A 57,671-nucleotide genomic window follows, 5' to 3' on the forward strand; every position below is an offset into this window, starting at 1 on the left:
TGCGGATAAACACCCGCAAACCCAGATAGTCCTCCAGCAGACGGATCTGATGGCTGACCGCGCCCTGCCCGACGCATAATTCATCCGCTGCGCCTGTGAGACTGCCGCAGCGCGCAGCGGCCTCAAAAGCCCGCAATGATTTCAGTCCGGGTAAATCACGCATCTTTCATCCTGTCCGGAATTTCTCAGATATGAATTATTTCGATATTTTAAATCAATTTTTTCACATTGCATACAGGTTTTAAATCCATCATGCTGGCAATTGAAAAAACAACAAAAATTCAATTAAATTATTAATATCAATGTTTTAATTGATATTAAATTAGTTTCACACGGCGAATGGAAGCGCCAAGAACAAGCCTTTATTCTAAAATCAGACATTAGAAGAATGAAGGGCAACATCGGGGAATCTTTAATGAAATCAGCATTCATATCAGCGGCAAGCCTGATCGCTCTGGGCATTATGACCGCTCAGGCTCCGGCGGCAGAAAAACTGCGCATCGGCACAGAAGGTGACTACAAGCCGTTCAATTATGTAACCGGCAGCGGCGAAATCAAAGGTTTTGACTATGATATCGGGCAGGCCGTCTGCGCTGAAATGAAAGTTGAGTGCGAATGGAGCACGCATGAATGGTCGGGGATTATTCCTGCCCTGCAATCCGGCAAATTTGACGTGATGATCGCCTCAATGGCCGTCAATGAAGAGCGCAAAAAACAGGTTACTTTCAGCAATCCGTATTATTTCAATGCCATGCATTTCATTGCCCGCAAGGATCTCGGCATTCAGGAAATCTCCAAAGAAGCCCTGAAAGGCAAGGTCATCGGCACTCAATCCGGCTCGGTTGCGGTCGATACGCTCAAAGACTATTTCCCTGACAATGAAGTGAAACTCTATCCTTCGCTCAGCGAGGTATTCCTCGATATGGACAGCGGTCGTCTCGACATGGTTCTGGAAAGCCAGATGGCACTGAGCGACTGGCTGGCGCAGGACAGCGGTAATTGCTGTGAATTTGCCGGTAAGCCTTTCATTCTGGATGCGGCACAGGGCAATGCAATGGCCGTGCGTAAAGACAGCGGCGATCTGGCAGAGCGTCTCAACACCGCGCTTGCAGCCATCATCAAAAACGGCACTTACGACAAGATCCGCCAGCAATATTTTGACTTCGACATTATGGTTCGTCCGGTCAATGCCAGCGCCTATCTGAAGTAAATCTGCACACCTCAGATCATTTCTTCCCCCGTAGCCTGCAAACAGCGTTCCGTTCACAGGCTCATGCTTTCTGCCCTGCTCACAGCAAAAGCAGGCGGGGCAGAAAGCCTTTCGCTTGCAATATCAATACCGCATAAATGAAAGATGCCCCTATGAGCTTCAAAGTCGCCGTTCTTGAACTCAATCAGGAAACCAATACTTTTTCCATGCTGAAGACCGCTTTGAAGGACTTCCATCTCTGCCACTATTTTAAAGGACAGGAAATCGAAACCCACTGCCGCGGCACCAATTCCGAGATCGGCGGCTTTATCGAATGTTGCGAAGCCTATGGCTGGGAGCCGGTTTATACGGTTGCCGCCCGTGCCGAACCGGGTGGCTTGGTAGAAAAATCCATGATCGAGCATTTTCAATGCGATGTGGCTGAAACGCTAGAAGGACACAAACCGGACGGCGTGTTCATTGTTTTCCACGGCGCTATGTGCACGGAAAGCGCGGATGATGCCCAGATCGAATTGCTGCAATTCATCCGTGGCATTGTCGGCAATGATATACCGGTTGCCGGTACATTCGACTTGCACGCCAATAGCGCACCGGAAATGAGTGCGCTGCTGGATATTGCCGTTTCTTTCCGCACCTATCCGCATGTGGATATGGCTGAATGCGGACGTAAGGCAGGTAAATTGCTTGAAGACGCGATGCGCGGTCAGATCAGCCCTGCGATTGCTGTGCGCCAGCCGCCAATGCTGAATGGCTGTAATGACGGCCGCACCACCCATGCTTGCGCCATGACTGAAATTCTGGAGATCGCAGACAAGATTGCAGCACAGGACGGTATTCTCGCCACTTCGATCAATGCCGGTTTTTATGATGCCGATGTGTTTAACACAGGCCCTTCTGCTGTGGTTTGCTATGACCGCAATAAGGTGAATGAAGCTCAAGCCGTTAGTCACGCCGAACAACTGTGTCAGGAAATTTGGAACCGTCGCGAGGATGAGGATAACCGCTTGCAGGCACCGGAAATGCCCGAGGCAATCCGTGCGCATTTTGCCAATAACACCAAACAAGGCCCGCTGGTAATCGCCGACTTCTCCGATAATCCGGGCTGCGGTGCCTATAGCGATGCGACCACAGTGTTGAAGGGCTTATTGGAAACCAATGTCGGGCGGGCGGCCTTTGGTGCTTTCTGTGACCCGCAGGCCGTTGCAGAACTGGCAGCGGCAGGTATCGGTGCGCAATGCACTGTCAGCCTTGGCGGTAAAGTTGACCCGAAAATCGGTGGCGGTGCAATTACGCTGACCGGTGAGGTCATTGCCATTTCAGACGGCAATATTACATTTGAGGGCCCGATGTTTCAGGGGCTACCAGCCTCACTTGGCAAAAGTGTCTGCTTCCGTGTCGGCAATACCGACATGCTGATTTCGTCGGAACGTCAGCAAATGCTGGATAAAAACCTGTTCCGCAGTGTCGGCATTGAACCTGCTGATTATGATATTGTGGTAGTGAAATCCCAGCAGCATTTCCGCGCCGCTTTCGGGCCGATTGCCTCAGCGATTATTGAAGTGGATGCCGATGGGTTGAGCACAGCCAATCTCGGTGCCCGCGATTATAAAAAACTGCGTCGCCCGATCTATCCGCTGAACGCGGAAACAACATTCAGCGTCTGAGCAATACATCGTATAACAACAAAACCGGCTCTGCATTGCATGGCCGGTTTTGTTTTGTCTGCTTCAATCCTGTTTTTAAGCTGGTCATTTGTATTGGGGAACAGTTATAGAAAACTATCCTTTAAAAACATAAAGCTGCACAGACCATGGAACTTCGCTCTCTCGCCTATTTTGTTCTGGCCTGCCAGTATTATAATCATGCAGAAGCGGCCAAAGCCGAGCAAATTTCCCCCTCCACCCTCAGCACCGCAATTTCTGCGCTTGAGACGGAATTGGGGCTGGAGCTTTTTGTGCGCGGCCCCAAAGGTCTGGTGCCAAGCGAAGCCGGACGCTGGCTGTTTCAGCAGGCGACTGCGACCTTGCAGGCAGTAGAAACCGCCTTCTCCGGCAAGGCCATTTCAACTGCGCTGAAAGTCAGCTCACCGCTGCACTTCATGTTTGGCAAATTATCCCGTGCGGCAACGGCTGCCGTGCGCCCGTTCCGACTTTCCCATCCTGAATATTATGCACAAGTGCATTTCCGCTCACCTCTCATCAGCGCCTTCGACACCAGTAAACCTGAGAATACAGATATTCTGCTGGGCTATGCTTCGCAAAATGGCAGCGAGCAAGAACAATTTCTGTTTGATGATGAGTGGATTGCCGTTGCAGGCGGCCTTGTGCCCGATGAAGATCAGGCTCCGCTCAGCCCTGAGGATTTACGCAATTACAGCCTGTGGCTGCCGCCGCTCTTACCGGCCGAAGAAGCCCGTATCCGCGCCTATTGCCGCCAGCATGATCTGCCTGCGCCGGAGATGACATCGGAAGATGTGGGGATTTTCACTCGTCTCAAGCAAGCCAAGCAGCCGGTACTTCTGCTTGCACCGCATAGTCTGCTTGCCAGCGGCATCAGCCGCAATGATCTTGCTGTGCTGCAATTGGAAAACCCGTTGCATAGCCCTGTCACAGCGAAAATCACCACCAAAGATGAAAAGCTGACTGTCGTCGCACAGGATTTCATCACACTGGTGCGTGAAGAACTGAGCAGACAGACCGTGACGCTCTATAATCCGCCGGTGTCGCTGCGCGATATTCAGAGTATTCTGACGCTCTATCATTGCCGCAATATGAGCGAAGCCGCCCGCAGGCTCAATCAGACCCAGCCTGCCTTGTCCGCACAATTGCGCAAGACAGAGCAATTGATGGGCACAGCGCTGTTTGCCCGCCATTATAAAGGCCTGCATCCGCTGCCGACAGCGGTGCATAAAGCCCCTTTGCTGCAAAGCGTGCTCAATCTGGCTGATGCGATCCGCCAGGGTGCACAGCAAATTGCAGTGATGGACGAGCCGGTGATTTCTTTCGGCCTCAGCCCGATGATCTTGCTCAGCCCGATAAGTGCTACAGCCATCAGCAATGCGATGAGGGAATGGCAGCTCCTGTGCCCGCATGTGCTTTTGAAAGTGAGTGAGGCACCGGCGCATGTTCTGCAAGAACGCTTGAAGCAGGGCGAGTGCTCTATTGCTCTGCTCGAGAGCACAATACACCCTGAAAATGCTGCGTTCTTAACCGATCTGGGGCCGCTGCAATATATTTCCGATATTGATGCAGAGGACGCACCGCTGGCCTTGCCTGCTACTGGTGACAGTATCCGCAATGCTTTGATGCAAATGCCGGAAGCGACAGACTATCAACCGGCGCTGGAAACCCAGTCCCTGCAATTATGTCTGGCACTTGCGGGCAACGGCTACAGCACGATTATCCCTGCGGCACTGGCAGACAATATCACTTCCGCCAAGCCGTTGTTACAGTATACTTTGCCGGATGCGCCGCATTTTTATCTGACTGCGGGCACCAGCGGCACCCGCAATCTCAATGAACCGGAGCATATTTTGCTCGCTTGTTTGCGCAAGACGTTTCAGGCAGCCAACTGACGATAGGCTGCCATATAGGCTTCCGCCTGACCGAAACTGTGTTCATTTACCAGCAGGCGCTTGACCAGCGGGGAAATCGCACATTCCTCGGTCATGCCGATACCACCGTGAAGCTGAACGGCCTCCTGCGCGATATGACGGGCTGACCATAAAGTCTGCACCCATGCGGCAAGAGTCAGAGCGCGGGCATCTTCCGCACCATTGTCCTGCGCTTCCGCTGCAGCTTCGACCAAAGCTTTTGCCTCATCCAGCGCCACCGACATATCCACGAGACGGAACTGAATGGTCTGGAAAGAACCAAGCGCTTTGCCGAATTGCTTACGCATCCGCATATAATCCAGCGTCTGCCGGTAGAGATTATCCATCGCGCCAAGACTGTCTGCGGCAACAGCAATCAGAACATCTGCGGAGCAGGCTTCAATGTGCTGTTGCGTATCATCACCGGATAGCAGCACCTGAATATCCGCCGGTGCAATATCTGCCGTGATCTCACTCATCGTCCGGCCGTCAATCATCGACAACTGACGGAACTGCGCCTTTTCCGCAGAGACCAGACACAAAGCAACGCCACTGCCTTGTTGCACCAGACACAACAGTTTTTCAGACGCACGTGCACCAAAGACCTGTTGCTTGTTGAATGCCAGACCAGTGCCGGTCAGTTCCGGCAGGTTAGCAGACTTGATCCCCTGCGCTGCTGTCGCCAGTTGACCGGCAATGCCTATGCGCAGCTCACCGGCGAGGAAGTTCTCCAGTAATGGCTCAACATCCGGATTGCTCTTCTGCGCTTCACATAACAAACTTGCTGCCAGTGCCGCACCGCAAGCAAAATCTACCGGCAAGGCAACACTTCCCAGAGCTTGTGCCACCGCTGCCAGACCTTCTGCGCCCAGCTCCGCACCACCCGATGCCTCCGGCAGCGCAAGACCAATCAACCCCATTTCCGCAATCTGCGGCCACAGATCGAGATCATTTTGCGGCAATCCGTTTTCCGGTGTGTGATCAGCAGCAAAGCGGGTCACAAAATCCGTCAGCATCCGCAATTCGTCTGCTTTTTCTTCGCGTGTTTTCTGCATATCCGCTCTCCTCACCTTAAACCCAGAACCTGCTTGGCAAGGATCATGCGCTGAATTTCATTTGATCCGCCCCAGATCGTCAATTTGCGCAAATTGAGCCATGCAGCAGCGGCACCGGCAGCCGCCGGATTTTCCGTCTCCGCCTCACCATCAAGGAATGCCTCGCTGTAGGGCAGCACCTGCGCACCAAAAATATCCAACCGTAATTGCGCCAATGCCTGAGCAATCTCAGTGCCACGGATTTTGAGCTTTGAGGCTTCGGGACCCGGATTTTCACCCGCTTCACTCTGTGACAGGAGTTTCAGTTCCATATGTTCCAGCGCCAGACGCTGGATTTCAATCCGCGTCATACGATCCTGCAATAGCGGATCATTCGCTACACCAAGACGTGCGGCATCTTCTTTCAATTCACCGAGAATACGCTTGGAACGCGCAGCACCGGACATGGAAAAACGCTCATATTCGAGCAGATATTTGCCATAGCCCCAGCCTTCTCCTTCGGTACCAATCAGGTTTTCAACCGGCACACGCACATCATTGAAGAACACCTCGTTAAACTCGGCCTCACCATCCAATGTGCGGATCGGGCGAACCGTAATACCGGGGGTACGCATATCAATCAGCAGGAAGGAAATGCCCTGCTGCGGACGTTCGCCTTTATGCGTCCGTACCAGACAGAAAATCCAGTCTGCCCATTGCGCCCATGTTGTCCAGATTTTCTGACCATTGACCACATAATGATCACCATCCCGCACAGCGGAAGTTGTCAGCGAAGCCAGATCAGAACCTGCCCCCGGTTCGGAATAGCCCTGACACCAGAATGTCCGGTTCTCGCGAATATCCGGCAGAAAACGTGCCCGCTGTTCGTCATTCCCAAAGGAATGGATAACAGGCCCCGCCATGGCAATACCGAACTGACATGGATGCGGTGCGCAAATCGCACCATATTCCTGCTCAAACAAATAGCGTTGCACCGGTGTCAGACCGGCACCGCCCATCTCTTTGCTCCAGCCGATTGCATACCAGTTGCGCGCTGCCAGCACTTCCTGCCAGCCGGTCAGATCCTCCTTGGTCAGGCGAATATTGTGCCGCACCTTATAGGCCAGTGCTTCCGGCAGATTGGTACGCAAATAAGCGCGTGCATCCGCTGCGAATGCGCGGTCGGCATCCGTAATCTGTAGTCCCATTCTTGTACTCCGTCCCTTAAATCACAAAGATAATCAGACAATTCCGGCGCTTGTCAGCGCACTGATCTGTGTCTCATCCATATCCAGAAACTCCCGCAGAATATCCGCACCATCAGCGCCCAGCTCCGGTGCCTGCCGGATATCACCACGCGGCAAGCCGTCGAAATGCACCGGCTGTTCCGGCACCAGCAGCTTACCCAATTGCGGATGTTCAACTTCATGCAGCAATTGGCGATGCTGCGCATGGGCGCTTTGTGCGGCCTCATCCACCGACCAGATTTCTGACACGGGCAAACCGGCTTTACCCAATTTCTCTACCACTTCGGCAGCAGTATAGTGCCGTGACCAGTCTTCGATCTCTGCCTGCAAAGCATCACGGTTCTGACTGCGCAACTGGTCAGAAGCAAAACGCGGATCATCTGCCAGATGCGGCTTGCCCAGCGCCTCTGCGAGACGGGCAAAAAGCGCCTTGTTGGCCACAGCAAGAATGAAAGGCGCATCCGATGCAGCAAAAGCACCAAAAGGCGCAGACAGCGGATGCTGATTACCAAAGCGTGCAGGCCGGTTGCCACTGCCCTGCCATCCGGCGAGCACAGTCGGCAGCAGGCTGAACAGTGCATCAAACATAGCCACATCAATCCGCGCGCCCTGTCCGGTAACCGAGCGGCGGTACAGCGCGGCAGAAATCGCCTGCGCCGCATAAATACCGGAAACAATATCGCCGATGGAGTCACCAACCAGTGTCGGGGCACCCGATGCCTCGCCGGTCACACTCATCATGCCAGACAGCGCCTGCGCTACCACATCATAGCTCGGCATAGCGGCCATCGGCCCTTGCTGGCCAAAGCCGGAGACGGAGCAATAGACCAGATCCGGTTTCAGCGCCTGCAACTGTTCTGCACCAATCCCCAAACGATCTGCCACACCCGGGCGGAAATTTTCCAGCACCACATCGGCTTTCAGCGCCAATTCCTGCGCGATCTTCACCGCTTCCGGCTGACGCAGGTCGAGTTTCAGGCTGCGCTTATTACGGTTAAACAGCTGAAAATTGATACTCTGATTGTTACGCACCGCGCCCATATAGCGCTGATCGTCGCCCTGCGGCGGTTCGACCTTGATGATCTGCGCGCCCTGATCCGCCAGAATGGCAGAGCAAAACGGCCCTGCCAAAACGCGGGAAAAATCCAGCACCGTAATACCCGCAAAAGGTTTCTGCTGCTTCACCATTCCAATTCCTCCATACCGGAGACAAGAATAAGAAACCGCGCCATGCCTTGTGAAATAGTGATACGGCAATCAGGCTATAAAATTTACCGAATTATCCCGTGTAATTGAGCAGTGCCGCTCCGCCTGTCAATCCCGCGCCCGCGGCTGTCAGCAGGATCAAATCGCCTTTACGATAAACACCCTGCCCCAAAGACAGACTGAGCGGAATGGTCGCCGCTGATGAGTTGCCATAGTCACTGATCGTGCGGGTAGTCACCGCATTGCTCAGTTGCAACTGCTCTGCCACCGCATCGAAAATTCGTGCATTGGCCTGATGCGGCACAAAATGATTGATAGTCGTGGATTCAACATCTGCCTGTTGTAAAATTATTTTGCCGCATTCCGTCATAGTCTTCACCGCCTGTGCAAACATGGTACGGCCATCGCGCATGGTCATCAATGTTTCACCTGCCGGAATGCCGATCAGATCATAATGACTGCCATCACTGGTAAGTGTGGAACTGACCAGATTGCACAACCCGTCTCGGGATGGTGCCAGCACAACGGCTCCGGCCGCATCGCCAAACATCACGGCAGACGCCCGTTCTTGCCGGTTGATACGGCGTGAGAGAATATTTGCCGCAACAATCAACACTGCCCGCCCCTGTGTTCGCACCAATGCATCCCCCATCACCAGCGCATAGAGAAAACCGGAACAGGCACCGGCAAGATCGACAGCACCGGCACCTGACAGCCCTAATTTATGTGCCAGCAACGGGGCGGAAGGCGGCAAAAGATGATCGGGCGTAGATGTTGCCAGCAGCACCATACCGATCTCAGATTGAGCTATACCAGCATTTGCCAGCGCCATGCGTCCGGCTGCTGCCGCCAGATCCGTCAGTGTCTCACCATCCTCAACCCAATAGCGACTGCGGATGCCGGTGCGGCATTCAATCCAGCCTGCCTCAAGCCCGAGTTCGGTTTCGATCTCTGGGTTGAACACCTGAAGCTTGGGCACGGCATGACCGAAGCCGATAATGGATGACGGATAAGAGCCACTCATAATTTACCGCTTTGCAACAGGTCTGCCGCCTCATCAATCAGCTGGTAACTGCGCTGCAATTCCTGTTCTGTCACGCAATAAGGCGGCATCAAATAGAGCACATTACCGAGCGGTCGCAGAAGCACGTCATGCGCACGGAAAAACGCTTTCAGCCGCAAAGCCACATTCGAGAGATAACCGCTGCTTTGCGCTTTAACATCCAGTGCTGTGATGGTTCCACATTGCCGGACATTCTCAAAACGCGTGTCATTTTTGAAATGTAGCAACTCACGGCTCTGCATCGCCTGCAAAGTCTGCACCCTTTGCAAAACCGGCTCCTCACGCCAGATTTGCACATTGGCAAGCCCTGCCGCACAGGCAATCGGGTTCGCCGTATAAGAGCTCGAATGATAGAAAGTGCGACTGCGGTCGGTTGAAAGATGCGCTTCAAATATTTCAGGTACACACAGTGTCACGGCCAGAGGCAGCGCCCCGCCGGTAATCCCTTTGGAAAGGCATAGAATATCCGGCGTGATACCGGCCTGCTCACTGGCAAATAGAGTACCGGTACGTCCCCAACCGGTCATCACCTCATCGCAGATCAATAAGACACCATGCGCCTCGGCAATCGCTTTCAACTGCCGCAACACAAAAGCCGGATAGATTTTCATGCCGCCTGCGCCAAGCACCAGCGGCTCGACAATTAATGCTGCCAGTTGTCCGCCACGGCAGAGCTGTTCAAACGCATCCAGCGTTTGCTGTTCGCGCCCCTCAGCGGGAAACGGAATTGTGGCCACATCATAAAGCAGTGCACCATAGGCCGCATTGAACACGCCGCGCTCACCGGCAGACATGGTGCCGATTGTGTCACCGTGATAACTACCGGCCATCACCGCAATTTTGGAGCGTGGTTCACCGCGATTATGGAAATAGCCCAGCGCCATTTTCAGCGCCACTTCCACACAAGTCGAACCACTGTCGGAATAGAACACATGTGACAAACCATGCGGCACAATACGGATCAGTTCCCGTGCCAGTTGCTCCGCCGGTTCATGACTGTATTCCGCAAAAATGATCTGGTCATATTGCTCTGTTGCTTCACGAATTGCCTGCATGATCGGCGGCGTACGGTGACCATGCGTAATCACCCACCAGGACGAAATCAGATCCAGAACTTTACGCCCGTCCTCATCAATCAGATAGGCACCTTCGGTACAGGTAATCTTTTTCGTAACCGGTTCCAGCAGATGCTGGGTAAACGGATGCCAGACCGGCGATGAATAATGGCTCATCGGTCACCTCCGATAAAATCATGCAGATTAAAGTTCTCTGTAAACGCTTGAGCCAATGTCTGCGGGTTCAGATCATCCAGCACCGGCAGGCGACCAAGGCGGCGCACTTTGCCAAGCTCGCAAATGATCCCTTCACTGTCCTCATGCGCATGGCCGATAAAACCCACACCCAGCACCGGAATATTGCGGTTACGCAGTGCTTCCAGTGACAGCAGACTATGATTGATTGTGCCGAGCTGTGTACGGGCGCAAAGAATAACCGGTTGCTGCCAGCGGGCGAAGATATCGAGATAAGTCTGGCTGCGTGTCAGCGGCACCATCAAGCCACCTGCACCTTCCACCACCAACGGCCGGTCACAGTGCGGAATATTCAGAGCGGTGGGTTCGATTTCCACCCCCTCGGCTTGTGCCGAGAGATGCGGTGAAGCAGGTAATTGCAAACGCCATTGCTCCGGCAGGACAGGACAGTCCGGCACTAATCGGCGCACGGTCTCGCTGTCAGTCTCTTCCTCCAGACCGGATTGCACCGGTTTCCAGTAACGGCCTTGCAAAGCCTGTGTGAGGGCTGCGCTGAAGATGGTTTTGCCGATACCGGTATCGGTCCCACTGACAATAAATACAGGATTATTCATAGGAACTTGTAATCTGTTTCAGCACTTCAGCCATACGGGTGATCTGTGCCTCATCAACATTTAATGTGATAGAAATACGCAGCCGCGCAGTACCGAATGGCACTGTCGGCGGGCGAATGGCGCGGATATCAAAGCCATGATTTTGCAGAGCTTCGGCCATTGCCACTGCACGTTGATTATCTCCGATCTGATAGGGTATGATCTGAGAACCGCTTGGCTGCCAATATCGTTCTGCATGACGAATGAGTGCCTGTAATTTCTCACGCCGCTGCGGTTCTGCAACCAACGCCTTCACGCTACCGCGCACAATCGCTGCCTGCAAAGGCGCTGGCGCAGTTGAGAAAATAAAGCCTCGCGCCCGATTAATCAGTACATTAATCAAAACTTTTGCCGCGCAGAGCAGCGCACCGGAAGCACCAAGTGCCTTGCCGCAAGTATGCAAGATCAGCACATTATCCTGCCCCGCCAGTTCTGCCGCTAAACCCCGCCCGTCTGCGCCAAACACACCAGTCGCATGCGCCTCGTCAATATAAAGGAAACAGTCATAATGATCTGCCAAAGCACTCAGCTCTGCGAGCGGAGCAAAATCACCATCCATAGAATAGAGGCTTTCCACTGCCAGCCAGAGTTTGCCGCTTTTCTTTGTCGCACGAAATTGCCGGATGGCCGCTTCAAATGTTGCAATATCATTGTGCGGCACGCTTTTGGTCTTCGCTTTACCTGCCTGCAAGCCTGCATGAATACTGGCATGGATCAGCGCATCATAAAGCACCAGATCGCCAGCTTGGGGGAGCGTAGCAAACACCGCCTGATTGGCGTCGAAACCGCTGGCAAAGTACAAGACTTGTGGTGCCTTGAAAAAAGCAGCAGCTTCCGCCTCCAGCGCTTCATGCTCCGGATGATTGCCACGCAACAAACGTGAACCGCCGGAGCCGACCGGCACGCCACGCTCCAGCGCCTGACTGGCAATATTGCGTAAATAGTCCGAGCCAGCCAATGCCAGATAATCATTGGATGAGAAATCTGCACCTTGCGCCACGTTGAGACTACGCAGCCGTCCCTTGCTTTCAAGCCGTTGCAATATCGCATTGTAAGGCTGCATCAGCATGTGCAGCTTTCCTCAGCCACAGTCTCAGCCTGCATGCCCAAACGCTTCAACAAATCCGCATCGCGGTCATCGCCGGCATTGGCGGCTGTCAGCAGAACATCGCCGATGAAAATCGAATTGGCACCGGCGAAGAAACACATTGCCTGCATTTCATCGCTCATATTGCTGCGCCCTGCGGTAAGCCGCACATGGGATGTCGGCATCATAATCCGCGCCAAGGCGATAATGCGGATGAAAGCAATGGAATCCACCGGTTTAGCATTAGCAAGTTTGGAGCCTTCAATCGGGATCAGCATATTGATCGGTACGCTTTGCGGCACTTCCTCAAGATTGGCCAGCGTCACCAGCATATTAACGCGATCCTGCTCGCTCTCCCCCATGCCGAGAATGCCACCGGAGCAGACATTGATACCGGCCATCCGCACATTATCCAGCGTATCCAGCCGGTCTGCGAAAGTACGGGTGGTGATAATCTGCGGGTAGAATTCCTCAGACGTATCAATATTATGGTTGTAATAATCCAAGCCCGCCGCACCTAGACGCTGTGCCTGCGGCAGTGACAACATGCCAAGCGTCATGCAGGTTTCCATGCCCATGGCTTTGACGCCCTGAACCATCGCAACGACCATATCCATGTCGCGCTCTTTTGGACTGCGCCATGCCGCGCCCATACAATAGCGGGTAGCACCGGCCGCTTTTGCCTGCCGCGCTTCAGCCAGCACACGCTCGACTTCCATCAGTTTGGAAGCCTTCAGGCCGGTCGGATTATGCGCTGATTGGTTGCAATAAAAGCAATCCTCAGGACAGCCGCCGGTTTTAATACTCAGTAATTTGCTCATCTGCAGGCGGTTCGGGTCAAAGTTCTGCCGGTGGATGACATGCGCCTGAAACATCAGATCATTAAACGGCAGATCATAGATGCGGCATGCTTCCTCTGCCGTCCAGCGTGTCTGAGGTGCATTCTGATGAGAAACAGGCTGAGACATGAAATATCCTTATAAAATGATGCTCGTTATAAATTATAGATAATTTTACGAGATTCGGAATTTTCACTTCAGTTAAAACGTCAAAATTGATATGTCCATATAAAAAAATCTATAAATTTATATCGCAACAAACCCAACATTGAATTTTTATCTATAATTTGACGCAAGCCTCCTCTGATGCTCCTCCTATCAAAACTTCGTCAGCCTCATGAATTCAGTGTCTTTTGCTGCAATTTTTGTATTATGCAGGCAGTTCAGATCAGAACCGCAAGAGAGATTTCATGGTGCCGGTACATTTCAAACGCCTTTCGCTCGCCATTTTGGCGCTGGGCATATCTGTTGCTTTCAGCAGCCCGCTACAGGCAACTGTACCCGCCACCGGCACTGAGCACCTGAATAAAGCCTTGCAGGAATTTATTGTGCGGCTGGAAGAAACCAAGCGCACCAAACTCCCGCCGCGCCTGTCCAACAGTCAGGATGCACCTGTGCTTGAGGATTTGTGGAATGTACCGGCGATTATCGGCCAGGCACCCTATCAGGCGAGCGATTTGCCAATATTGATGGATATTATTCAGCAGCAGGCACAGGTGACCAAGGCCTATGTGTCTTTCTCAACTGATCCGCAAAAACCGGCAGATACCGAGAAAAACAGCATCGCTTTTCAGGATGAAATCACCCGCTCTTCTGCCGTTATGGTCAGTTTCATTGCTGCCGCCCTCGAAGCCGCAGGCGACTATGCCGAAACACTGAAAACGACAAGCAACGGCAAAGCACAAACGGATACAATTCTTAAATTGCGGCTCGGCTTGCAGCAGGTCATTAATGGTTCTGCGCTGATGTTAAGCAATCCGGAACTCAATGCCCATAATCAGGAAAGACTGGCGCAAGCACTGGCAGATAACGCCCCCGCAATTGCCAAAGCTATCTCCTTGCAAGATCGTAAAATGCTGAGCAATATTATCGAGCGCGCCAAACCGGTCTTGCGCGATACTGCACGTCAATCCGCCGACCGGTTTATTACGGCTATGGCAAATAAAGACTGCACCGTTCTTTGCGCATTACATTGAAACTAAAGGGAAAATAACTGATGAAACCAGTCTGGCTGGAAAAATTCTGGAGTTCCCTGTCGCTGATCGGGATGTTGCTCGGCACGCTTTTCTTCGCAGCCTCGCTTACGCCATCGCTGGTGCCGCGCCCCTTTTTGATACAGGGCGTGCTGTCGGGAGCCTGTTTCGCCATTGGTTACGGGATCGGTGTTTTTCTGTTCTGGCTGTGGAACTATCTGCAATTGCCGAAGCCTAAAGGCCGGATTTCCACGATCATCAAAATTACGGCCATGGCCGTGACCATCATCACAGCTATGGTGTTTCTATGGCATGCGGCAGACGGACAAAATTCCATCCGCAATCTGATGGGATTGGAAAAAGTTGAAAGCGCGCACCCGCTGAAAACCGGCCTGATTGCGCTGATTACTTTTGTTATTCTGATCGCGCTCGCCCGTTTATTTCATCTGATTTATCGCAGTTCCAGCCGCTGGCTCGATCGCTATATCCCGCCACGCCTGTCACGTTTTACCGGCTTTCTGATTGCTGCCGTGATTTTCAGCATGGCAATCAATGGTGTGCTGTTCCGCTTTGGCCTGCATGTGATGGATTCTTCCTACCGCAAATTTGATGCGCTGATGGAAGCGGAAGTCCCCCAACCGCAAGACCCGCTGAAAAGCGGCAGCGCCGCCTCGCGGGTCAAGTGGGATGAGTTGGGACGTATGGGTCGCAGCTATGTCAGTTCCGGTCCTGATGCGCAGCAGATCAGCAATTTCACCGGCCGTCCGGCACAAAATCCGCTGCGCGTCTATGTAGGCTTGCGTTCCGCTGAAACTGCCAAGGAACGCGCCAAACTTGCGCTTCAGGAGATGATCCGTGTTGGCGCATTTGACCGCTCTCTGCTGCTGGTGACCATTCCGACCGGCACCGGCTGGGTCGATGAAATGGGCATTGATCCGGTGGAATATCTCCATGATGGCGATATTGCCAGCGTTGCCGTGCAATATTCCTACCTCGCAAGCTGGCTCTCGCTGTTGGTTGAGCCGGGCTATGGCAGTGAAACCGCGACGGCTCTGTTTGATGAAGTTTATGATTACTGGACAAAACTGCCGAAAGACAGCCGCCCGAAACTCTATCTCTATGGCCTGAGCCTCGGCGCAATGAATTCTCAGCTTTCATCGGAACTGTTTCAGGTGCTGGGCGATCCTTATCAGGGCGCTTTGTGGAGCGGCCCGCCATTCACCAGCCGTTTGTGGCGCTCCATCACCAATAACCGAAATGAAGGCACACCGGAATGGCTGCCGGAATTCCGCGATGGTTCCTATGCACGTTTCACCAATCAGAATAATGCTTTGAGGCTGCCAAACAGCCATTGGGGGCCGATGCGTATTGTCTATCTGCAATATGCCAGCGATCCGATTGTGTTTTTTGATCCGAAAGACTTCTACCGCGAACCGGACTGGATGAAGGCACCGCGTGGTCCTGATGTATCCCCGCAGCTGAAATGGTATCCGGTTGTCAGCATGTTGCAGCTGGCCATTGATCTGATGCTGGCCACTACCACGCCGATCGGTCACGGTCATGTCTATGCACCGCAGCATTATATTGACGCATGGGTAGAGGTGACTGATGTCAGCTGGTCACAGGCAGATATTGAACGGTTGAAAGAACATTTCATCGCCAAGCTGCCCAAATAATAATCATGATATAGCGGGCTTTGCCACAGCAGAGCCCGCCATAATTTTAACTATGCAGATTGCGGCCAAGCGCCGTAAAAGCGGCCTCCTGAAAGGCTTCGCCGCGTGTCGGATGCGCATGAATGGTCTGCGCCACATCTTCCAGCACAGTGCCCATTTCCAAAGCGAGTGCGAAACCATTGACCAATTCGGATACATCATGGCCGACGGCCTGTATGCCCAGTACCAGATGATTATCCGCCCGTGCGACAACACGGACAAAACCTGTCTCATCCTGCTGGGTCATAGCGCGGCCATTGGCCATAAACGGAAAACTGCCGGTGACAATCTCATAACCATGCAATTTCGCCTGATCCGGTAACAATCCAACGCTCACCACTTCAGGATCAGTGAAACAGACGGACGGTATCACAGGCTCATCCAGCGCCGCTTTATGTCCGGCCAGATGTTCCGCCAGCATCGCTCCCTGTGCCATTGCCCGATGTGCCAGCATCGGTTCGCCGGTCACATCACCGATTGCCCAGACATTGAGCATCGAGGTCGCGCAATATTTATCAATACGGATGAAAGCGCCATTCATTGCCAGATCAAGACTTTCCAGTCCGAACCCGCTGATATTTGGCCGCCGACCGACAGCCACCAGAAACTTATCCGCTTCCACCACCACCGGCGCACTATTGCCATGCTGGTGCACCAGCAATGAACCGCCATCTGCGCTTAATCCCCGCGCTTCACTGCGCGTCATCACGGTAACGCCCAGAGTTGTCAGCCGTTTGCGCACCGGCGTGGTCAGTTCTGCATCCCAAAGCGGCAAAATACGATCCGCTGCTTCAATAATCGTCACCTGCGAGCCGAGTTTGGCAAAAGCCGTACTCAGTTCCATGCCGATATAACCGGCACCGATCACTGCTAAGCGTTTCGGCACCTGCTCCAGCGCCAGAGCATCTGTTGAGGAAATAACATTGCCACCAAAGGGCAAAGCGCCGATCTGCATCGGCAATGAGCCGGTTGCCAGAACAAGATGTTTGGTACGGATACGGGTTGTACCGGCCTTGCCATGAACCACGACAGTTTTACCGTCAATGATCTCTGCAGTGCCTTTCAGCACTGTGACCTTATGCTTTTTCAACAGGCCTTCAACACCGCCGGTCAAACGCCGCACAATAGCACCTTTCCAGCTGAGCGTTTTGCCCCAATCCAGCGACACATCTCCAACGCGCAAGCCCAACGCCGAGCCGGATTGCTGAGCAAGTGCGTGATGATAGGCATCAGCCGCATGGATCAATGCCTTGGAAGGAATACAGCCGATATTCAGGCAGGTGCCGCCAAGCTGCTCCTTCTCAACCAGTATCACCGGCAGTCCAAGTTGTCCGGCACGGATGGCAGCGACATAACCGGCAGGTCCGCCACCAATAATCAGCACATGTGTTGCAATATCTTCCATCTCACACCTCAATGAAAAGTGTTGCGGGAACTTCAAGCAATTGCCTGATGCGGCGGATAAAAGCGGCGGCCTCATAACCATCGACCATCCGGTGATCGAAAGAGGATGACAGGTTCATCATCTTGCGCGGCACAAACTGGTTCTCCTGCCATTGAGGACGTATCGCGATGCGGTTCACACCGATAATCGCCACTTCCGGCTGGTTGATCACCGGCGTTGTCACCAGCCCGCCGAGGTCACCGAGACTGGTGACGGTTATGGTGGAACCGGAGAGTTCTTCGCGTTTCGCCACGCCTTCCCGTGCAGCACCGGCAAGCCGTGTGATTTCTGCGGCCATTGCCCAGAGATCCATCGCTTCTGCATGATGCAGCACCGGCACCATCAGACCGGATGGCGTTTGTGTTGCCATGCCGATATGCGCTGCCTGATGGCGGGTCAGCACCTGCGCTTCCTCATCATAAAGCGCATTCATCTGCGGAAAATCGCGTAGCGCCACAACCAGCGCACGGAGAATAAACGGTAGCACAGTCAGTTTACCACGCCGTTCCGCATGACTTGTATTCAATGTGCTGCGGAGAATTTCCAGATCGGTCACATCCACCTCTTCCACATAGGAAAAATGTGCGACCTCGCGGGAGGACTTCGCCATACGCTCCGCAATCTTGCGGCGCAGACCAGTGATTTTAATCTGCTCTGTACCGTCGCGACGTTGATAGGCCGAACTCTGAGCACTACCGCCGCTGGCTGTGAAATGATCGAGATCATCACGGGTGATACGCCCTGCCGGCCCGCTGCCCTGCACCTGCGTGAGATCAACGCCCAGCTCCCGTGCCAACGCCCTGACCGCAGGTGATGCAAGCGGCTTGTCATGCGCTATCGTGTTTGATGGTTGTACAGCCGAAAAAACAGGTTTTTCGGGCATTGTTGGCTTTACAGGAGCTGGCGGCACAGCCTGAACCGGCGGAGGTGGCGGGGCATCATCCGCCCCAGCCTCTGCCCCTGCCCCTTCCACCTCAATCTCAACCAGCATTGCACCAACAGCCATCACCGTTCCGGCTTCCGCACCGATCTGCAGGACCGTACCCGCCACAGGCGACGGCACCTCCACCGTTGCCTTATCGGTCATCACCGCAGCCAGCAACTGATCCTCTGCGATGACATCACCGGCTTTGACATGCCATTCGACAATCTCAGCCTCGGCAACACCTTCGCCGATATCCGGCATTTTAATGATCTTTTTCACCATTTATGCCTCCATCACTTGCATGAGCGCCCGACCGACCCGTTCCGGCCCCGGAAAATAATCCCATTCATGGGCATGAGGATAAGGCGTGTCCCAGCCGGTCACACGCAGGATCGGTGCTTCCAGTTGATAGAAACAACGCTCCTGTACTTCCGCCGCCAGTTGCGTACCGAAACCGGATAACCGCGTCGCTTCATGAACGATCACGCAGCGTCCGGTCTTGGCGACCGAGGCCGTAATCGTCTCAATATCCAACGGCACCAGCGAGCGCAGATCAATCACCTCGGCATCAATGCCGGTCTCGGTGACAGCCGCTTCCGCCACATGCACCATAGTGCCATAGGCCAGCACTGTGACTGCAGAGCCTTTGCGCCGGATGGCCGCCTTGCCGATCGGCACCGAGTAATAGCCCTCCGGCGTTTCACTCAAAACATGTTTTGACCATGGCACCACCGGCTGATCGTAATGACCGTTGAATGGTCCGTTATAAAGCCGTTTCGGCTCCAGAAAGATCACCGGATCATCATTCTCGATGGCCGAGATCAGCAGCCCCTTGGCATCATAAGGATTGGACGGGATAATGGTCTGCAACCCCGCCACATGGGTAAACAGCGCCTCAGGGCTCTGGCTATGGGTCTGCGCACCGAAAATACCGCCGCCGCACGGCATACGGATCACCATCGGCGCGGTATAATCACCGGCAGAACGGAACCGCAGGCGTGCGGCCTCCGACACGATCTGGTCATAGGCCGGATAGACATAATCGGCGAACTGGATTTCCGCTACAGGGCGCAGACCATAGGCGCCCATACCGACTGCCACACCGACAATACCGGTTTCGGAAATCGGTGTATCGAAGCAGCGCGCCTCACCATATTTGCGTTGCAGCCCTTCTGTGCAGCGGAATACGCCACCGAAAAAGCCGACATCCTGACCGAACACGACAACCTTGTCATCGCGCTCCATCATCACATCCATCGCTTCGCGGATGGCCTCAATCATTGTGCGTCTTGGCAATACAGGTTTTGACATGATCAATACCCCATCTGCTGGCGCTGCTCGCGCAAATGCTGCGGCATGTCCTTATAGACATCCTCGAACATGGTTGCGGGACTGGCTTTCGGCCCTTCATGCAAAGTGCCGTATTTCAAAGCCTCGCGGGCGGCATCATTAATCTCCGCATCAATACCGGCCAGCAGCTGCACATTACGCTCCTCGCTCCATTCGCCTTTGCGGATCAGATGTTGTTTGAGCCGCTCTACCGGATCGCCCAGCGGCCAGTTCAGCTCCTCCTCTTTCGGCCGGTATTTGCTCGGATCATCGGAGGTGGAATGCGGCGCTACACGATAGGTCACCCATTCAATCAGTGTCGGCCCCAGATTGCGCCGTGCCCGCTCTGCCGCCCAGCTTGCCGCCGCATAGACTGCCAGATAATCATTGCCATCCACCCGCAAAGACGGAATAGCAAAACCATGAGCGCGGGAAGCAAAACTGATATTCTCGCCACCTGCCACCGATTGCGGTGATGAAATCGCCCATTGATTATTAACGATATTGAGAACCACCGGCGGACGATAGACCGAGGCAAAAACCAGCGCCGCGTGAAAATCGCTTTCGGCAGTGGAACCGTCACCAATCCATCCGGCTGCAATTTTTGTATCGCCCCGCATAGCAGAGGCCATTGCCCAGCCAACGGCCTGCACAAATTGCGTGCCGAGATTGCCGGAGATCGAGAAAAACCCAGCCTCCGGTGCCGAATACATAACCGGTAATTGCCGTCCTTTAAGATGGTCTTTTTCGTTGGAAAGCACCTGACAAATCATATCTGTCAGCGGGAAGCCTTGTGCTATCAACAGCCCCTGCTGGCGATAGGTGGGGAAATTCATATCCCCTTTTTGCATCACCATCTGAAAAGCGCAGGCAATTGCCTCTTCACCGGTACATTGCATATAGAAAGAGGTTTGCCCCTGTCGCTGCATACGCATCATGCGCCGGTCATAGGCGCGGGTTTTGAGCATGGAGCGCAGACCGTGGCGCAATTGCTCTGCCGTCAGATCCGGCACCCACTCGCCTTTAGCCTCGCCGTCATCATCCAGCACCCGTACCAGATTATAGGCCAGATCATGCATATCATAAGGATCGGAATCAACCGGCGGGCGGCGCATTTCGCCCGCTCCGGCAAAACGTAAATGCGGATTAGGCGGCGGGACACTTTCTCCCCGCATCGTGCGGGGCATATGTAATGAGAGTGGCGGATATGACATGACTGCACTTCTCCATTGGCTGGAACTGATACTGCATGCTGTTTCTGCCGTTCCCCCCGAACGGCAGAATGTATTCCGTTTGTCCCCTTAACCTCTGCTGTCTATATTTTCGGCCACGGCCTTTGCTGCGGACGAAGTTGTTCATAGGCATGGGCAAGTTGCAACACGCCCAGATCATCAAAACGCTGACCAATAATCTGCAAACCGATCGGCAACCCTTTTTCCGTGTAACCACAATTGACAGACACAGCAGGTTGTTCCGACATATTCATGGCAACGGTGAAAGCAATATGCTCGAACGGGCGCTGCGGATCATTCAGCGGTGAAGCCCATTCTGCCGGATAAGTCGGCATCGGCGCTGTCGGCGAAATAATAAAATCATAAGAGCTGATTGCCGCCAGCGCCGCATTGCGCATGGCCTCGATCTGCGCAAAGCCCTGATAGACCTGCGCACCGTTCAAATCCTTACCGCCTTCTGCCCACTGATAAATATAAGGCAGGATTTTTGCCTGATTATCCGGCGTCATTTTAGAGATGTCGCCCCATGAGCGCACGCGCCAGAAATGATCCAGCCCGTCAATCATCTCACGGGTGAGATAGCTAGGCACTTCCTCAACAATCGCACCGGCATTGGCAAAGGCTTGTGCTGCAGCTTCTACCGCCGCTTTGACCTCAGGTTCAACGGCAGAGCCAAAACCGGCATCCAGCCACAGGCCGATACGCAGATCCTTGACATCGCGGTCGAGATTCATCCAGTCGATACGGTTGTAAGGCAGGCTCATCGGATCGCGGCGATCCGGCTTGGACAGAACCGACATATAAAGTGCTGCATCAGCAACCGTACGCGTCATCGGCCCCGCAACACGACCGATAAAAGGCGGATCAATCGGAATACGCCCGAAAGATGGCTTGAGCCCCACCACACCGCACCAACCGGCAGGCAGGCGGATGGAGCCGCCAATATCTGTACCGATATGCAAAGGGCCGTAACCGGCAGCGGCAGCCGTTCCCGCCCCCGCACTTGAGCCGCCGGGATTGGTGGCCAGATCCCACGGATTGCGTGCCAGCTCATGGAAACTCGAAAGGCCGGACGACAACATGCCGAGATCAGGCATGGTCGTTTTACCCAAAATAATACCACCGCTCTCGCGGGATCGGGCAGCAGGCGGTGCATCTTTTACAGCCGGGTTCAATGCTATTGCCGCGCAGCCGAGCGGCACCGGCAAACCTTTGGTGGCGATGTTTTCTTTGATCGTCAGCGGCACGCCGTCAATCGGCCCGCGTTCTTCTTTCCGCCTCCAGCGACCTTCCGACAGAGTTGCTGCGGCCAGTGCCGCTTCCGGCTCAAAAGCCCACATCGCATGAAGCTGCGGCTCGCAACGCTCAATCCGGTCGATCACGGATTCTGCCACTTCCACCGGCGACAGAGTACCCGCTTTATAACCGGCAACCATTTCGACAGCGCTTAAATCAGCAAGCTCGGACATATCTGCTCCCATTTCCCTGTCTGACGCGAACCTCTTGGCGGATTTTGATCGTCAGACAGACATTCAGTTTTTCATTACAAAGTTTTCACCCGCATTTTACGCCCGTATTTTTTTACGTCGGCCGGAAAACGGTTTTGGCACGGCATTAACCAGTGCTTGTGTGTATGGATGCTGCGGATTGTCAAAGACCTCATTGGTCGGCCCTTCTTCAACAATTCTGCCCAAATGGATCACCGCCACACGGTCTGTAATCACCCGCATCACACCAAGGTCGTGACTGATAAACAGATAGGACAGGCCGAATTGCTCCTGCAAATCCATCATCAGATTGAGCACCTGCGCCTGAATGGAAACATCCAGCGCCGAAACCGGCTCATCAGCAACAATCAGTTTCGGGCGCGTAATCAATGCGCGGGCAATCGCAATACGCTGGCGCTGACCGCCGGAAAATTCATGCGGATATTTATCCGCGGCTGATGCGGACAAGCCTACCGCCTCAAGCACCTGACGGATACGCTCTTCACGGTTTTCCACTGTTGTGGCACTTTCCAGTGACACAACCGGCTCCGCCAGAATGCGGCGCACAGAGTGGCGCGGATCGAGCGAACCGTAAGGATCCTGAAAAATAGCCTGAAACTCCTTGCGTGCGGCTTTCAGCTCCGCCCGCCCCAGGCTGTAAATATCCTTGCTATTGATGGTCACACTACCGGATTGCGGCTTTTCCAGCCCCATTACCGACCGTGCCAGTGTAGATTTACCGGAACCGGATTCGCCGACGATGCCAAGACTTTCACCCTGCTTCAGGCTGAGGCTGACACCATGCAGCACCCGCAAATTTTGCGGCTTGGAAAGCAAGGACTGTTTTGGCAACGTATAATCACGCACCAGATCGCGGACTTCCAGAAGAGTGGTCATGCCATCACCTCATCTGTCAGCGGATGAAAACAAGCGACCCGATGCGTCACATCCAGAAAATCCGTATTACCTAACGGCGGGACTGTTGCACGGCAATCAGCCTGCACAAAACGGCAGCGGTCAGCAAAGCCACATTGTGGCAAACGACTGAACGGATCGGGCACCACACCGGCAATCGTGGTCAGGCGCTGGCGTTTATCCGAATTTTCCGGTTTTGGCCGCATTGTCAGACTATGGGGCGAGGCAGCGAACAGCCCACGTGCATAAGGATGCGCCATATGGCGGAATACGTCCTGCGTATCGCCGGTTTCGACCACACGCCCTGCATACATCACTGCAATGCGATCCGTCATTTCCGAGACTACGCCGAGATCATGGGTAATCAGCAGCAGTGCTGTGCCGCTCTCGTCAATCAGCTCATCCAGCAGATCAAGAATTTGCGCCTGCACGGTAACGTCCAGTGCCGTGGTCGGCTCATCCGCAATCAGCAATTCCGGCTCGCAGGCCAGTGCCATCGCAATCATCACACGCTGGCGCTGACCGCCGGATAATTGATGCGGATAAAGTTCCAGATCAAAGCGCGGGGCAGCAAGGCCAACACGATCCAACAAACGACGCGCGACCTTGTCAGCATCGGCACGGTTTTCTCTCAGATGCAGACGACGACCTTCACTGATCTGTGCACCAATGGTTTTGATCGGGTTCAGCGCCGTCATCGGCTCCTGAAATATCATCGCCATCTGTCGACCGCGCATCGTGCAATGGGCAGTCTCTGAGATCGTCGTCAGATCCTGCCCGTCAAAGCGCAGGGTTCCGCTCAATGCCATACGATGCGGCAACAGCCCCATGACAGCCAATGCGGTGATGGATTTGCCGGAGCCGGATTCCCCGACAATGCCTAGACGTTCGCCACGGTTCAGTGTCAGCGTGATGCCGGACAGAATTTCGGCCTGCTTGCCTCCGGCTTGCAAATGCACGCCCAGATCACGGATTTCGAGAAGCGGTGTGGTCATCTCTCTCTCCTGACACGAGGGTCGAGTATATCACGCAAACCATCACCCAGCATATTCAACCCGAGAACCGCAAAGGTAATGGCCAGCCCCGGAAAAATCGCCAGATGCGGCGCATCATAAATATAGGTCTGCGCATCATTGAGCATCTTACCCCAGCTTGGCATAGGCGGCTGCGTACCAAGACCGACATAAGACAAACCGGCTTCCGCCACGATAGCCAAGGCAAACTGAATGGTCGCCTGCACGATCAGCACATGGCCGATATTCGGCAGAATGTGATCCAGCGTAATCGCCACATCACCACGCCCCGCACAGCGGGCGGCCAAGACATAATCGCGCTTCCATAAACCCATCGATGCACCACGGGTAATACGGGCGAAAACCGGAATGTTGAAAATACCAATAGCGATCATCGCATTAACCGCACCGGGGCCGAATACAGCAGTGATAATCACGGCTGTCAGCAGCGCCGGAAAAGCAAAAGCCAGATCGGTCATGCGCATGACAAAGCCGTCAATCATACCGCCGCGTGCCGCCGCATAGGCACCGAGCGGCACGCCAAGCCCCATACCAACCGCAACGGCAATCAATGCCACCGACAAAGAGTTGCGCGCACCGACCATGACCATCGACAGCACGTCACGGCCAAGCGCATCGGTACCCAGCCAATGCTGCATCGACGGCCCCTGCAATTTGCGCAGGATATTCATGCCTGTGGGGCTGTAAGGTGTCCAGACCAGTGACAGCACGGCCAGTCCGATCAGAAATCCGGTAATGATTGTACCAATCAACAGGCTGCGGCTCAGTCCGAAAGACAGCAAGACCATACGGCTGCGACGGGAGAAATTCTCTGCCATGCTCATGCCCGCACTCCTGTGGAAAGGCGCGGATCAAGAAAGCCATAGGCCATATCCACCAAGAAGTTCACTGCAATCACACTGGCTGCCAGCAAGGTCACCAGCGACTGCACCGTGACCAGATCACGCTGCGCAATCGACTGGAAAATCAGACGACCAAGACCCGGCAGATTGAACACGTTTTCAATAATGATCGTACCCGCCAGCAGAAATGAGAATTGCAGACCCAAGATCGTCACCACAGGGATCAGTGCATTAGGCGTCGCATGTTTCCACAAGGCTGCATTGCGGCTCAAGCCCTTGGCGCGGGCTGTGCGTACAAAATCTTCGCTCAGGGTTTCCAACACTGCGGAACGGGTAACACGCGCCAGAATGGCAGCCAGCGGCAAGGCCAGAGCCACGGCCGGCAGGATCAGCGAGCGGGTGCCTGCCCACAGACCATTTTCCCAACCGGCAAAACCAGAAGCCGGAAACCAGCCAAGTGTGAGGGCAAAGAACAGGATCAGCAACAGGCCGAGCCAAAAATTCGGGATCGCCACACCAATCTGTGCAACGCCCATCCCCACCACATCGGTTGCACTGCCGCGCTTTGAAGCGGCGATCACACCAAGAGGAATGGCGATCACCACCGAGAGGATCATTGCCAGCACCGCCAGAGGTAAAGTCACCTGCAAGCGTGGCCCGATCAGCTCACTGATCGGCACGGAATAAGTATAGCTGGTGCCGAAATCACCAACCGGAAAGCCGGTAATCCAATTGAAATAACGAACAATCAACGGAGCATCGAGACCGAGCTGTTTTTGCAAGGCCGCCAAAGTGTCTGGCTGCGCATTAATGCCGAGCATAATCGCTGCCGGATCGCCCGGAAGCACCTGCATCAGCAGGAAAACAATAACTGAGGCCGCCAGCGTCGTCAGGATCAGAGAGATCAGACGCCCTGTAAAATAACGCAGCAAATGCGGCCTCCTTCAATATTCATTTCAGCATCAACAGGATCAGTCTGCCCAGTACACACTGGTCAGGTCATTGGCCGGAATGGTCTGATTTTTCCACATACCTTTGAGCTTCTTGTCCCAGACACCGATTTTCGGCAGGGCATAGAGAAACACATTCGGCTCGTCTTCAGCGAGTTTGCGCTGCAACTGGCCAAGCAATTCAAGCTGTTGCTTGTCGTCTGTTGCTTCTGCGAACTGCTTGTAAATCGCCTTATATTCAGGGCTGTTATAGTTGAAGTAGTATTTGTCCCGCGCATAGATATCGAGATCGCGGGTTTCCACATGAGCGATGATCGTCGCGTCAAAATCACTGCGGGCAAAGACCTGATCCAGCCATTGCGCGAACTCAACCGGCACAAGTTTCACCTCAATGCCAACTTCTGCCAGCATTGCCGCAATCACCTCACCACCACGGCGTGCATAGGCAGGCGGCGGCAACATGATGGTAATGGAAGTCCCCGCAGGCACACCGGCTTCTGCCAGCAGTGCTTTAGCCTTGGCCACATCATAAGGATAGGTATCGCTCAGATCGACATAGCCCGGTTCAGCCGGTGTGTAATGGGCACCGATCGTCTTGGCGAGACCGGTGGTAATTGCTTCCTGCACCACATTGCGGTCGATGGCATGGGCAAGCGCGCGGCGCACACGCACATCATCAAATGGCTTGCGTGCGTTGTTAAGCGACATAATCACTTTGCCCGCCGTCGAGCCGATTTCAACGGCAAGACGTTCATCGCTTTGCAGGCGGCTGATCAGCTCCGGTGCCGGAAATTCAGGAAAAGCATCGACATCACCGGCCATGACTGCTGCGGCAGCCGCTGACGGATCGCTGATGAAACGGAAAGTGATTGCAGAGAGCTTAGCAGGCTCGCCCCAATAATCAGGATTGCGCTCGAACTCGATCCGGTCGCCCTGCAGCCAGCGCTTGAATTTGAACGGCCCTGTGCCAACCGGATTGGTTTTGTTGGTAGCAATCGTATCCGGTGCCATCATTACCGCATCACCCCAACCCATCCCGAACAGGAAGGTTGAGGACGGGCGTTTGAGTGTTACAACAGCACTTGCCGGATCAGGACATTCGGTCTTTTCAATCGGCGCAAACAATGCCTTTTGTGCATTGGTGGAATCCGGCGCTATGGCGCGGTCATAAGTGAATTTCACAACAGAACAATCGAAGGGCGTACCATTATGAAATTTCACGCCCTGACGCAGCTTGAATGTATAGGTCAGATTATCCGGTGAAATCGTCCAGCTTTCCGCGAGGTTCGGCTTAACAGCGCCCTCTTCATCAATCCGCACCAGACCTTCATAGAGATTATTATAGGTCAGCCGGCGGATGGAAGCCGCAGCATTTGCTGTCGGGTCCATACCCGGAGGTTCCAGCACCTCGCCAATTGCCAATGTGTCTTTTGCCAGCCCTGAACCGCTCGTAGCCACAACAGCAATCCCCGTCATTGCTGCCAGCATAAGCTGTCCGGTCAAATATTTATATCGCATTGCCTGTCCCCTTATTTATATCATCCTGATGTTGCTCAGGAATTACCGGAATAGAGCTGGCCAAATTTTACAATGAACCATTGTCAGTTCAAATGCTTATCACATTTGATGCCGTAGTTTTAAATTGAACGGCCGCCATCCACATCCAATGCAACGCCGGTAATCATACTGGCTGCCGGTGAGCACAAAAATGCAGCGCTTTCCGCCAGATCTTCCGGTCTCAGCAAACGGCCAAGCGGAATGGAAGCGCGGAATTTCTGACGGATTTCTTCCGTATCCTCACCCATAAATGTCGTGAGCAATGGGGTTTCACCCGCCACAGGATTGAGCGCATTGACGCGGATATTTTCCGGTGCCAACTCAATAGCCAGCGCCTTGGTGGCGGATACAACCCAGCCCTTGGTGGCATTATACCATGTGAGGTTCGGACGCGGACGGGCAGCGCCTGTCGATGCAATATTGAGAATGACACCGCCGCCATTGTCTTTAAAATGTGGAATTAAAGCGCGGCTCATCAGATAAATACCGCGAATATTTACCCCGACAATGCGGTCAAATTCATCAGGCTGCACATTTTCCGCCGGCTGTGGTTTATGACCGATACCGGCATTGTTGATGAGAATATCAATCCGCCCGAACTGCATCTGCGCCTGACGCACCGCTTCCGCCACACCATTTTCCGATGCAATATCCGCTTCAACCGCCAGCCCCTTGCCGCCAAGTTCTCCTGCCACGCGCTTTGCACCCGCAGCATCGCGGTCAACGACAACCACATTTGCACCTTCGCGGGCAAATTTACGCGCCATAGCCTCACCAAAACCCGAACCTGCGCCGGTGATGATTGCAGTTTTATTCTCAAGCGAACCAGTCATTATGCGGTATTCTCCCATGCGATTTTCTGCAGATCAGCCGTGATAGACCGAAATGGTTTTCAGCGAGGCAAAGCCATAAAGCGCCTCAAAACCTTTCTCACGACCGTGGCCGGAGCGTTTCACCCCGCCAAAAGGCAGCTCAATGCCGCCGCCTGCTCCGTAATTATTGATAAACACCTGTCCGGCATGCACCGCATGCGCCATACGCAATTGCCGCGCGCCGTCTTTTGTCCACACGCCGCAAACCAGCCCGTAAGGTGTGCTGTTAGCCAGCGCCACGGCTTCCTCTTCCGTATCAAACGGCATAATCACCTGTACGGGGCCGAAAATTTCTTCCTGTGCCAACCGATGCTGCGGCGGCACATCACGCAGTAAAGTCGGGCGTACATAGGCACCATTTTTCGGTGCATCAGGTACAATTTCACCCTGCGCCGCAACAAGCAAACCATCCTGTTTTGCCAGTTGCAGATAATCTTCAATGATCGCTTTCTGACGTGCCGATACAACGGGCCCGAGCGACAGATCAGCCTCAGCAGCACCCACTTTGAGCGCGTGATAACGCTCACTCATAGCGGCAATCACCTGCTCATAGACTTCACGCTGCACGAGAATGCGTGAGGAAGCAGAACAGGTCTGTCCTGCATTCTGAATGCCTGCATTGACCAGAAACGGCAATGCACGCTCAATATCCGCATCAGCAAACACGATTTGCGGGGATTTACCGCCGAGTTCCAAAGTCACCGGCACAGCATTTTTAGCCGCTGCGGCCTGCACTGCCTCACCGGTACGTAAGGAACCGGTGAAAGAAATATGATTGACCTGCGGATGGGAAGACAAAGCCGCTCCGGCCTCGGCACCCAGTCCTGTCACCACATTCAGCGCACCGGTCGGCAATCCGGCCTCGTGGGCAATCCGCGCAAATTCGAGAATGGTCAGGCAGGCTTCTTCCGCTGGCTTGACAACCGCAGCATTGCCCATAGCCAGAGCCGCACCAAGACTGCGGCCAAGGATCTGCATCGGATAGTTCCACGGGATAATATGCCCCGTCACGCCATGCGGTTCATAGACAGACAGAACGGTGAAACCATTCTGATAAGGCAGTGTATCACCATGAACCTTGTCAGCAGAGGCACCGTAAAATTCCAGATAACGCGCCAGCGCTACCACATCAGCGCGCGCCTGCGTTAAAGGCTTGCCGACATCACGCGCTTCCAGCACAGTCAGAAGATCAATCTCACGCAATACCGCTTCTGAGATTTTATGCAGAATACGACCGCGTTCGGTTGCGGTCATTTTCCCCCAGAAACCGGATAAGGCTGCACGCGCGGCATCAACGGCGAGATCAATATCAGCCGCAGCGCCACAGGCGATCAGCGCCAGATCACTGCCGTCTGACGGATTTTTCAGTGTCAGCACCTCACCCTGCACAGCGTCCTGCCACACACCATTGATGAAATTGCCGTAGCGCCGCTGTCCGTTCTCTATCCCGTGTGCCATGTCATTCTCTCCCGCAGGATATTTCCTGCTGATTATTTTGCATCATCTGAAGGCTGTTGATGGTCTTGCGGATATGCTGCCGCGCCAATTCCTCAGCCCCTGTACCGTCTTTGCGCGCAATCGCCTCAACGATCAGAGCATGTTCCTCAATGGCATTTTTCGCCCGCTCTGCCGTGAGCGCAAAAACCGGCGCAAAGACCTGCGAGGTCATGCGCAACAGAGGCACAAAATTCTCCAGAGAGGCATTGCCGCCCGCTGCCATTACCGCCAGATGAAAATCGACATTAGACTGCGTATAGGCTTTGGAATCCCAAGGCTCGATAATGGAGCGCTGATGCATAATGAGTTTTTCAAGACCGGCAATCGCTGCAGCATCGGCGCGTTCCGCAGCAAAACGTGCGGCAACACCGTCAATCACTTCACGCACGGCATAGGCATCAAGCAGATGCGGCAGGTCAACACTTGCCACACGCACACCGCGACCAGGGAGATGAACGATCAGACCATCGCGCTCGAGTACCCGCAATGCTTCACGCAGCGGCGTGCGGCTGATACCGAATTCAGCAGCAATATGCTCCTGTCGCAAAATCGTGCCCGGCGCATATTGACCCGCATAGATGCTCTCACGAAGTGCTTGCGCAACCTCGTCCAGCAGCCTCGTTTGGCTGCTCCATTTATAGCTGGACAAGCCTGTGTTCCCTTATATTTTTCAGTATGATTATCCAGGATACAAAATTGTTCAAGACAAAAATGCCCTTCACCAGATATTTGTTTTCAAAGGCTTCTCCCGTCTGAAGTGAATGCGTGATCTGGCCTCAGCGGTGCAGAAAAAACGGATCGCGTTTTTCGATAAAAGCGCTCATGCCTTCTTTCTGATCGTGGCTGGCAAAGCCGGAATGGAACAGACGGCGCTCGAATTTCACCCCCTGAGTCAGCGTTGTTTCATAGGCCGCATTCACAGCCTCTTTCGCCATCATAGTCACCGGCAGGGATTTCTCTGCGATAGAGGATGCCACACTCAAAGCTTCTTCAAGCAGCTGATCTGCCGGAATGATACGGGAAACCAAACCGCAGCGCTCGGCCTCATCGGCCTCCATCATTCGTCCTGTCAGGCACATATCCATAGCCTTGGATTTGCCTACAAAACGGGTGAGACGTTGCGAACCGCCCATACCCGGAATAACGCCAAGGCGGATTTCCGGCTGGCCAAAGCGGGCATTATCTGCCGCCAGAATAAAATCGCACATCATCGCCAGTTCACAGCCACCGCCCAGCGCATAACCAGCCACAGCGGCAATAATCGGTTTGCGCACCGAGGTAAAACGCTCCCATTCGCCGAACCAGTCTGCCACGAACATAGTGCTGAAATCCTGCGCCTGCATTTCCTTGATATCTGCACCGGCGGCAAAGGCCTTGATAGAGCCGGTCAGCACAATACAGCCCACATGTTCATCTTTGTCCGCCGCTTCCACCGCCGCAATCAGTTCTGCTGCCAGCTGCCGGTTCAGAGCATTCAACGCCTGAGGACGGTTCAGCGTGATGAGCAGCACACGACCATGCATTTCTGTGAGAATGGTTTCATAAGTCATGATGTCCCCTCCTTGCCGCGCAACAGGCGGATAATACCGGAGAAATCCTCCCCGCCCGAACCAAGTGCGTTGAACAGATTATAGAGCTGTGCTGCCTCCGCTCCCAATGGCGTGGTTGCCCCCACAGAAGCAGCCGCCTCCTGCGCCAGTTTCAAATCTTTCAGCATTAAGCTTGCAGCAAAGCCCGGCTGATAATCCCTGTTGGCAGGGGATGTCGGCACCGGCCCCGCCACCGGACAATTGGTGGTGAGCGCCCAGCACTGGCCGGACGAAGTGGAGGCCACATCAAACAATGCCTGCTGAGAAAGACCCAGCTTTTCACCCAAAGCGAAAGCCTCGCACACACCGATCATGGAAATGCCGAGGATCATGTTGTTACAGATTTTCGCCGCCTGCCCTGCACCGGCCTCACCGCAATGCACAATGCGTTTCCCCATAGCAGCCAGCACAGGTTCGGCTTTGTCAAAAGCAGCTTTTTCACCACCGGCCATAAAGGTAAGCGTTGCTGCCGTTGCACCGACAACACCACCGGAAACCGGCGCATCAATGCTCAATAATTTATGCTCCGCCGCCATTTCATGCGCCTTGCGGGCACTGTCGACATCAATGGTCGAGCAATCAATTAACAGTGTATCCGGCACAACCAGCGCTGTCAGTTCACGCCAGACGCTCAACACATGGGAACCGGCGGGCAGCATGGTGATAATTACAGTCGCACCCTGCACGAGCTGCGCAACATTATCCGCAATCTGAACGCCGTTTGCTTGTGCTGCTTGTTTTGATGCCTCAACCAGATCAAAACCGCGCACGTTAAATCCCGCTTTGACGAGGTTGGCCGCCATAGGCCCGCCCATATGACCGAGGCCGATAAAACCAATAGTCTTATTAGTATTCATTAATCTCTCCCGCTCAGCAGCTCACGGGCGATAATCACCCGCATGATCTCATTGGTGCCTTCCAAAATCTGATGCACACGCAAATCGCGCACCAATTTTTCCACGCCATATTCGCTCAGATAACCGTAGCCGCCATGCAGCTGCAGCGCCTGATCGGCCACGTTAAATCCGGCATCAGTGACAAAACGTTTGGCCATAGCGCAAAGCTTCACCGCATCGGCATCATGACGATCGAGCGCACGGGCTGCACGGTGCAAAAATGTACGCGCCACTTCCAGCTCCGTAGCCATATCGGCAAGACGGAATTGCAATGCCTGAAACTGATGCAGCTTTGAGCCGAAAGCCTTGCGCTCATCCATATAGATCAGCGCCTTGTCAAAAGCGGCCTGCGCGCCGCCAAGCGAACAAGCGGCGATATTCAACCGCCCGCCATCAAGCGCAGACATAGCAATTTTAAAACCGATGCCTTCCTGACCAATCAGGTTTTCCGCCGGTACGCGCACATTATCGAACATCACCGTGCGGGTTGGCTGGGCATTCCAGCCCATTTTCTTTTCATTGGCACCGAAGGACAAGCCGACTGAATCCTTCGGCACGATAAAGGCCGAGATGCCTTTGGCTCCTGCCGCGCCGGTTCGTGCCATCACGATATAAATATCACTCGCACCGGCACCGGAGATAAACTGCTTCTGCCCTGTGATCAGATAATCATCACCATCGCGCACGGCTTTGGTGCTGAGATTGGCGGCATCGGAACCGCAGGACGGTTCGGTCAGGCAATAGCTGGCGATCAGCTCCATAGGGGTGAGTTGTGGCAACCATTTTTGCCGCTGTGTTTCTGAGCCATAGGCATCAATCACCCATGCGCACATATTATGGATCGACAGGAACGAGGCGATGACCGGACAGCCCTGCGACAGTGCCTCAAAAATCAATGCCGCATCCATGCGGGTCAGGCCGGAACCACCAACATCATCACGAATATAGATGCCACCCATGCCCAGTGCCGCCGCTTTGCGCAGCACATCCACGGGAAAGTGCTTCTGCTCATCCCACTCCAGAGCATGAGGTGCCAGTTCCTGCGCGGCAAAACCCGCAGCCATGGCGAAAATGCTGCTCTGCTCCTCATTGAGTTCACCGGACATGGTTCTCTCCTTCGCTCTGCACAGGTCTGTTGCGCCCGATGTTCAGTTCCGGAAATTCACCCTCATCAAACGCAATGCCACGGAACACATCATCCTCGATGCCCTCCCGCTCTAAACGGCGCAGTTGCACACGGCGGATTTTTCCGGAGATTGTTTTGGGCAGCTCCCGCACAAATTCCAGTGAGCGGATGCGCTTGAACGGTGCCAGACGCTCATTGGTATATTGCAAAACGGAAAGTGCGAGCGCACGCGAAGGCTCTTCACCGGCGCGCAGCAGAATATAGGCTTTGGGAACAGACAAGCGGATCGGATCATCCACCGGAATGACGGCGGCCTCCGTCACCGCATCATGTTCCAGCAACACGCTTTCCAGCTCAAACGGGCTGATACGATAATCAGAGGATTTAAACACATCATCGGCGCGGCCAACGAAATGCAAGTAACCATCCGCATCCTGATAGGCGACATCACCGGTGCGGTAGACACGACCATCGGTACCGCTGAGCCTGCCGTCCGTTTCTTGATACCCCTGCATCAGCCCTGCCGGATGTTTGTCATCCAGCAGCAGACAGACTTCGCCTTCCTGCGCTGCATGGCCGTCCGCATCAAGGATCACCACCTCATAGCCCGGCAATGGCCTGCCCATCGCGCCGCTTTTCACATTCTGCGCCGGACTATTCGCCACCTGTGCCGTGGTTTCGGTCTGGCCATAACCGTCGCGAATGGTCAGTCCCCATGCCTCACGCACCTGCTCAATAATTTCAGGGTTGAGCGGTTCACCGGCACCCACGACTTCGCGCAGGCTCATTTTACAGGTTTTGAGGTCTTCCTGTATCAGCATACGCCACACCGTTGGCGGGGCACACATTGTGGTCACTGCACAACGCTGCATTTCTGCCAGCAACACTTTGGCGCTGAAGGCTGGCTGATTGACCACCAGCACGGTGGCACCGGCATTCCACGGTGCAAAGAGCGAACTCCATGCATGTTTCGCCCAACCGGGGGATGAGACATTCAGATGGATATCGGCCGGTTGCAAACCTACCCAATACATGGTCGAGAGCGAGCCGACCGGATAGCTGCGATGACTGTGCCGTACCAGTTTCGGCTTAGCGGTGGTACCGGAGGTGAAATAAAGCAGCATCGGATCATGCGGCTGTGTTTCACCATCCGGCTGAAACACCGGAGATTGGCTAAAAGCCTCATTATAATCGTGCCAGTTACTGTTTTCTGCGGCATGACCATTCGGCACCTGAATGCGCAGCACCTCATTTCCGGCCAATCCCTCGCATTTTAAGAGCTGATCGCCGGTTGCGAGAATGGCGCAGGCATGGCCGCGTTCCAGCCGGTCGGATAATTCGTCCGGTGTCAGTAAAGTCGTGGCAGGGATGACGATTATGCCCAGTTTCATCGCTGCAAGCATCACTTCCCACAGAGCAGGCACATTGCCGAGTAGTACCAGCAGATGATCGCCGCGCTTCAATCCAAGCCCGCGCAGATAATTGGCAAGCTGGGAAGAGCGGATGCTCAGATCGGCAAAATTCAATTTTATGTCTGTTTGCGTGGCGCTATCGACAATCCACAACGCGGTCTGATTGCGGCTTTGCGGATTGGCAGCAAGTTCGGCATCAAACCAGTCCAGCGCCCAGTTAAAGGGCAGTGCCTCCGGCCAGACAAAACCAGCTTTTGCAGCCTGATAATCCTCGCGATACTGCAAAAGAAAATCACGTGCCTGTTTAAAACTCTCCGTACTCAGCTGCCTCATGCAATCCTCCCAAAATGCATAAATCACTGTGTCTGCGATTTCATAAAACCGCGCTGATTGTCAGGTGAAACGCTCCACCGCTATGGCTGTTGCCTCACCGCCGCCGATACAAATACTGGCAATGCCGCGCTGCAAATCATGGGTCTGTAAAGCTGCCAGTAATGTCACCAGAATACGGGCGCCCGATGCACCGATCGGATGGCCGAGCGCACAGGCACCGCCATGAATATTCACTTTCTCCGCTGGCAGATTGAGCTCCTGCATTGCAGCCATTGTCACCACGGCAAAGGCCTCATTGATCTCGAAAAGATCAACATTATCCGCTGTCCAGCCGGTTTTCTCATAGAGTTTACGCATCGCACCGATCGGAGCAGTGGCAAATAAACGTGGCTCATGGGCATAAGATGTCTGCGCAACAATACGGGCAAGCGGTGTCAGCCCGTGTTTTTCTGCCTGCGAAAGACGCATCAGTACCAGTGCCGCCGCACCATCAGAAATAGAGCTGGAATTGGCTGCTGTAACCGTTCCGTCCTCACGAAAGGCAGGGCGCAGAAACGGAATTTTCTCCGGTCGTGCTTTGGCCGGTTGTTCATCCATATCAATCAGATGCGCGGAATTGCCGTTTCCCGTAACAACCGGCGCAATTTCCTTTGAGAAATAACCGCGCTCCAGCGCCGTCTGCGCACGTTTTAAAGAGCGTAGTGCAAACTCATCCTGCGCGGTGCGGCTGAACTGAAAGGCTTCGGCACAATCCTCAGCAAAACTGCCCATCAGACGGCCTTTTTCATAGGCATCCTCCAGCCCGTCGAGAAACATATGATCACTGATTTTTCCATGCCCCATGCGATAGCCGCCACGGGCTTTATCTAGCAGATAGGGCGCATTGGTCATACTCTCCATGCCACCGGCCACGATAATATCCGCACTGCCACCGGCCAGCATATCATGCGCCAGCATCACCGCCTTCATACCGGAACCGCACATTTTATTAATCGTCGTAGCTCCCGACGCTACGGGAATGCCGGCAGCAATAGCGGCTTGTCGTGCCGGTGCCTGCCCCTGTCCCGCAGACAACACACAGCCAAGCAAAGTCTCATCAATCTCGTGTGCTGCAATCCCTGCCCGCTCAATCGCGGCCTTGATTGCTGTTGCACCAAGTTCTGCCGCCGGTACCGCGCTGAAGGCACCCTGAAAAGCGCCCAGAGGTGTGCGTGCCATGCCGACAATAACCACAGGATCTGCCATCTGCGCGCCCTCCCGGAGTTGCATATTCAGATGAAGAAACATTGAGCCTAGCCCTAAGATCTATGGCAAAGAATGACAGTTTGGACTTTATTTTATGATCGGTTTTGCCATATCTTGTTATTCAGGAGCAGGAGGAAACCATGATCGGTCGTGGCTTTGTTGATGATGCACTGACAGTCTTGCAACACTATGCACCTGCCAAAATACCGGATGTGCTGGCAGGTGCTGGTATTGATGCCAAGGCCTTACAGCAACCGGATTTCAAACTGGATGCCGCACATTACAGCCGCCTCTGGCTGGCGATTGCGGAGGAAATTCAGTGTGAGTTTTTCCGCTTTGGCCAGCGCCCGATGCCACCCGGAAGTTTCGCCATGTTGTGCCATGCCGCCCTTTCCAGCGATAATCTCGAACATGCCATCCGCCGATCATTACGCTTTTTTACCTTGCTGATCGGTGAACCGAAGGGCGAATTGATCCTGCGCGATGGGCTGGCTGTTATTGTGTTGCGTGAGGTGAACCCAGCACGTCCGGCCTTCGCCTACCGCACCTTTTTTCTCATTCTTTACGGCGTGCTGTGCTGGCTCGTGAAACGGCGCCTGCCAATTCACGATATTGGTTTTCGCGGGGCGCCTCCGCCGGACAGGCCGGATTATCTGGATTTTTTCAGTACCAAAGTCCGTTTTTTTCAACAGGAGACCAGCCTCAGCTTCGACCCTGCTTTGTTGTCGCTGAAAATCCACCGCAGCAAAGCAGCCCTAAGGCAGTTTCTGGCACAGGCACCGGCCAATATTCTGCTGCGTTATCGCTATGATCGCGGCAGTGCATCAGCAATCCACAAATTACTGCGGGAAACCCCGCCTGCCAACTGGCCGAATTTTGCACAGGCAGCGCAAAGCCTGCATATATCCGAACCGACACTACGCCGCCATTTGCGGGCAGACGGCATGAGCTATAGCAGCCTCAAAGAAGAACTTCGCCGCCAATATGCGCTGAACTGGCTGCAGGAAACCGATAAGCCTGTCGGAATGATTGCGGCAGAACTCGGCTATACGGAGCCGAGTGCTTTTCACCGCGCTTTTAAAAAATGGACTGGTGCAAGCCCTGCCCGCTACAGATCATCGCAACCGGAGCCAGCCACACGAAACCGCGATTACGGATACGCTGACCGATCTTGAAAATGAAGTTGTCAATGCGATCGCCATGGCGCTGAAAAACCGGCCAGAACCACGCCATAGTAATTGCAACAAACAGCCAAGACAGCGTGATATCCGAGAGAAAATGGGCTCCCATAACCAGCCTGTTCAGCGAGAAAACCAAAGCTGCAAAACCGGTAATAATCAGCAGCCGCACACGATTGGCACCGCCCAGAACCAGCGGAATAGCAAGCATTGCCATAGCACTCGCGGATTCACCCGACGGAAAAGAGCAACTGCTCTGACAACTCTTGGCAATCTGCCATGCCGGACTGAAAAACGAACTGCCGCCGAATTCCATAATTTCATTCGGACGGGCACGGCCGACAAGATATTTCAAACCATGAACAATAGCTGCAGCACCGATAGCATAGACAGACAGAATATAAAGCAGCTTATGCGGTGCAGGCAGCCAGCGCCGGTTAAACAGACCTTGCAAGATCAGACAAGCAAGCAATGCAGGCACGATGATTGCCGGCAAAGTGCGGTGCAGATCACGCAATGTCAGTAAGAAACGGTTTTCATGTAGCGGAAACTGGCCTGCACGATCTGCAAACCAGCCGGAAACCGTAATATCAATGACCGGTATCACCATGAAGATAAAGCTGACAATCACTGCCAGTCTTATCAGCATGTTAAGTCTGCAATTGCCATGGCGAATGGCAGAAACATTGCCGTGCAATGGACCGGCAGAACTGCGTATCAGTGCAGGCAGATTATTATTTATACCCATAGAAATTCACGCACGAATAAATACAATAAAAACAAAACATAAATGTAAATCATGAGGTAGCTTTCTCATGGGACGACACTCCGTCCGGCAAGCATCATATGTTGGCCTGTCAGTAAAAATTCACTTTTGTAAAGATTCCGTCTGATAGCTTGCGCTCGTTTTGGATTGCGCGGAAGGAATGAAGAAGACACAAGCGCATGTAACCGCTGCGGCCACTTGGCAGGCAGGTTCTTCTTATCCTGAAATTCTGACTGAAGCCCCGTATAGTATAACACGCAACAATTCTCGCTCACATTTATTACACGGTTTGATGTGCAGCAGAATTGTCAAGATTTAACCGGAATAAGATGTGATCCGGTTTAAGACTTATCGTCAAACAATATATTCAATATTATTTTTTAAAATTTACCTATGAAAACTGTATTATATGACAGTTTCATAAATATTACTCCGTATTACGGAATTACAAATCCAGATATTCTGAATTTATGCCAATGTCCCGTCCGGCTTATTCTCCGCCAGTTTGCGCGGAAAAATCATGGTCACGCAAGCTCCGCCCTCAGCCAGACTGGCCTGCTCCACTCTGCCGCCATGGGCAGTCACGATTGCACGGACAATTGACAAGCCCAGACCTGACCCGCCGGTTGCTCTTGCACGGGACGGCTCGCCACGCCAGAACACATCAATCGTATGGCCGGAAAATTCCTGATCGAAGCCGGGTCCGCGATCAATAATGCGCAGAAAGGCTTCTTCTTTATTCAGATATCCGCTTTCACAGCGCAAATATCCGCCGGATGATGCATAACGGCAGGCATTTTCCAGAACCGCCAGCATGGCCTGCCGCAGACGCTGACTATCCGCCGGAATGATGGCTCGCTTCAGATTGGTTTCCAGCACCATTCCCGCTTCGGCGAGCAGTGAGCGTGAAGCCTGCAAGACCTGCTCAGCCGCCTGTGCAATATCTGTATTACAGCGCTCGGTCACCAGTTTCTGGCTGGCTGCAAGCGATAAGGTACGCAGGTCATTGACCAGACGGGTCAAACCTTCCACCTGCATCAACAGGTCTTGAATCCGGTCATCGTCCCGCGGGAAAATCTTATCGGCCATTCCCTGCAATATACCCTGAACAATGGTCAGAGGCGTACGCAACTCATGGGCCACCGCCATGGTGTTGAAGCGCAGACGACGCTCCATATTCTCCAGCTCTTCTGCCAGCGCATTGAAACGCTCGATAAGCATCGCAACTTCGCTTGTGCCTTTAACCGTGTCAGGAACACGGACGGAAAAATCGCCTTCACGCAGGTTATTCACTACGCGTGTAAGCTTTTCCAAAGGGCTGCTGAATTTACGGGCAAGCCAATAACCGATGAGGCTGCAAATCAACGCAGCCCCAAGTCCGAATTTCAGCACCAGAAGATAAAGTTCAGCCTCTGCATCTTCGTATAAAGGCGTCAGTTGCTGGACAAGAGCCAGAAAATCGGCCTCTTTCGGAAGCTCCCCCCTGTCCAGCATCTCATAAGCGAGACGGGCATTATCACTGATCTGGCTCAGATATTGCTGCTCATACAGGCCTTGTACCCACATGACACCAAAGAAAATAATCGAAAAACTGAGCATCAGCATCGCTGCTGTGACCAGAGCTGAAACCGTACTCAGCGACAAGCGGGATAATTTCATCGTGGTTCTGCCAGACGGTAGCCAATACCGCGCACCGCCGGGAACAGACCGGACGGCCCGCCTGATGCTTCAATTTTGCGGCGCAGATTGGCAATATGCGTATCTATGGTACGAACCAGCGCATCACTTTGCGGCAGGCAGGCATCCAGCAGATCATTGCGCGGAAATGCATGGGTCGGACGCCGGATCATATGGGCGAGAATGCGAAACTCGCTCAGCGTTAACGGCAGCAGCTGCCGCTCCTCATCCGTATCGGTGAAAGCCGCATGGGCATCGAAATCAACCAGAATATTCTCAAAGCGGATCGCTGCATTGGCCGCATTATTACGGGTGCGGCGCAACACGGCATTCACCCGTGCCACAACTTCCTGCGGGTTGAACGGCTTAATCACATAATCATCCGCACCGAGGCGCAGACCTGAGAGACGATCCAGATCTTCTGCCAGCGCGCTGATCATAATCACCGGAATATTGCTTTCCCGCCTTATACGCGCCAGAACTTCAAAACCGTCATATTTGGGCATTTTGACATCCAGCAGGATCAGATCCGGCGACAGCATGGCATGATGGCGCAATGCTATTTCGCCGTCAGAAGCACAGACTGTGCGGAACCCGTCACGGATGAGGTAAGCTTCGAGAATACCGGCAATTGCCGGTTCATCTTCAACAATCAGTATCAAGCCTTTGTCAAGCATTCCGCACCTTTTATACCGGGTTCGCACAAGGCAATATAGTTTGACAAATCAATATCAACCATCACCTGCATAGGGAAACAATTGCCAGTATAAGCTGAATGTCAAGATTTTGTGTGCGTCACGCCAAGCATCAAAAGGCACATTCCTAATAAAGTGCCTGCATATTGCCGGTAAACATTATTTCCCGACAAATTGTCCGATTTCCGCCAGTTAAAGAGAACCTGTTCAAAAGAACAAGTTCTCTGCACATTATTACATTCAGACTGCCAGTGCGTTCTCAATAGCCTGTTTTTCATCCGCCGTCAGATCAAGCCGGTTCAGATCTGCATCCAGCAGCACCGGCACGTCACATCCCTGTGGCAGCACAGCGAGCGCGGGTGTTTCATTCTTCTTATTTCCGGCTGCAACGCTCAGATAAAACGGCTCTTCTTTCTTCTTAAAACGGCTGGCACGCTTCTTCTTTTTACCCGCTTCATTCAGGTAGCTGTAAAACACATTACGCATACCGTAATTCGACTGAATACCGGTCACGGTGACAGCAACCGGCTTAAGAGGCAGTGGTTTGCGGATTTTCTTATTCAGACCACGCGTTCTGAACATGGCCACAATCACAGCAATCGCGCCACCGATCAGCAGCACAGTGAAAACACCGAGCGTGAAAATGCGATCCCATAGCTTTTCGATGCCCAGATCCAGTGTCACCAGTGACGGATCATCATCGGAGCGAACGATTTCCACATCATAGCCGGAGCGGTTCATGTCAAAAAACATGAAGCTGACGCTCTCCTGAACAGATTGACCGGCGCTGTCCTTGAAAACAATATCGGCTTTACAATCGGTCATAATCAGCTGGCGGGTTTTGCACTCGCCTTTGCGCAAGCTGGCATTCTCATCCACGACCGGATTCTGGCTGATTTTATAGTCGCGCAGAATACCCGGCCCTTGGTACCAGAGCAGAAACGCACCAAGCGCCATACAGACAATCATCGCAAAAGAGAGGATAATACCGCCGGAAAAGCCGGAATTTTTGATCTGAATTGCGCGACGCGGAAACGCCTGTTCAAGAGCCTGCATATGAATAATGTCCTGATGCCTGATACGAAATGTTTTTTCCGCTATAACGAAAACCAGACACCGAGACCACCGGAAACCGTTTCACAAAACGCAAGCCCGCGTAAAAAAATTTGTGCAGGTCCGGTCAAACCCGCTCAGAAAAATGCTGCCAAAGCCTTATTTACCGGCATAAACGGCACTGATTTTCAGATTTTTCTGAAACGCAGCCAGCACAGCCAGCGGTGAGTTATCCGATTGGGACACAGAAAAAGCTGGATCAAAAACCAGCTTTATCGCGGCCTTAGATTGCGGATGCGGCAGATCAGCAATCAAACGGCTGAGTGCCTGTTTGCCGTCGGCATCAATCATATTGGCTGACAATCCCGCGACAAAAGCCAGCGCCATAGAGCGATATTTTTCAACTTCCGGTTCCGGATCATCATTATAACCAATCATCCCGACGATAGTTGTCATAACATAATTTGCAAAGAAACCCTGATCGTCGAGCTCGGTCGAAATCTCGCGAATTTTCATGGTTTCCAGAGACGAGCTTTGCGCCCCCAGAATATCAAAACGCGGCAATTCAGACAGCTCAACCGTCGCGGATGACAGCACTTCACCAATATACCGGCCGGAGAAACGCGCTTCATTCACGCGGAATATTTTACTGTCCTTATCCCATTGATAAGCCAGCTTCAGATCAAAACCATTCTTCTGAATTTTGCTTAAATAACGCATCGCAGGGAGACTGGACGGCCAGTATCCGACAGCCTTGACAGAGATTTCAGCCCATTCCGGCCAGTATTCAGCGTCCTTTTCCAGCGGAGCACTGCGGATTTCAACGGTTTCGGCTGACCAGCTCTGATAGGTTCCGGCATCGATGGTGACATTGCTGAGTGTGCAGCCATCTGCACGATAGGTAATTTCAGCGCCGTCCAGAATTGAAGACAAATCCGCCTCAGCAAAAATAGCCGCGCAAGGGCCTTCCGCCTTAACCTGTTCCTGCTTCTGCGGTTCTGCCGGATTTTGTTGTGCAAGCACTGTACCTGTCCATAAAGCAGACAAAAGGCAGGCAGACAAAACCGGACGCAAAACAGACATAACAGGCTCCTCAAAATGCAACATCCCGCCGGTGTAACACCGGCAGGACGCAACAACAATTCTTTTCGGCTGCTAAAGGTTTACTGTCCGAGACCAATAGCTTCCAGATAATTCATCGATTTTTTAATGTCATTATGATCGCGCATTTCCAAAATCAGGCGCGGATTGCTGTCATATTGCTTGAGTGCTGCAAAGACAGCTTTCCAGTTGACTGTACCGTCACCGGTTGCCCAATGGCGGTCTGCATAGCCATCCGCATCCTGCAAATGCACATGTTGCAAACGGTTGGCTGCGGCATGAACGAAATGATCAACCGGTGCGGCACCGGTATTGCCATGCGCATAATGCGCATGACCGGTATCAATAGAAACAGCCACGGCAGATGAATTGAAGCTGTCAGCCAGTTTCAGGCGCTCAAACGGATTGATATCTTCAATATTTTCAATCACAAAAGTCACGCCCATATTTTCTGCACGGTGAATAGCCGGTGCCAGAGTGAGATGGGTGTTCTCCGTAACTTCTTCACGGCCTTTAAAACCATCATCCAGATGGTTGTAAGACCATGTGGTGAACGGGCTGTGGATCACGATCTGATCTGCACCAAGGAATTCACAAACATCCAGCGCCTGATCGAGACGTTTCTGTACAACAGTACGCACATCCGGATCCGGTGTATCAATGGTGAAGCCCCAGAACGGGCCGTGAATGCCCAGACGCCCCTGATGCCCATCCAGCTGTTTCTTGATTTCTTCAGCCATCGGCTTCCAGTCGCCGATCAAAACATCAGCATTGATAAAGCTCTGGATTTCCAGATCACGCGGCTTTTCCAGATACCAGTCGCGATGAACCGGCATTTCCTCAACCAGCAGGGCAGCACCAATAATCGGCAGTTCAGACATTGTCTCGTCCTCGATAATAATCAGATAGCCACACTCGTTGAAGGATGGCGCCAAAACGCAATGCACAATTCCATAATATGCATCGTCAGAGCGGTGCGGCAACTCTGCCACCAACCGCATGGGCGCGCTCTTGCCTGTATTATATGTCAGGCATTTTACAGCCTTGTGCAAAATTGCTCAAAATTCAAAATTTCATAAATAATTCATGCTGTTGCAACACAGAAACCCACCGTCAACAGAACGTCATGAAAAGATAAAATCAGATTTATACCCTTGTCATACAGAGAGCCTATTCCGCTGCCAGCCCATGCCGGCACGGTTTTCACCCCTGCTTTTAACGGCCGGACGGCATGACATTTCTGTCAACAACGGGAGACCTTTGATGGTTTCGATTAACCGGCGTAATGCACTCGGCCTGATCGGCTTCGGCGCAGCCTCTCTGACCCTGCCACGCTTTGCCATTGCGCAGAGCAATGACCGTCCTTCCATCACCATTGCGGTGCAGAAAGTATCCAATTCCAATACGCTTGATGTATTGCGCGAACAGTCCAATGTGGGCGAACGCGTTTTCTTCTCGCAATTGTGGGAAGCGCTGATCGGTCTTGATTATATGAATAATCTCGTTCGTGCACCGGCACTGGCGACCGAGTGGAAACGTATTGACGATCAGACTGTTGAACTGAAACTGCGCCAAGGCGTGAAATTCCACAACGGCGATGAAATGACCGCCGAAGACGTGGCTTTCACTTTCAGCACAGATCGTATGTTCGGTGACACCAAGCCGAATACCGGCGAGACTTTGCGCGTTCTGGAAATGAACCCGACCAACCGCGAGAGCAAAGAACTGCCGCCGGAAGTGCCAGCCACAGCGCGCCGCAATTTCCCCTCGCTGCTCGGTGTTGAGATCATCGATAAATATACCGTGCGCTTCAAAAACGGTACGCCGGATATCACGCTGGAAGGCCGCATTTCCCGTTACGGCAGCCAGATTATGAACCGCCGTTCTTTTGAAGAAGCCAGCAGCTATCTGGACTGGGCACGCAAGCCTGTGACCACCGGCCCTTATAAGATTGTTGAATTCAAGCCGGATAATTATCTGCAGCTTGAAGCGCATGATGACTATTGGGGTGGCCGCCCGCCGCTGAAAAGCATCCGCTTTGTTGAGGTGCCGGAAGTGGCCTCCCGCGTCAACGGCCTGCTCTCCGGTGAATATGATTTCGCCTGTGATATCCCGCCGGATCAGATCGAAACCATCGAGAAAAATCCGGAATTCGAAGTGCTCGGCGGTGCAGTGCTCAATCATCGTCTGACCGTGTTTGACAAGAACCATCCGCAGCTTGCCAATCCGCTGATCCGCCGTGCTTTCACCCATGCGATCGACCGTCAGGCTATCGTGGACAGCCTCTGGGCAGGCCGCACAGAAATTCCGGCTGGTCTGCAATGGGCCTATTATGATGACATGTTCATCAAGAACTGGACTGTTCCGGAATATAATCCGGATCTCGCCCGTCAGCTGCTCAAAGAAGCCGGTTATAAAGGCGATCCGATCCCTTATCGTCTGCTCAACAATTACTACACCAACCAGACCGCAACCGGTCAGATTTTGGTGGAGATGTGGCAGCAGGCCGGTCTCAATGTTGAGATCGAGATGAAGGAAAACTGGCAGCAGGTGCTGGAACAGACCCCGACCCGCGCTGTGCGTGACTGGTCTAACTCAGCTCCGTTCAATGATCCGGTTTCCTCCATTGTCAGCCAGCATGGCCCGAACGGCCAGCAGCAACAGGTCGGCGAATGGACCAATAAGGAAATGAACGAATTGTCCGGTTTCCTTGAAACCAGCATGGATCAGGGCAAGCGTCGTGAAGCCTTCAAGCGAATGCTGGAAATCTGCGAGCGTGAAGATCCGGCCTATACGCTGCTGCATCAGAACGCGACTTTTACCGCCAAACGTAAATCCGTGAAGTGGAAAGCCGCCCCGGCCTTCGCCATGGAATTCCGTAGCAACAACTGGGGTTAAGCCCTGTGAGCCATGCGGGTGCCACCATCCGCATGGCTTTTTTTGTTTCATTCTCTGCCTCGGCATTTGATGCCGGTATTTATGACAGGAGCGCGTCGATGGCTTTGGTCGAGATCGCCGATCTGAAAGTGGCTTTTGACGGCGTGCAGGTTTTGCACGGTATCAATCTGAAAATCGAAAAAGGCGAAGCCGTAGGGCTGGTCGGGGAATCCGGTTGCGGCAAATCCGTGACATGGCTGGCAGCGCTTGGGCTGTTGCCGAAGAAAGCTACGGTCTCCGGTTCTGTCATCATTGACGGTGCTAATCTGGTCGGTGCACCACGGCGTAAACTGGAATCCGTGCGCGGATCACGCATTGCCATGATCTTTCAGGATCCGTCCTCTTCGCTCAATCCGGTGATCCGTGTCGGCAAGCAGATTGAAGAAGCGGTGAGATTGCATCGCGGTATTTCCGGTACGGCTGCGCGCAAAGAAGCGCTGCGCCTGATGGAACTGGTCGGCATTCCCGATGCTGCCCGCCGCCTTGATAATTTTCCTCATGAGTTTTCCGGCGGACAGAACCAGCGCCTGATGATTGCCATGGCGCTCGCCGGTGAGCCGGATTTGCTGATTGCCGATGAACCAACCACGGCGCTGGACGCGACTATTCAGGCGCAGGTGCTCGACCTGCTCGCCCGTATCCGTCAGGAAACCGGCATGGCGATTGTGTTTATCAGCCATGATCTCGGTGCAGTATCGCAAATCTGCGAGCGGGTTTGCGTAATGTATGCCGGACGCATGATCGAGAAAAGCTCGACAGAGGCGCTTTTCGCTCAACCGCGCCATCCCTATACACGCGGGCTGTTTGATGCGATCCCGCGCATTGACGGCGGGCGTGAACGTCTTGTTCCGATTGAAGGTACTGTGCCGGAACCGGGAAAACTGCCGAAAGGCTGTGCTTTTTCTCCGCGCTGCAACCGTGCGGAAAATCGTTGCAAAAGCGATCTGCCGCCTTTGACCGGCAATCAGGATGATCGCTATGTCGCCTGTTTCCGTCCTGTCGAAATACGCGACACTGTTATTCCTGCCGCACCGGTTGTACCGGCTGCATTCATTGCTCCTGCTCAGGCAACACAGCAGCAGGTGCTGTCATGAACAAGCCGCAGCTCGAAGCCAAAAACCTAAGCAAAATCTACACCTCAAAGCGCGGGTTGTTTGCCAAGCCCACAGAAGTCAAAGCCGTTGATGCGGTGAGCCTGTCCATACAAAAAGGCAAAACACTGGGTATTGTCGGCGAAAGCGGCTCCGGCAAATCCACCACCGGTCGCCTATTGCTCGGGCTGGAGCGTCCCAGTACCGGTGAAGTGCGTTTTGACGGTGAGGTTCTGCCGCCTGCCCGCACAAATGAATGGCGGGCTTTGCGCAAACGTATGCAGCTTGTCTATCAGGACCCTCTGGCTGCTCTCGACCGCCGTCTGACCATCGCCACACAGATTGAAGAACCGCTGCTGATCCATGGTATCGGCGACAAGGAAAGTCGTGCCGCACGGGTAAAAGAACTGATGCAATCGGTCGGGCTGATGCCGCATCATGCAGCGCGTTTTCCTCATGAGCTTTCCGGCGGGCAGCGCCAGCGTGTGGTGATTGCCCGTGCCATTGCCTGCAATCCTGAACTGCTGGTTTGCGATGAAGCCGTCTCTGCATTGGATGTTTCCATTCAGGCGCAGGTAGTCAATCTGCTGCGCGACCTGCAGGAGAAAAACGGCATTGCCATGGTGTTTATCAGCCATGATCTGAAAGTGGTACGCAATATCAGTGACCGCGTGGCGGTGATGTATCTGGGGCGGATTGTTGAGGAAGCCCCGTCCGATGTGATTTTTCAGGCACCCCAGCATCCTTATACGCAGGCACTGGTTTCCAGTATTCCGGTGCCCGGCACGCTCCTGAGCAATCGTATTATCCTGCAGGGCGAACCGCCAAATCCGGCAGCAAGACCAAGCGGTTGTGCCTTTCATCCGCGTTGTCGTTTCGCATCTGAGCGCTGCCGCACCGATGTGCCGGAAACCTTGCACACCGGCAAAGAGCATAGTGTTGCCTGTCATCTCTATGACAAGGGGCAAACAAGCCATCTCTATGATGGCGCATCGCAACCCGTAGCATTAGCCGGATAACAGGACAGATTGATGATTTCCTTTTTCCTCACCCGTCTGTTGCGGGCTTTTATTACGGTCATGCTGGTTGTGACCTTTGCCTTTATCGTATTGCGCATGTCCGGTGATCCGGCACAGATCATTCTCGGCCCCGATGCACCGCCGCAGGCGATTGAAGCCTTCCGTAAGGCATGGGGGCTGGATCAGCCGATCCTCGTGCAATATTTCAGCTATTTCGGGGCGATTTTTCAGGGCGATCTCGGTGTTTCCATGCGCGACGGCCAAAAAGCCGTTGATCTGGTTGCCGAGCGTATTCCGGCGACGCTGATGCTGACTATTCCGACCTTGCTGCTCAATCTGGCAATCGGCATTCCTGCCGGTGTATATGCAGCACTCCACCGTGACAGTATCATCGACCGGCTGGTGATGATGACTGCCATTATCGGCTTTACCCTGCCTAATTTCGTGCTCGGTCTGGTGCTGGTGCTGATCTTCTCCGTGACACTGAAATGGCTGCCATCAGGCGGTAGTGATACATGGATGCATGCCATTCTGCCGGTGCTGACAATGAGCATTGCCGGCGCGGCCATTCTCGCCCGTTTTGCCCGCAGCGCGATGATCGAAATTCTCGGCCAACCCTATATTCGCACCGCGAGTGCCAAAGGTGTGCGCTGGGGCGATGTGATCCGCAATCACGCATTGCCTAATGCCGCTATTCCGATTGTGACACTGGTCGGCTTCATGGTCGGCTCACTGGTTGCCGGTGCAGTGGTGATTGAATCCCTGTTCTCATGGCCGGGTGTCGGACGCTTGCTGGTGGTTGCCGTCTCCAACCGTGATCTCGCAGTAGTGCAATGTATCCTGCTGCTGATTGCCTCCACCATGGTGCTGTCAAACTTCGTTGTTGACCTGCTCTATGGTTTTCTCGATCCGCGCCTGCGCGATAATCAAGCCAAAGCGTAAAGGAACCGGCTGATGTCTGAACTCTCAATCAGTGACAGTACCGCCGTTCCCGTGGTCAATGTCCATCAACGCAAAAAGAAACGCATCCCGCTGCTGGTGATACTATCGCTGATCTGGTTTGCCGCGATGATCATCATCGCTATCACGGCTGACTGGATCCGCCCTTACAGCATTACCGCGATGGATCTTAAAAGCCGCCTTGTGATGCCCGGTCATCCGCTGCATTGGCTCGGCACCGATGAGGTCGGGCGCGATGTGCTATCCCGCCTGATTGAATCGATCCGCGTCTCCCTGCTGATTGCTTTTGGTGCAACCATCATTTCCACCCTGCTCGGCACCACCGTCGGTTTCCTTGCTGCGAATTTCCGCAAGACCGTGGAGCAGGTGGTGCTGACACTGGCAGATTTTCAGGCGGCATTACCGTTCCTGATCCTCGCTTTGTCGGTGCTGGCTTTCTTCGGCAATTCCATGGTTCTGCTGGTTTGCCTGATGGGGCTTTACGGCTGGGAGCGCTATGCGCGTATCGCCCGTGGTCTGGCGATTTCCGCGAGCTCACAAGGCTATGCCGCCGCAGTGACACAGCTTGGCGCTAAACAATCATGGGTCTATCTACGCCATATCCTGCCGAATATTGCCTCGACCCTAATCGTCTCCATGACCCTGACTTTCCCCGAAATCATTCTGCTGGAAAGCAGCCTGTCTTTCTTAGGTCTTGGCGTGCAGCCGCCGAAATCCAGCCTCGGCAATATGGTCGGCTACGGCCGTGAATATCTGACAACCGCACCGTGGATCATGCTGGCACCAGCCTTTGTGATCATGTTCACCACGCTGTCGATTTCCATTCTTGGTGACTGGTTGCGCGACAAGCTCGATCCGACTATTCGATAACAGAAAGACCAATCATGACACGTATTATCGGCCATCGCGGCGCGCGCAATCTCTGGCCCGAAAACTCCCTCTCCGGTTTTCGCAAAACCGCTGATCTCAATATTGCCGGTGTGGAATTTGATCTGCATCTGACCAATGCCGGTGAAGTGATTGTGCTACATGATCCGACTTTGGAGCGCACCACCCATGGCGTCGGCGATGTCGCGGAACTTTCCAAACAGGCACGTAAGAACACGATTTTACGTGAAAGTATGGATGAGCATATTCCGTTGTTTGAAGAGGTTCTGGAAATCTTCAAACCGACCGGCATGGAATTGCATGTGGAACTGAAGAACCGCGTCAATGGCGATCTCTATGACGGTCTGACTGATGCGGCTGTGCAGATTATTCGTGCGCAGGGTATGGAAGACCAGTGTATTCTCACCGGCTTTACCCGTCAGGTATTAGAGCAAGTAAAAGATATTGCTCCGGAAATGCGCCGCCTCGCCTCGCTCAATGCTTTCAGCGCCACTATTCTCGGCGGATTACAGGAAGCGCTCGACTATTTCGACAGCCATGCCGATATTCTGGCTGTTGAGAAAGCCCTGCTTACCCATAGCTGGGATGCAATCACCAACCGCATTGCACCGGAACGTCTGGGCGTGTGGGTACCGAATACCGAGCCGGAGCTGGAATTCTGGAAGAACACACCGATCCGTCAAATCACCACAGACCGGCCTGATCTTGCATAATTGATGTTCTGTATCCCGTTTATCGAAAAGATAAACGGGATTATTATATACAATATTGTCGACAATTTATCTTTTTTAATGATAATCCCGTTATCCCTCTTGCAGAAACACCGAAAACCGGCCTGACTGCGCACTGAGGGTAAAAATAACGGGAGAGATTATGACTGAGCGCACTTATTACGCCCCCAAGGGCGGCGCACCGATGCAGACGCAATTGCTGAGCGACCGTGCCGTATTCACCGAAGCCTATGCGGTTATCCCAAAAGGCGTAATGATGGATATTGTTACATCCTGCCTGCCATTCTGGGATAAAACCCGCGTCTGGATACTCTCCCGTCCGCTCTCCGGTTTTGCCGAGAGTTTTGCGCAATATATTGTGGAACTGGAGCCACAGGGCGGCAGTGACAAGCCTGAACCTGATCCAGATGCCGAAGCCGGTATTTTTGTGGTTGAGGGCAATATTGTTATTACCCTTGACGGCAAAGACCATGCCATGCGCGCGGGCAGCTACGCTTTTCTGCCGCCGAAAAGCCTCTGGACTGTGCGCAACAAAAGCGATGCGCCTGCCCGCTTCCACTGGATCAGAAAGAGCTTTGAATATGTAAACGGGCTGGACGTTCCGGAAGCCTTTTTCAAGCATGAATCCGAAGTCGAGCCGGTTGCCATGCCGGACACGGACGGCAAATGGGCGACCACCCGTTTTGTTGACCCGTCTGATTTGCGACATGACATGCATGTCAATATCGTCACATTTGAACCGGGTGCCATTATTCCGTTTGCCGAGACCCATGTGATGGAACACGGCCTCTATGTGCTGGAAGGCAAGGCAGTCTACCGTCTCAATCAGGACTGGGTGGAAGTGGAAGCCGGTGACTATATGTGGCTGCGCGCTTTCTGCCCGCAGGCTTGTTATGCCGGCGGCCCCGGAAAGTTCCGTTATCTGCTCTATAAGGACGTGAATCGTCACGTAAAGCTGAAGCTCTGACGCCGGATCAGCAATATTATTTTTTATAACAGCCGCCGGTTTTACACAGACCGAGCGGCTGTATCTTTTTGAAAAACCAAAATTAAATCCGGAAAATTGCGCATTTCCACACTGATTTAAAAAATCATGCATTCGCTGTGAATATAAGCTAAAACCAATTTATCAGATCATAATTATCATAAAAACGACATATTCACCTCACCCGAAGGTGCAGCGGAGCGCGTCATACCGATGAATACAATTATTAGCTTTATAAACATGATCCTCTGGGATTATGTGCTGATTTACGGATTGCTCGCTGTCGGGATTTATTTCTCGGTCCGGTTGGGCTTCCTTCAGATCTTCCATTTTCCTGAGTTTTTCCGCTCGGTCATGCGTGCGCCAAAGCGCGATGACAGCGGGATTACCCCGTTTCAGGCGCTGTGTACCAGCCTCGCCTCACGCGTCGGCACCGGCAATATTGCCGGTGTGGCAGTCGCGCTTTATCTCGGTGGCGCCGGTGCTATTTTCTGGATGTGGATCGTCGCCTTTGTCGGCATGGCCACAGCCTATTCCGAAAGCACGCTGGCACAGCTCTATAAAACCCGCGATAATGACGGCCAGTTTCGCGGCGGTCCTGCCTTCTATATTTCCAAAGGTCTGAAAGCCCCGTGGGCAGCGGCGATTTTTTCTGTCTGTCTGATTATCGCATTCGGCCTTGTTTTTAACGCTGTGCAGGCCAATGCCATTGCCGATGCGATGAACGGCTCTTTCGGTTTCTCTAAAGTTCTGGTCGGCCTCGTCATTGCGGCTTTGGCCGGTATTGTCATTTTCGGCGGTATCCGTCAGATCGCCCGCGTGGCCGAACTGGTTGTGCCATTTATGGCGGCAATTTATCTGGGCGTTGCCGTCTATGTGCTGCTTGCCAATATTACTGAAGTTCCTGCGCTGTTTGCCCTGATTGTTAAAAGCGCTTTCGGCATTGAAGCAGCGGCAGGCGGCATCACCGGCGCTCTGATGAATGGTGTGAAACGCGGGCTGTTCTCCAATGAAGCCGGTATGGGTTCTGCGCCGAATATTGCCGCTTCCGCCACACCCAATCCGCACCACCCTTCCTCGCAGGGTTTTGTGCAGGCGCTGGGCGTTTTCATTGATACAATTCTGATTTGTTCGGCAACCGCGATCATGATCCTGTTGTCGCATAAGCTGGTTCCAGGCTCCGGTCTCACCGGCACGCTGCTGACACAGGAAGCCATGACCGCACATATCGGCTGGTTTGGCAGCTATTTCATCAGTATTGCGATCTTCTTCTTCGCCTTCACCTCGATCATCGGCAATTACGCTTATGCGGAAAATGCCATGATTTATCTGGGTGCGGGCAGACATCTCTGGCTCACATTGTTGCGTTGTTCCACATTGCTGATGGTGGTCTGGGGTGCCTATGAAAGCATTCTGACAGTGTTCAATGCTGCCGATGCTGCCATGGGTCTGATGGCAACCATCAACCTGATCGCCATTGCGCTGCTCTCCGGCACGGTTGTCAAACTGACCAAGGATTATTTCGATCAGCAGAAGCTTGGCACACCGCATTTCACGCTCAAGGATTATCCGGAGCTGAAGGGCAAAGTGGACGGCGAAATCTGGAAATAACCACCAAACTAAAACAGGCCGCTTCAGAAATGAAGCGGCCTGTTTTGTATCAATATAACTATATTAAGCAGCCTGTTCTTTTTCAGCGCGTTTCTTGGCGAACAATCCCAGACGTTGCTGCAATTTCTCCGCACCAGAAGCGAAATGCGCCGCATGTTTGAAGACAGGCACCTGTGCCTCGAAATGGCAAGCGACCTGTTGCCCTGTGCCTAAATCCTTCAATTCAGGCACCTGCTGCTTGCACAAATCCTGCGCCAGCGGACAACGGGTGTGAAAACGGCAACCGGATGGCGGATTGAGCGGGCTCGGCACATCACCGCCCAGCACATTCCACGAACCGCGCGAGGCCGGATCAGGTTGTGGCGCGGCAGACAGCAAAGCCTGCGTATAAGGATGGCGCGGATTGTTATAAAGCTGATGCTTGTCAGCAATCTCCACCACCTGCCCCAGATACATCACCGCCACACGGTCAGCCATGTGTTTGACCACCGGCAATCCGTGCGAAATAAACAGGTAGGACAGTCCCATTTCTTTCTGCAAATCTTTAAGCAGATTGACCACCTGCGCCTGAATGGACACATCTAGCGCCGAGACAGGCTCATCACAGACAATCAGTTTCGGCGACAGTGAAAGCGCACGGGCAATACCGATACGCTGGCGCTGGCCACCGGAAAACTCATGTGGATAACGTGCGGCATGGTAAGGCGCCAGATCGACACGGCGCAGCAGTTCAATCACCCTTTCGCGGCGTGAAGCATCGGTGCCAACACCATGCACCAGCATCGGCTCGGCAATCAGTTCACCCACAGTCATACGCGGATTGAGGCTGGCATAAGGATCCTGAAACACCACCTGCATTTTACGGCGCAGGTCACGCAGCTTAGTGCCGCTGGCATTGGTAACATCTTCGCCCTCAAACAACACCCGACCGGCAGTCGGTTCCAGCAAACGCAGTGCCAGACGCGCAGTTGTGGATTTTCCGCAACCGCTTTCCCCCACAATGGCCAGTGTTTCCCCCGGCATCAGCTTGAAAGAAACTTCGTCCACGGCGCGGACTGTGCCGACCACTTTCTGCCGGATCAGACCTTTTTTAACAGGGAAATGTTTGGAAATGCCCTGCAGCTCCAGAAGGGGTTGTGTCATACGAAATCCTCCACCGGTGCTTTATGGCAGGCAACAAGATGATTGCTTTGGAGTTCATGCAGAGCAGGCAGGCTCACAGTGCATTCCTCATCGGAAAACGGGCAACGCGGATTAAACCGGCAACCGGACGGCAGACGGAACGGCGGCGGAACGACACCGCTGATTGCCACCAGCCGGTCAACATCCTCATCCATACGCGGCATCGAGCCCATCAGACCAATGGTATAGGGATGCTGCGGGTCTTTAAAAATCGCATTGACGGAAGCGCGTTCCGCCACCTTACCGGCATACATGACCGCCACATCATCAGCGACCTGCGCCACCACACCCAGATCATGGGTAATAAGGATGATTGCCATATTGGTTTCCTGCTGCAACTCACGCAGTAGATTGAGAATTTGCGCCTGAATAGTCACATCGAGCGCCGTTGTCGGCTCATCGGCGATCAGCAGCACCGGCTTGCAGACCAGCGCCATCGCAATCATCACACGCTGGCGCATACCACCGGAGAGCTGGTGCGGATATTCATCAAAACGGCGCTCCGGTGCAGGAATACGCACTTTGCGCAGCGCTTCAATCGCTTCCTCGCGCATTTCCTTGTAAGGTTTTTTATGATGCGCTTGCAGTGCTTCAACCAGCTGATAACCGATTGTATGTACCGGATTGAGCGAAGTCATCGGCTCCTGAAAGATCATCGCTATGCGGTTGCCGCGCAGCCTGCGCATCTCATCAGCCGATAGTTTTAAAAGATCCTGTCCTTCAAAAATCACCTCACCGCCGGCATTCTTGCCCGGTGGCGGCACCAGTCCCATGACAGACAGCGACAGCATGGATTTACCGCAGCCGCTCTCCCCCACAATACCCAGTGTCTTGCCGCGCTCGACTTTCAGCGAAATACCATCCACCGCACGGATAACACCGTTCGGGGTTTTAAACTCTGTGACGAGATTGCGGATTTCGAGTACCGGTTCTGTCATAGTGTAATCTCCAAGCCGGTCATATTTCCATATGACCGGAATATTGCTTTGGCCAGTTTAACTCAGGCCGGAAAATGAATGCGGGGCATAAGCAGTCACAGGGCGTTTCGCCCAGTCTTCCTGCGGTGCCCGTTGAACTGTGCGTTGCTGTGCGGCATGGAGATCTTCGGCAGCCTGCTCAAAATCAATCGTCAGGCATTGGCCTTTCTCGACCACCTTCTCTCCGCCGACATAAACCGTATCCACGGCGCGCTCGGCTGCGGCATAGATCATGCTGCGGATCGGATCATAGCCCGGCCGCATCATCGGATGCGCGAGATTGACCAGCACCAGATCGGCATTGCAGCCTGCCTCTAAACGTCCGATATCATCACGCCCGAGAAGATCGGCACCGCCCACAGTTGCTGCGGTGAAAATCTCACCTGACGTAACAGTGCGCGGGTTTTCAGCCATCATCCGCGCCACATAACCGACATGGCGCATCTCTTCGAGCATATTATGCGGATAGGTATCGGTGCCGATGCCAAGGCGCACACCGGCGCGCAGGTAACGGCCAAAATCACGCATGGCTATGCCACGGCGCATGAAGACGGTCGGGCAATGGGCAACTGCTGTACGGGTTTCCACCAGCAGATCAAGATCGCGGCGCGTATGCCAGCTGTTGCGCGGATAATCGTCGAGGAAAATCCCGTGGCTGACAATACTGGTCTCGCCCAGCACATCAAGCTGCTCCAGCCATTGCACCGGTGAAACACCGTGACGGCGGGTGATTTCATGAAACTCAACGGTCGATTGTGCAGCATGAATCTGCCACGGAATTTTGCGGCGCTGTGCTTCCGCATAGCTCTCTTTGATCAGGCCTTCGCTGCAGGTGTCGATTTGTGCCGGACACAGCATCGAGAACAGGCGGCCTGACGGGTGCGCCTCTGCGGCATCCACCATTTCCAGTGCCTGTGCCATGGCTTTTTCGCCAACGGCCTCGTCCCATTCATATTCAACCACATGGCCGTTTTTGGTGTACCAGCGCGCCGTGCGGAACATTGGTGTAATGCAAACACGCAGACCGCTCTGTCCTGCCAGATCAATCCATGACGGATGCGCAACGGAGAGATCAGCCAGTGTTGTGACGCCGGATTTGAGCAGTTCCGCATAAGCGACTTTCCACGCAGCCTCTGCGCCCTCAGCATCCGGACGGATGATCGGCATGAATTCATAAAGCGCGGAATTATACAGACCCGGCGAACCGAGCTCATCGAGAATGCTCTTGTTCAGCGGCTCGCTTGCAGGGTGGGAATGAATATTGACCAGACCCGGCATGACCATAAAGCCACGGCCGTCCTGTTCTGCATCAGCAGCACCGGCATAACCCGTGCCGACAAAAGTCAGCTTACCGTTTTCAAAAGCGACATCGGCATTTTTCACATAGATATGGCTTTGGCTGTCCTTATCCCATGCAACGACAATATCCGCGTTTCTGATAACTGTTACACTCACCGCATCACTCCCCTGCGCCTGAATTACAGATTGTGCAGACGCGGCTCATGAGCCGCGCCTGTCATATTTCTACGCATGTCTTTATCCCAAAACCGGCATCCACTTTTGGGAGACATGCTTTAGCGTTTCAGAGAAATATCCAGACCTTTATAAATACCGGCACCATAGATACCGTGCGCCTTGGCACCTTCCACACGATCACCGGAGATCAGCCACATCGGCTCGGACGACAGAGTGACCCAGACATTGGCCTCGGTCAGGTTGCGCTGCAGGGTTGCCAGCGCTTCGTGACGTTCTTCCTTGCTGGTAGTGGTTGCCGCTTTACGGATCAGCTCATCCGTTGCCGGATCTTTCCAGTTCATGCGGTTTGGTGTCGGTGCCTGACGGCTCGGGAAGTAGAGACCAATCGCTTCAAGAGCGGTCAGCGCCGGATAGTTCATATAGAACGCATCAAATTCCTGCGTTGCCATCTTGCCCCAGCCGACAGTTGCATCCCAGAGCTGAATTTTCATGTCGATACCGATCTTGCGCAGATCAGCCTGCATGGCTTCACTCACGGTCGGATTGGTGGCATTGCGCAGACCATAGACA

Annotated in this window: 51 protein-coding genes (2 of these 51 only partly in view); 14 read left to right on the forward strand and 37 right to left on the reverse strand. The window is 53.6% G+C overall.

Going from position 1 to position 57,671, the window contains the following annotated elements:
* On the reverse strand, positions 1 to 163 hold the 5' portion of the coding sequence (locus tag JNC80_RS01505) for a LysR family transcriptional regulator (protein ID WP_376709281.1). It extends 746 nt beyond the left edge of the window; the window shows 163 of its 909 coding nt (coding positions 1-163); its start codon is at positions 161 to 163; the stop codon falls past the left edge of the window.
* Between the two features lie 252 nt (positions 164 to 415).
* Here JNC80_RS01505 and JNC80_RS01510 point away from each other — a divergent pair, with 252 nt between their 5' ends.
* The 3 genes from JNC80_RS01510 to JNC80_RS01520 all read left to right on the forward strand — a co-directional run bounded on the left by JNC80_RS01510 (position 416) and on the right by JNC80_RS01520 (position 4,784).
* Positions 416 to 1,210 (forward strand): transporter substrate-binding domain-containing protein, encoded by a 795-nt coding sequence (locus JNC80_RS01510; RefSeq protein WP_376709282.1) that lies wholly within the window; start codon positions 416 to 418, stop codon positions 1,208 to 1,210.
* A 152-nt stretch (positions 1,211 to 1,362) separates the two neighbouring features.
* Positions 1,363 to 2,874: a M81 family metallopeptidase gene (locus JNC80_RS01515; protein ID WP_376709283.1), complete on the forward strand. Its 1,512-nt coding sequence runs from the start codon at positions 1,363 to 1,365 to the stop codon at positions 2,872 to 2,874.
* 146 nt (positions 2,875 to 3,020) lie between these two features.
* A complete protein-coding gene (locus JNC80_RS01520) occupies positions 3,021 to 4,784 on the forward strand; it encodes a LysR family transcriptional regulator (RefSeq protein WP_376709284.1) in 1,764 nt (587 codons plus the stop codon).
* On the opposite strand, the gene JNC80_RS01525 is transcribed toward JNC80_RS01520, so the two are convergent.
* The 8 genes from JNC80_RS01525 to bioB form a co-directional block, all read right to left on the reverse strand.
* Positions 4,769 to 5,857 (reverse strand): acyl-CoA dehydrogenase family protein, encoded by a 1,089-nt coding sequence (locus JNC80_RS01525; RefSeq protein WP_376709285.1) that lies wholly within the window; start codon positions 5,855 to 5,857, stop codon positions 4,769 to 4,771. The two genes, JNC80_RS01520 and JNC80_RS01525, sit on opposite strands and share 16 nt — an antisense overlap.
* Positions 5,858 to 5,868: 11 nt before the next feature.
* Positions 5,869 to 7,044: an acyl-CoA dehydrogenase family protein gene (locus JNC80_RS01530; protein ID WP_376709286.1), complete on the reverse strand. Its 1,176-nt coding sequence runs from the start codon at positions 7,042 to 7,044 to the stop codon at positions 5,869 to 5,871.
* Positions 7,045 to 7,077: 33 nt separating this feature from the next.
* A complete protein-coding gene (locus tag JNC80_RS01535) occupies positions 7,078 to 8,271 on the reverse strand; it encodes a CaiB/BaiF CoA transferase family protein (RefSeq protein WP_376709287.1) in 1,194 nt (397 codons plus the stop codon).
* Positions 8,272 to 8,362: 91 nt separating this feature from the next.
* Positions 8,363 to 9,313, reverse strand: coding sequence for a beta-ketoacyl-ACP synthase III (locus tag JNC80_RS01540; protein WP_075654211.1), 951 nt, complete (start codon positions 9,311 to 9,313; stop codon positions 8,363 to 8,365).
* Positions 9,310 to 10,584 (reverse strand): adenosylmethionine--8-amino-7-oxononanoate transaminase, encoded by a 1,275-nt coding sequence (locus JNC80_RS01545; RefSeq protein ID WP_376709288.1) that lies wholly within the window; start codon positions 10,582 to 10,584, stop codon positions 9,310 to 9,312. Before JNC80_RS01545 ends, JNC80_RS01540 begins: the two co-directional genes overlap by 4 nt.
* Positions 10,581 to 11,216 carry a dethiobiotin synthase gene (bioD, locus tag JNC80_RS01550; protein ID WP_376709289.1) on the reverse strand — a complete coding sequence of 212 codons (636 nt, stop codon included), beginning with the start codon at positions 11,214 to 11,216 and terminating at the stop codon, positions 10,581 to 10,583. The genes JNC80_RS01545 and bioD overlap by 4 nt, the downstream gene beginning before the upstream one ends.
* The gene (locus JNC80_RS01555; RefSeq protein ID WP_376709290.1) at positions 11,209 to 12,324 is read right to left on the reverse strand and encodes an 8-amino-7-oxononanoate synthase; all 1,116 of its coding nucleotides are present in this window, start codon (positions 12,322 to 12,324) and stop codon (positions 11,209 to 11,211) included. The genes bioD and JNC80_RS01555 overlap by 8 nt, the downstream gene beginning before the upstream one ends.
* On the reverse strand, positions 12,318 to 13,310 hold the full coding sequence (gene bioB, locus JNC80_RS01560) for a biotin synthase BioB (protein WP_376709291.1): 993 nt from the start codon (positions 13,308 to 13,310) through the stop codon (positions 12,318 to 12,320). The genes JNC80_RS01555 and bioB overlap by 7 nt, the downstream gene beginning before the upstream one ends.
* Positions 13,311 to 13,591: 281 nt before the next feature.
* On the opposite strand from bioB, the gene JNC80_RS01565 reads away from it, so the two are divergent.
* Both JNC80_RS01565 and JNC80_RS01570 read left to right on the forward strand, forming a co-directional pair.
* On the forward strand, positions 13,592 to 14,377 hold the full coding sequence (locus JNC80_RS01565) for a hypothetical protein (RefSeq protein WP_376709293.1): 786 nt from the start codon (positions 13,592 to 13,594) through the stop codon (positions 14,375 to 14,377).
* A 20-nt stretch (positions 14,378 to 14,397) separates the two neighbouring features.
* The gene (locus JNC80_RS01570) at positions 14,398 to 16,050 is read left to right on the forward strand and encodes an alpha/beta hydrolase (protein WP_376709294.1); all 1,653 of its coding nucleotides are present in this window, start codon (positions 14,398 to 14,400) and stop codon (positions 16,048 to 16,050) included.
* 46 nt (positions 16,051 to 16,096) lie between these two features.
* Here the strand turns inward: JNC80_RS01570 and lpdA are convergent, their stop codons facing one another.
* The 18 genes from lpdA to JNC80_RS01660 all read right to left on the reverse strand — a co-directional run bounded on the left by lpdA (position 16,097) and on the right by JNC80_RS01660 (position 36,774).
* Entirely contained in the window at positions 16,097 to 17,494 is a 1,398-nt protein-coding gene (gene lpdA / locus JNC80_RS01575; RefSeq protein WP_376709295.1) for a dihydrolipoyl dehydrogenase, read from the reverse strand.
* Between the two features lies 1 nt (position 17,495).
* Positions 17,496 to 18,740 (reverse strand): dihydrolipoamide acetyltransferase family protein, encoded by a 1,245-nt coding sequence (locus JNC80_RS01580; RefSeq protein WP_376709296.1) that lies wholly within the window; start codon positions 18,738 to 18,740, stop codon positions 17,496 to 17,498.
* A complete protein-coding gene (locus JNC80_RS01585; protein WP_075654752.1) occupies positions 18,741 to 19,754 on the reverse strand; it encodes an alpha-ketoacid dehydrogenase subunit beta in 1,014 nt (337 codons plus the stop codon).
* A 17-nt stretch (positions 19,755 to 19,771) separates the two neighbouring features.
* Positions 19,772 to 21,001 carry a thiamine pyrophosphate-dependent dehydrogenase E1 component subunit alpha gene (locus JNC80_RS01590; protein ID WP_151158599.1) on the reverse strand — a complete coding sequence of 410 codons (1,230 nt, stop codon included), beginning with the start codon at positions 20,999 to 21,001 and terminating at the stop codon, positions 19,772 to 19,774.
* Positions 21,002 to 21,102: 101 nt separating this feature from the next.
* Positions 21,103 to 22,488: an amidase gene (locus tag JNC80_RS01595; protein ID WP_376709297.1), complete on the reverse strand. Its 1,386-nt coding sequence runs from the start codon at positions 22,486 to 22,488 to the stop codon at positions 21,103 to 21,105.
* 96 nt (positions 22,489 to 22,584) lie between these two features.
* Positions 22,585 to 23,403 carry an ATP-binding cassette domain-containing protein gene (locus JNC80_RS01600; protein ID WP_225686286.1) on the reverse strand — a complete coding sequence of 273 codons (819 nt, stop codon included), beginning with the start codon at positions 23,401 to 23,403 and terminating at the stop codon, positions 22,585 to 22,587.
* Positions 23,400 to 24,416: an ABC transporter ATP-binding protein gene (locus JNC80_RS01605; RefSeq protein WP_376709298.1), complete on the reverse strand. Its 1,017-nt coding sequence runs from the start codon at positions 24,414 to 24,416 to the stop codon at positions 23,400 to 23,402. The genes JNC80_RS01600 and JNC80_RS01605 overlap by 4 nt, the downstream gene beginning before the upstream one ends.
* Entirely contained in the window at positions 24,413 to 25,273 is an 861-nt protein-coding gene (locus tag JNC80_RS01610) for an ABC transporter permease (RefSeq protein ID WP_374788343.1), read from the reverse strand. The genes JNC80_RS01605 and JNC80_RS01610 overlap by 4 nt, the downstream gene beginning before the upstream one ends.
* Positions 25,274 to 25,275: 2 nt before the next feature.
* Positions 25,276 to 26,229: an ABC transporter permease gene (locus JNC80_RS01615; protein ID WP_075654199.1), complete on the reverse strand. Its 954-nt coding sequence runs from the start codon at positions 26,227 to 26,229 to the stop codon at positions 25,276 to 25,278.
* A gap of 39 nt (positions 26,230 to 26,268) precedes the next feature.
* A complete protein-coding gene (locus JNC80_RS01620) occupies positions 26,269 to 27,735 on the reverse strand; it encodes an ABC transporter substrate-binding protein (protein WP_376709623.1) in 1,467 nt (488 codons plus the stop codon).
* Between the two features lie 149 nt (positions 27,736 to 27,884).
* The gene (locus JNC80_RS01625; protein WP_376709299.1) at positions 27,885 to 28,637 is read right to left on the reverse strand and encodes a glucose 1-dehydrogenase; all 753 of its coding nucleotides are present in this window, start codon (positions 28,635 to 28,637) and stop codon (positions 27,885 to 27,887) included.
* A gap of 33 nt (positions 28,638 to 28,670) precedes the next feature.
* Complete coding sequence (locus JNC80_RS01630; protein WP_376709300.1) at positions 28,671 to 30,134, reverse strand: aldehyde dehydrogenase family protein; 1,464 nt, start codon at positions 30,132 to 30,134, stop codon at positions 28,671 to 28,673.
* Position 30,135: 1 nt separating this feature from the next.
* On the reverse strand, positions 30,136 to 30,822 hold the full coding sequence (locus JNC80_RS01635; RefSeq protein WP_376709301.1) for a GntR family transcriptional regulator: 687 nt from the start codon (positions 30,820 to 30,822) through the stop codon (positions 30,136 to 30,138).
* 127 nt (positions 30,823 to 30,949) lie between these two features.
* A complete protein-coding gene (locus JNC80_RS01640; protein WP_376709302.1) occupies positions 30,950 to 31,723 on the reverse strand; it encodes an enoyl-CoA hydratase in 774 nt (257 codons plus the stop codon).
* On the reverse strand, positions 31,720 to 32,619 hold the full coding sequence (mmsB, locus tag JNC80_RS01645; RefSeq protein WP_376709303.1) for a 3-hydroxyisobutyrate dehydrogenase: 900 nt from the start codon (positions 32,617 to 32,619) through the stop codon (positions 31,720 to 31,722). The genes JNC80_RS01640 and mmsB overlap by 4 nt, the downstream gene beginning before the upstream one ends.
* Positions 32,619 to 33,764 carry an isobutyryl-CoA dehydrogenase gene (locus JNC80_RS01650; protein WP_376709304.1) on the reverse strand — a complete coding sequence of 382 codons (1,146 nt, stop codon included), beginning with the start codon at positions 33,762 to 33,764 and terminating at the stop codon, positions 32,619 to 32,621. Before JNC80_RS01650 ends, mmsB begins: the two co-directional genes overlap by 1 nt.
* Complete coding sequence (locus tag JNC80_RS01655) at positions 33,754 to 35,529, reverse strand: AMP-binding protein (RefSeq protein ID WP_376709306.1); 1,776 nt, start codon at positions 35,527 to 35,529, stop codon at positions 33,754 to 33,756. The genes JNC80_RS01650 and JNC80_RS01655 overlap by 11 nt, the downstream gene beginning before the upstream one ends.
* A 60-nt stretch (positions 35,530 to 35,589) precedes the next feature.
* The gene (locus tag JNC80_RS01660) at positions 35,590 to 36,774 is read right to left on the reverse strand and encodes an acetyl-CoA C-acyltransferase (RefSeq protein WP_376709307.1); all 1,185 of its coding nucleotides are present in this window, start codon (positions 36,772 to 36,774) and stop codon (positions 35,590 to 35,592) included.
* Between the two features lie 104 nt (positions 36,775 to 36,878).
* Here JNC80_RS01660 and JNC80_RS01665 point away from each other — a divergent pair, with 104 nt between their 5' ends.
* Positions 36,879 to 37,949, forward strand: coding sequence for an AraC family transcriptional regulator (locus JNC80_RS01665; protein WP_376709308.1), 1,071 nt, complete (start codon positions 36,879 to 36,881; stop codon positions 37,947 to 37,949).
* Here the strand turns inward: JNC80_RS01665 and JNC80_RS01670 are convergent.
* From JNC80_RS01670 to JNC80_RS01695, 6 genes are all read right to left on the reverse strand, one after another.
* Complete coding sequence (locus JNC80_RS01670; RefSeq protein ID WP_376709309.1) at positions 37,852 to 38,700, reverse strand: phosphatase PAP2 family protein; 849 nt, start codon at positions 38,698 to 38,700, stop codon at positions 37,852 to 37,854. The two genes, JNC80_RS01665 and JNC80_RS01670, sit on opposite strands and share 98 nt — an antisense overlap.
* Before the next feature lie 486 nt (positions 38,701 to 39,186).
* The gene (locus tag JNC80_RS01675; protein WP_376709310.1) at positions 39,187 to 40,377 is read right to left on the reverse strand and encodes an ATP-binding protein; all 1,191 of its coding nucleotides are present in this window, start codon (positions 40,375 to 40,377) and stop codon (positions 39,187 to 39,189) included.
* A complete protein-coding gene (locus tag JNC80_RS01680; RefSeq protein WP_022710844.1) occupies positions 40,374 to 41,072 on the reverse strand; it encodes a response regulator transcription factor in 699 nt (232 codons plus the stop codon). Before JNC80_RS01680 ends, JNC80_RS01675 begins: the two co-directional genes overlap by 4 nt.
* Positions 41,073 to 41,330: 258 nt before the next feature.
* Entirely contained in the window at positions 41,331 to 42,146 is an 816-nt protein-coding gene (locus JNC80_RS01685; protein WP_376709312.1) for a hypothetical protein, read from the reverse strand.
* Positions 42,147 to 42,302: 156 nt separating this feature from the next.
* Complete coding sequence (locus JNC80_RS01690) at positions 42,303 to 43,226, reverse strand: hypothetical protein (protein WP_376709313.1); 924 nt, start codon at positions 43,224 to 43,226, stop codon at positions 42,303 to 42,305.
* A gap of 80 nt (positions 43,227 to 43,306) precedes the next feature.
* Entirely contained in the window at positions 43,307 to 44,125 is an 819-nt protein-coding gene (locus JNC80_RS01695) for a sugar phosphate isomerase/epimerase family protein (RefSeq protein WP_376709624.1), read from the reverse strand.
* Positions 44,126 to 44,507: 382 nt separating this feature from the next.
* Between JNC80_RS01695 and JNC80_RS01700 the strand changes: the two genes are divergently transcribed.
* The 8 genes from JNC80_RS01700 (at position 44,508) to JNC80_RS01735 (ending at position 53,466) form a co-directional block, all read left to right on the forward strand.
* A complete protein-coding gene (locus JNC80_RS01700; RefSeq protein ID WP_376709314.1) occupies positions 44,508 to 46,142 on the forward strand; it encodes an ABC transporter substrate-binding protein in 1,635 nt (544 codons plus the stop codon).
* 98 nt (positions 46,143 to 46,240) lie between these two features.
* Positions 46,241 to 47,275: an ABC transporter ATP-binding protein gene (locus JNC80_RS01705; RefSeq protein ID WP_376709625.1), complete on the forward strand. Its 1,035-nt coding sequence runs from the start codon at positions 46,241 to 46,243 to the stop codon at positions 47,273 to 47,275.
* Positions 47,272 to 48,291, forward strand: coding sequence for an ABC transporter ATP-binding protein (locus tag JNC80_RS01710; protein WP_376709315.1), 1,020 nt, complete (start codon positions 47,272 to 47,274; stop codon positions 48,289 to 48,291). Before JNC80_RS01705 ends, JNC80_RS01710 begins: the two co-directional genes overlap by 4 nt.
* A gap of 12 nt (positions 48,292 to 48,303) precedes the next feature.
* Entirely contained in the window at positions 48,304 to 49,233 is a 930-nt protein-coding gene (locus tag JNC80_RS01715) for an ABC transporter permease (RefSeq protein ID WP_376709316.1), read from the forward strand.
* A 12-nt stretch (positions 49,234 to 49,245) separates the two neighbouring features.
* A complete protein-coding gene (locus JNC80_RS01720) occupies positions 49,246 to 50,121 on the forward strand; it encodes an ABC transporter permease (protein WP_376709317.1) in 876 nt (291 codons plus the stop codon).
* Between the two features lie 14 nt (positions 50,122 to 50,135).
* Positions 50,136 to 50,852 carry a glycerophosphodiester phosphodiesterase family protein gene (locus tag JNC80_RS01725; RefSeq protein WP_376709318.1) on the forward strand — a complete coding sequence of 239 codons (717 nt, stop codon included), beginning with the start codon at positions 50,136 to 50,138 and terminating at the stop codon, positions 50,850 to 50,852.
* Positions 50,853 to 51,012: 160 nt separating this feature from the next.
* Complete coding sequence (locus JNC80_RS01730) at positions 51,013 to 51,837, forward strand: bifunctional allantoicase/(S)-ureidoglycine aminohydrolase (RefSeq protein WP_116086488.1); 825 nt, start codon at positions 51,013 to 51,015, stop codon at positions 51,835 to 51,837.
* Positions 51,838 to 52,068: 231 nt separating this feature from the next.
* Complete coding sequence (locus tag JNC80_RS01735; RefSeq protein WP_376709319.1) at positions 52,069 to 53,466, forward strand: alanine/glycine:cation symporter family protein; 1,398 nt, start codon at positions 52,069 to 52,071, stop codon at positions 53,464 to 53,466.
* Between the two features lie 63 nt (positions 53,467 to 53,529).
* Here JNC80_RS01735 and JNC80_RS01740 read toward each other — a convergent pair whose 3' ends face one another.
* The 4 genes from JNC80_RS01740 to JNC80_RS01755 form a co-directional block, all read right to left on the reverse strand.
* Complete coding sequence (locus JNC80_RS01740; protein WP_075654177.1) at positions 53,530 to 54,609, reverse strand: ABC transporter ATP-binding protein; 1,080 nt, start codon at positions 54,607 to 54,609, stop codon at positions 53,530 to 53,532.
* Entirely contained in the window at positions 54,606 to 55,586 is a 981-nt protein-coding gene (locus JNC80_RS01745) for an ABC transporter ATP-binding protein (protein WP_225686198.1), read from the reverse strand. Before JNC80_RS01745 ends, JNC80_RS01740 begins: the two co-directional genes overlap by 4 nt.
* 57 nt (positions 55,587 to 55,643) lie before the next feature.
* On the reverse strand, positions 55,644 to 57,080 hold the full coding sequence (locus JNC80_RS01750; protein WP_376709320.1) for an amidohydrolase family protein: 1,437 nt from the start codon (positions 57,078 to 57,080) through the stop codon (positions 55,644 to 55,646).
* Positions 57,081 to 57,199: 119 nt separating this feature from the next.
* A protein-coding gene (locus JNC80_RS01755; RefSeq protein WP_116086482.1) for an ABC transporter substrate-binding protein crosses the window boundary here: on the reverse strand, positions 57,200 to 57,671 show its 3' portion. It continues 1,121 nt past the right edge of the window; the window shows 472 of its 1,593 coding nt (coding positions 1,122-1,593); its start codon lies beyond the right edge, outside the window; its stop codon occupies positions 57,200 to 57,202.

The organism is Pseudochrobactrum lubricantis (genome assembly GCF_041929865.1).
Classification (GTDB): Bacteria; Pseudomonadota; Alphaproteobacteria; order Rhizobiales; family Rhizobiaceae; genus Pseudochrobactrum; species Pseudochrobactrum saccharolyticum.

Bases quoted from the DNA above. Each gene is read 5' to 3' on its own strand.
- JNC80_RS01595 (WP_376709297.1), bottom strand. From the start codon at position 22,488: ATGTCCGAGCTTGCTGATTTAAGCGCTGTCGAAATGGTTGCCGGTTAT.
- JNC80_RS01605 (WP_376709298.1), bottom strand. From the start codon at position 24,416: ATGACCACACCGCTTCTCGAAATCCGTGATCTGGGCGTGCATTTGCAA.
- JNC80_RS01700 (WP_376709314.1), top strand. From the start codon at position 44,508: ATGGTTTCGATTAACCGGCGTAATGCACTCGGCCTGATCGGCTTCGGC.
- JNC80_RS01535 (WP_376709287.1), bottom strand. From the start codon at position 8,271: ATGGTGAAGCAGCAGAAACCTTTTGCGGGTATTACGGTGCTGGATTTT.
- JNC80_RS01580 (WP_376709296.1), bottom strand. From the start codon at position 18,740: ATGGTGAAAAAGATCATTAAAATGCCGGATATCGGCGAAGGTGTTGCC.
- JNC80_RS01720 (WP_376709317.1), top strand. From the start codon at position 49,246: ATGTCTGAACTCTCAATCAGTGACAGTACCGCCGTTCCCGTGGTCAAT.
- bioD (WP_376709289.1), bottom strand. From the start codon at position 11,216: ATGAATAATCCTGTATTTATTGTCAGTGGGACCGATACCGGTATCGGC.
- JNC80_RS01515 (WP_376709283.1), top strand. From the start codon at position 1,363: ATGAGCTTCAAAGTCGCCGTTCTTGAACTCAATCAGGAAACCAATACT.
- JNC80_RS01530 (WP_376709286.1), bottom strand. From the start codon at position 7,044: ATGGGACTACAGATTACGGATGCCGACCGCGCATTCGCAGCGGATGCA.
- JNC80_RS01680 (WP_022710844.1), bottom strand. From the start codon at position 41,072: ATGCTTGACAAAGGCTTGATACTGATTGTTGAAGATGAACCGGCAATT.
- JNC80_RS01725 (WP_376709318.1), top strand. From the start codon at position 50,136: ATGACACGTATTATCGGCCATCGCGGCGCGCGCAATCTCTGGCCCGAA.
- JNC80_RS01545 (WP_376709288.1), bottom strand. From the start codon at position 10,584: ATGAGCCATTATTCATCGCCGGTCTGGCATCCGTTTACCCAGCATCTG.
- lpdA (WP_376709295.1), bottom strand. From the start codon at position 17,494: ATGGAAGATATTGCAACACATGTGCTGATTATTGGTGGCGGACCTGCC.
- JNC80_RS01610 (WP_374788343.1), bottom strand. From the start codon at position 25,273: ATGGCAGAGAATTTCTCCCGTCGCAGCCGTATGGTCTTGCTGTCTTTC.
- JNC80_RS01630 (WP_376709300.1), bottom strand. From the start codon at position 30,134: ATGGCACACGGGATAGAGAACGGACAGCGGCGCTACGGCAATTTCATC.
- JNC80_RS01670 (WP_376709309.1), bottom strand. From the start codon at position 38,700: ATGGGTATAAATAATAATCTGCCTGCACTGATACGCAGTTCTGCCGGT.
- JNC80_RS01740 (WP_075654177.1), bottom strand. From the start codon at position 54,609: ATGACACAACCCCTTCTGGAGCTGCAGGGCATTTCCAAACATTTCCCT.
- JNC80_RS01625 (WP_376709299.1), bottom strand. From the start codon at position 28,637: ATGACTGGTTCGCTTGAGAATAAAACTGCAATCATCACCGGCGCAGGT.
- JNC80_RS01510 (WP_376709282.1), top strand. From the start codon at position 416: ATGAAATCAGCATTCATATCAGCGGCAAGCCTGATCGCTCTGGGCATT.
- JNC80_RS01540 (WP_075654211.1), bottom strand. From the start codon at position 9,313: ATGAGTGGCTCTTATCCGTCATCCATTATCGGCTTCGGTCATGCCGTG.
- JNC80_RS01735 (WP_376709319.1), top strand. From the start codon at position 52,069: ATGAATACAATTATTAGCTTTATAAACATGATCCTCTGGGATTATGTG.
- JNC80_RS01570 (WP_376709294.1), top strand. From the start codon at position 14,398: ATGAAACCAGTCTGGCTGGAAAAATTCTGGAGTTCCCTGTCGCTGATC.
- JNC80_RS01520 (WP_376709284.1), top strand. From the start codon at position 3,021: ATGGAACTTCGCTCTCTCGCCTATTTTGTTCTGGCCTGCCAGTATTAT.
- JNC80_RS01675 (WP_376709310.1), bottom strand. From the start codon at position 40,377: ATGAAATTATCCCGCTTGTCGCTGAGTACGGTTTCAGCTCTGGTCACA.
- JNC80_RS01690 (WP_376709313.1), bottom strand. From the start codon at position 43,226: ATGTCTGTTTTGCGTCCGGTTTTGTCTGCCTGCCTTTTGTCTGCTTTA.
- JNC80_RS01600 (WP_225686286.1), bottom strand. From the start codon at position 23,403: ATGACCACTCTTCTGGAAGTCCGCGATCTGGTGCGTGATTATACGTTG.
- JNC80_RS01745 (WP_225686198.1), bottom strand. From the start codon at position 55,586: ATGACAGAACCGGTACTCGAAATCCGCAATCTCGTCACAGAGTTTAAA.
- JNC80_RS01620 (WP_376709623.1), bottom strand. From the start codon at position 27,735: ATGCTGGCAGCAATGACGGGGATTGCTGTTGTGGCTACGAGCGGTTCA.
- mmsB (WP_376709303.1), bottom strand. From the start codon at position 32,619: ATGAATACTAATAAGACTATTGGTTTTATCGGCCTCGGTCATATGGGC.
- bioB (WP_376709291.1), bottom strand. From the start codon at position 13,310: ATGTCTCAGCCTGTTTCTCATCAGAATGCACCTCAGACACGCTGGACG.
- JNC80_RS01730 (WP_116086488.1), top strand. From the start codon at position 51,013: ATGACTGAGCGCACTTATTACGCCCCCAAGGGCGGCGCACCGATGCAG.
- JNC80_RS01590 (WP_151158599.1), bottom strand. From the start codon at position 21,001: ATGTCATATCCGCCACTCTCATTACATATGCCCCGCACGATGCGGGGA.
- JNC80_RS01715 (WP_376709316.1), top strand. From the start codon at position 48,304: ATGATTTCCTTTTTCCTCACCCGTCTGTTGCGGGCTTTTATTACGGTC.
- JNC80_RS01710 (WP_376709315.1), top strand. From the start codon at position 47,272: ATGAACAAGCCGCAGCTCGAAGCCAAAAACCTAAGCAAAATCTACACC.
- JNC80_RS01525 (WP_376709285.1), bottom strand. From the start codon at position 5,857: ATGCAGAAAACACGCGAAGAAAAAGCAGACGAATTGCGGATGCTGACG.
- JNC80_RS01695 (WP_376709624.1), bottom strand. From the start codon at position 44,125: ATGTCTGAACTGCCGATTATTGGTGCTGCCCTGCTGGTTGAGGAAATG.
- JNC80_RS01650 (WP_376709304.1), bottom strand. From the start codon at position 33,764: ATGTCCGGTGAACTCAATGAGGAGCAGAGCAGCATTTTCGCCATGGCT.
- JNC80_RS01685 (WP_376709312.1), bottom strand. From the start codon at position 42,146: ATGCAGGCTCTTGAACAGGCGTTTCCGCGTCGCGCAATTCAGATCAAA.
- JNC80_RS01705 (WP_376709625.1), top strand. From the start codon at position 46,241: ATGGCTTTGGTCGAGATCGCCGATCTGAAAGTGGCTTTTGACGGCGTG.
- JNC80_RS01565 (WP_376709293.1), top strand. From the start codon at position 13,592: ATGGTGCCGGTACATTTCAAACGCCTTTCGCTCGCCATTTTGGCGCTG.
- JNC80_RS01555 (WP_376709290.1), bottom strand. From the start codon at position 12,324: ATGCTGATGCAGCCTTACAATGCGATATTGCAACGGCTTGAAAGCAAG.
- JNC80_RS01640 (WP_376709302.1), bottom strand. From the start codon at position 31,723: ATGACTTATGAAACCATTCTCACAGAAATGCATGGTCGTGTGCTGCTC.
- JNC80_RS01660 (WP_376709307.1), bottom strand. From the start codon at position 36,774: ATGGCAGATCCTGTGGTTATTGTCGGCATGGCACGCACACCTCTGGGC.
- JNC80_RS01655 (WP_376709306.1), bottom strand. From the start codon at position 35,529: ATGAGGCAGCTGAGTACGGAGAGTTTTAAACAGGCACGTGATTTTCTT.